Origin of the sequence: Vibrio lentus (assembly GCF_030409755.1) — a bacterium.
Lineage (GTDB): Bacteria > Pseudomonadota > Gammaproteobacteria > Enterobacterales > Vibrionaceae > Vibrio > Vibrio lentus.
In genome coordinates this window covers 1,903,157-1,952,741 of the sequence record NZ_JAUFQE010000001.1, presented here as the reverse complement: position 1 = coordinate 1,952,741, position 49,585 = coordinate 1,903,157, and the positions used below count along the sequence as shown (strand labels likewise).

Below are 49,585 nucleotides of genomic sequence, written 5' to 3'. Positions count from 1 at the left end.
CAAGGGAAATCTTTTGATCTTCGAGCAGTAAGCTGATCAGGTATAAACCTAACGCTGAATGATCTTGACCATTTGTCTTCACCGCCACGGCTTCAACAATGAATTCAATTCCTGTTGACAGTGTCTCTGTATCTTTAAAAGACATAACTCCCCCCTCTCACATTACTGTATAAATATACAGCAATATGAGGTGTGTAAATCCATATTTGCACGAATTGAGACATTAATCGCATTAAATGGGGTTATGTCGACTCAAACTCATTATTGAATTTACCGAGAGAGCGTATTTTGACTCGATAGTTACTCATTATTATTCAAATCAAGGAAAAGCTGACTCAAGTACCGCCTTCTTTTTCCCTACTTCATACTCCGCCCAGTATAACGTTATAGGGGCAGATATCTGATGAACAGCATAATTACCACGATGCTCTGGCCCATTTTGCCTACTTTCGGATAAGGCAGACTTGACCCATTCAAACAAATAGACGTAACGACTGACGGTCTGACGACACAGGTCCGTATTACGTGCCACCGAACCAATCGTGAGCTCCTGATTTTTGCGTAACAGAAACTGACAAGCGCGGATAATTCGGCGAGTGGTCTTCGTCCGACGAAGATTATGGGTTCTTCTGGCCGCTCTACGCTGCCTTTCCTGTAAACTTAATCCACTATCCAATCTCATCACACCTCGCTGGCAGTCTGACCGTGCACAATATTTATCCCAGGTCCAACGAGAAACACTTTTCACCACCGCCAACACCTCACTGCACTTCAAAGGCGGCTTATCCGCAGTCTCGGTATTTTTGTAATGAGCGAAACTCTCGACACGGCGTTTAAAGTTCGTATAACTGCCCTTTTCTCTTTCTTCGTCGACGATGTCATACGCGTATCGACGAGTGTGTTCGAATAAAGTACAGTTTCGAGAATAAGAGACATCAATATCTTGACGAAGCCATGGCCGCGTTGTCTCCAGCTCAAGAGAATCCGCTAACTCATTGAGTTCATAGACACTGCGGTGGAGTTCAGTTGTCTGCCACCAAGGATGAAAGGGCGTTTTGGCAACAGGTCCTGAATAACTTAAGTCCGCCTCAAGTCGTAAGGCTAATGCGCGATAAATGGCTTTGAGGTACTGAATGGGTTTGGATCGGGCTTGATCGCTGGTGCAAACCGGCACAATAGCGTAAAAAAGGTGGGCTTTATTACTGGTGCGGTTTCGAACGATTAGATTAGGGGGTGGCAAGCCTTCATCTTGCCAAATATAGGGGTTGGGGACAGAGCGATGGTCATGATCGATGTCAAACACCATCCACGCCTGCATCTCTTTACGATTAACCTGCATATACGGCCATCTGACCGCATAGTTTCGAGGTCTGATGAGCATCGCGGTTTTATTGTCACTGCACCTCGACAAATAAGGCGCTTCCTCAAGTAGCCGACTCAAACACGAAATGGATGAAGACGCAGCGTATTCAGAATGAGCCGTCATCTCATCACCCTCGGTGCACCTTGCCCATACTCACCTTTAGAAAAAACAAAGTAAGAGAGATTGTCTTGAGCGTTGAGCGCCGTTACTGAATCAGTACTATTGACTCTCTCTGACAAGATTCGAGAGCCGGTCAAAGCCATGCCTTTCGAGCTTTCGTAGCCGCCACGGGTGTCAATTTTTATCGAACACCTTTTCGAAGGACAAGTGACTGCATCACGCCACTCTTCTTTACCTTTTAAGACTAAATTGGAGACTGCTTCAATACTGGTTTGAATAACTTTACCCTGTACGACCGCAAACACATGATGATTCATAAAGCTGACCTCGGCTAAATAACGCTCACCTTCTGAGAAACCAATAACGCAACTCTGGAAAATTAAAATGCGTCAAAGCCAACGTTGTCTGATCCTTTGTATTCGCTTCTCAAGGCCGAATAAACGAATTCGCAGTCGTACTTGTTCAAACACATGGTTCGAACGCCTTAATTGGGTCATTAACCTCGCCTGCTCAACCCATAATGAAGAAAGTTGACGAGCGCATAACTCGCGTCGAATACGCCTGATATACCTAAGGCCTCTACGCTTATCTTCCTCCGTCAATCCATAACCAGACGTTTCAGGACATGACTTATCGCACGGAGTAACAGACATCATTGCTCCGAATTGATGTTTGAAGAAAATAAACCATTAGCGTCTGCCGCCTCCTCTATGGCTTTAAGCAGACAACCACCTTGATTCAGTTTTTCCAGGCTCCTGATGATTTTTACCTGAATGCTGATACTGGTGTGTGCGGTATGAATAATCTTATGTTTTTGAGTGCGAGTTAGGCGATGATTTCCTGCATACTCCAACGCCATTCGAGACAATTCACCCGAATAGATCGAGTTCTCTAATGCGCTTTGAACAAAGGTGTCTTCCGTGCTATCAGATGCTATATGAGCGGTGACCACCCCCAACCCAAGAAGCAAGCTGTTTACGATGGTATGATTGCCACTCACTTTGGCGAGAGTGATGGCTTCAACACAACTCAGGACATGAGGCTGCTCAGGGTTAAGTTTATTCCGCAGCATGGTCGGACTCATCCCTATGGCCTCTGCTAGCCTAGCCATATTCTCTGACCTAGCGAACACGCAACACGCTTCATTAAAGGCCCCTTGTTTTGTGCGAGAGAATTCGCCTATTGAGTCAATTTCGTTCATAACCAATACTCACTTGAAGACAAACGAGACGACAACGAAACTCAAACCAAGAATGTTTACCCCCAAACGGACAAAACTCTTTGGTCGAAATAGGGGAAGATAAACGCATGAGCGACTAACCCATTCTCTCCATCGTTTCACGAGTTGCCATTTCTAGCAACATGACCATATTGATTAGCGGGGTATCTTTAGGTTTGTCTTTCTTTTTAATAGGTAAGCGGCCATCGGCTACCCAATCCATGATGGTGCGCTTAGGCATTCCAGAGAACTGAGAGTATTGGTCGTACGTCATGAAAGGCGTATTTAGGACTACTTGATATGAGAGCATAGTGATATCCTATTATGTTATTGAATGTGTTGTACCGGACTAGCGAGTTGCACCTCGCGGTTAACCGTTGAGTGAAAATGTAGACTTTTTATGAGTGAATACCAAGAACAAACACCCTCTTTTGAGTACATTGGCGGTAGAGATGTAACAGAAAGGATGAAGATCGTCACAAAAACAAGTGACTTTAAGTCGCTTGGTGAGTGCTTAGGTGTGTCAAAAGGCACGATATCGACTTGGCACCAGAGAGGATTGACCCCTTACGAAGTGATTGTGAGACTTCATTTGAGGACTGGAGCTTCTATCAAATATCTAGCCTTGGGAGAAGGTGAACCGTTTGATGACAAGAAAACCCATACATCCAAGAAAAACGAAGTAAAAAGACTCTTCGATGTTGATCTCTTTTCACTTTCAAACGGCAAGCTTGTTGGCAATGAAACGCTAGCTTTTGATAAAAGCTACTTAGACAAACTTGGGGTTCTGAATGTAATGGGCATCGAGCACGATGGGACTACATTCATTATCGATAAAGAAATTCACCAAGCAGTAAGCGGCACATACTTAGTAGATATGGACGGCCTACTATCGCTAAACGACATTCAGCGTTTGCCAGGCAAGAAGCTAGCGATCAGCTTTAACGGCTCGACTCTAACAGTCGAAGAAGATGAAGTGAGGGTTGTGGGTAGAGTTGCGTTAGTGATGGAGAAGAAGTGAGTGGAATGGAAGAAAAGCTAACAACACTTGCGGCCTATAAAATCGCAATTGAGACTCGTAATTTTGAAATTGACCTTTATTGGAAACGCTCTTTATTCTTTTGGGGATTCATTGCGACAGCATTCATCAGTTATGGCTCTCTTACCGTTGAATCGAAACATAATTTTGCTTTAGCGACAGCTTGTTTTGGCTTCATCTGCTCCTTGTGCTGGAGCTTAGTTAATCGCGGTAGCAAATATTGGCAAGAGCACTGGGAAACAATGGTAACCAAACTAGAATCAGAACTAGGAAATATTGACTTATTTCGCGCTGAAGATACACAACAACATAAGTCACATTGGTTAAATTCACGAAAGTTCTCCGTAAGCCGGACTGCCATTGCCCTTAGTGATTTCACAACCCTTATTTGGGTTGGCTTAATACTAAACCACCTCAGTACAATGTTTTTCGGCCACGTTTCAGTGAGTTCTCAAACAAAAGGTATTGTCCTGATTACATTTACTATTATTTATGTTGGATTGATACTAAAAGAATGTGCGTCAGGCAAATGGAAAAAGTTTAGTGATTAGTGTGAGTTCGCATAAAAAAGCGGCGATATGCCGCTCTTTTTTATAAATTATCACCTATATGCGCTATGGCAATTTTTGGTTTATCAGGATCGATTCGATTAAAAAAGCCAAAATATATACGATTGAAATGATACGTTCCGTTTCCATTAGCACCATCTACTCGTTCTAGCTTGTAATGGTACTCACAGTTAACATTTTTGTACTCGATCTGTTCAATAAAAAAATCTCGCTTTAGAGCTGCTATTTTTCTTTTATTTTTACCTTTACCTTCAGGGGTAACAGGGAAATCCAACTCTGCATTAAGATTGTCAATGTTCTTTTGTGAGTCATGAGGAGTAATTTCGTACTGATCCATAAACATGAGGCAACCAGTGATGCCATCAATAAAAGATTGGTAGCCTCCCTCGATTTTTCGAATACTGTCGAAACTCTTGTTCACTGCATGCTCAGGATAGTCTAAAAAAATTAAATTCTTATATAGATGAACAAAACTTTCAGCATATTGTTTATGAGTCCTTGGATTCTGTACTAATACATCAGAACCAAACTTAACTAAAGTCTCTTCATCGACAACATTACGCAACGGTTGTGTAGTTAAGCTAATACTTGGAACCGATGAATATAGAGACAACCATGCCCCTTCATGCTCAGGCCTATCGGTATCAACCAAGCGAACTATCTGTATAGAATCTAACTCGTTTATGGTGCTAGCCCTTCCCATATTGGCATCATAGAGTAGGCTCATAATAGTACCTGCATCTAAATGTGCAGGTTGCTTGAATAGTTCAGTGGCGGCATTAACATCAAAATCACTTGATTTGGCAAATGAAATAAAGCCTTCATCTTCAAAATATTTTTCAATTATATCTGAGGACGCCTTAATCGAAAGAGCTACAGCATCTTGCTCTTTCGAGAAATCAAAACTTTGAGGTACAAAACAAATGTTAGCTTTCATGTTCAATCCCTTTTAGGCGGAAACTGTTCTTGCCCTGTCATGATCATGAACATATCTTGAGCTTGTTGATCAAAAAAGCCATCTGGCCAGTTAGACAATTTACCATCTTTAGTGATAGTAATTTTCTCTACATTACTCTGCTCTTCGCCTTGTGATATGTAGTAAGGCGTAAACAATTTTGGATCAAAGTCTTCTTTAAGCCTAGTGATCACACGTATACCATTGAGTAAGTGATCACTGTGTGTTTCAACTACCACTTGAACATCGGCTTGAGCTGTCAAGGCAATCAGACGCCCTAGAAAGCTTTGACCTCTCGGGTGCAGGTGCGCTTCAGGATTCTCAATAATAACCAACCCACCTTTTGGGGTGCTGAGAAGCGCAGTTACTATGCCCAATACATAACTGATACCAAAACCTACATTCTGAGGCTTTATTGAATTGCGATAGTTCTGTCCAAAGATATTAATTGAAGCTACTGCCGCCTCGATTAAGTCAGGATTTAATTCTATTCCGGGACTAATTTCATTTAGCCAAGCATTAATTTGACGAAGTAATCCATCTCTAGCTTCTGATTCATGCATTCGTGGATCTGGATTGTTTTTTACTGGAGTACTAGAACCACCTATATAAAGACGTTTATATTTTTGAGACCTAGCAAGTACCTCTGAAGTAAATTCTCCTTTTGCCCCTAACCAATATTCATGAAAACGGCTACCTTCTATAAGGTCAAAACTACTTTGCGGACCTAACCTCTCGGCCTGTAAATATTGAAAGTTTGAAACTAGATTTTCGAAGTTTTCAGGTAACTCACCTGTATAACCGCTCAATAAATGTAATTCATCGCTTGAATCATCTAATTCATGATATCCCCAATTGAGGATGTGTCCATCAAGGTTAATTTTTACAGACAGACTTAGATCTTGCCCAACTTGCCCAGTATTATCTTTATGGTGAACATCATTTCCAAAACCTACTGATACCAATGACCCATTCAACTTGGCTACTTTTTCAAATCGAGATTGCAGAGGTATTGAAAGTGCTTGAATAGCTGTACTTTTACCCACTGAATTAGTTCCACAAAAAACGGTTAGCGCAGAAAAATCAAATTCACGATTTTTGTAACACTTAAAATTTTCTAGAGCGACAGACTTAATCATGATTAGTTAGCTCCTAATAAAATGGGACATAGCTCTACATCAACACCGGTGCTCTGTTTTAGGATCTCTCTAAATGAATCAAAACGGAATCGAACCGTTACATTCTTACCAGTTGATTGACTAATTGAATACAAGAAGCCTCGACCTTCTTTTTCATATTTTTTCGATTCCCAGACAGCGTAATCCGAAGAGTCTCGATCTATTGCTTCATACAACATATCGATCAACTCATCGCCATGCGCCATAACTTGTTGCGCCTGCTCTTCACTTAATTCAGAAAAATAAGTCACAATTAATTCAAATAGAGGCTTACTTAAAGGTATTTTCCTCGCGCTATCTGGCACTTTTTTAAATGCATAATCGCCAAATACTTGCTCTGAGATTTGCAAACCATTCTTAAACTTATTAGCAATCAAACTGTAAACTGGATTTTTATCTAGAGGTAGCTCAGCACTTCCATCATCTAATAGTTCTTCGTTCGCTAATGTCAAAGAATGCACATTCATACCTTCCATCGCTTCGGATAAATACTTATTGTACTGATTATCGAAGCTCATATAACCGCGCAGCATAAACGACAGCGCAGATAGACAAAGTTCCATGTCTTTTTGTCGATCAGACTTGATTTTCCCATGTGTCGCTGATTTAAACTCAGGTGTTGCAGCTAGGAACCTTAAAAACTTAACACTTGAACCTTGATTAAGGGCAGAACGAATTTCTTGCTCACTCAACTTCACACCATAAGTGTTAATTCGGTGAAAAAGTTCAACAATAATATTGTCTTTGTCTGTCGCCATATCAATCAGGTGAGCTGTCAAAGGATATTCACGAATTTTCCTTTGCTCTGCTCGTTCTAATTCACTAAAACTAGTACCATTGAGTTCATCTAATACTTCCAATCCATTAAGCTTAAACTCACCACGCATAAAATCGTATATAGTGGTAATTCGCTGTAAACCATCGACAATTATCCAGTCACCATTAGGCTTTTCAGCAAAATAGAATACAGGTAAGGGCAAGCCCATTAGGATAGACTCAATTAACTTTGATTTCCTAGGTTCAGGCCAAACTCTATCTTTACGTTGAAAGTCTGGCTGCAATTCAATTTCACCAAAACTTAAACGGTCATAAATCAATGAAACAACTGGTGTTAACTGACGAATCTTAGTTTTTCCTTGAAGAATTGGACCATTTGCTTCCTTGTCGTTGTCGTTTTCAATACCCGTTAATGACTCATCATCAATTAACTCATCTATCGACTTATCAGGTTCAGGTTGCTCGTAAGTATCATCATTTTTGCTGGAATATATAGCTCCATCCAGAGTCACAACTGCGTCGGTGACTTGTTGGTTAAGACTACTTAACTCACTTAAAGCCTTAGTAGCATCTTCAACAATCACATCTCCAGGATATTTTTTCGTAACAGCATCGAAGGCAGCCTTTAGCGTCTGAACGATTGAGGCTTGGGAATCCGCAATAATCTGATTAGATAAAGCTGTATAGTTATCTATTTTCTTACGAACTGCGCGAAGTTCTGCTGATTGAAGTTCCGACAAAGTCCCTAACTCATGGACAGAGTCATTGTCGATGGGAAACAAAACTCTTTTGGCAACGACTGAATAGCTAACGATTCGGCAGCACTTAGGCGCCTATCTTTATACGGGTGAAGGTGAACCTCATTGTTTCCATATGCTGCTGTAGGAGAATAACGCCACCTATGAAGACGTTTAAATGACTTTTTACTGTCATCACCTTCTAATATTGTTTGAAATCGATGCATTGACTTGGGCTTGAAGTGATGCGTCGAATTCGGGTGGTTGTATACGTCATTCTTCTTAAACCAGTGTTCAACAGCCAACTCGTAAAACTCAGAAAGCGACTCAGGAAGCTCTTTCTTAGAGTCTTGCTCATATTCTTCATGCCCAGGCCACATACCTTTATTAAGCACGACAGTTCTATCGAACTTAACTTTGGCTTCCCAGTTAAACTGCGTTTCTAGCTCTTTGCTTGCGATACCACCGGCACGGGATTCATGAATACCAAAAAGTAAAATACGATCCCTATCTTGAGGGACTCCATATTCAATACAGTTGGTTAAACGGTCAGTAAGAATATAACCTTCCTGTTCTAATCGTTCTTTCATTTCATCGTAAAACGCGCGGTGTTTTATGGTTCTCCAAAGCCCTTTTACGTTCTCGAACAAAAAGAAATCAGGCTTATTCTGGATAATCGCATCAATATAAACGCGGCTTAGCTTACCGTTTTCGCCTTCAGAACCTTTGTTTTTCCCTGCTACCGAGAAATCAGGGCACGGTGGTCCACCAATAAACCCGACCAATGAATCAGCTTTTGCATCTTCCACATACTCTCTTAGCTCTTCAGCTTTATCGCCAGTGACAAAGTCTTCAATGCTTCCAAGGAAATGACCATACTTAGGTTTTGGTAATTCCATTACACCTCTAGAGTGCTCATAAGCATCTAAAAATGGTTTATGAAATTCATTGACGAAACGAACATCAAACCCTGAACGTTCAAAGCCTAAGTCTAAAAATCCACTACCAGAGAAGAATGAAAATATGATTGGTTGTTTTTGAGGTGACAAATTGAAGCCTTTCTTAATTGTTAATTCTATCGGTAATAGCTAGCGAGCTTGTCATAATACATCATCACAAGAGCTGCTAACACTTGATTCTACTATAGGTTGGAGGTTTAGCCGTTGTTCCAAGTTTATGGAATAAAACATTGAGCTAAACGTCACCACTTTTCCGCAAAACTAAAACAACCCAAACACATTGTTTTTCCCATCTTGTTCAAGGCCTTTTATCTGATGGTGTTTTGGCTCTCCACCAAACAATAAAATGTACAACTTCCGATCTTGATACGTTCCCACTACATAATGGTTTTTTTGTATCACGTACTCGATGGTTTCGGCTTCCTCATCGGTGCACAGATACTTAATATCGACCAGTTTCACCCACTTCAAGCCGATCTCGTTTTCGGCTTCTATAAACCCACCAAATGGAGCCGTAAAACGGTTACCAAGCTTCAAAAGCGCATCAATCACTCCTTGGTTCTTCTTACTAACCCCAATTGGACCATCACTGTTGATTTTGAAATGACTGTAACCAGCAGTCACATGAATCGAATGATACATAGCAAAGACCTATTAACTTTCTTAGCACTTTGAGAAAGGTGTCTAACCTGTGCTTTTTGTCCGATATAAAACATTGTTCTACGTTTTAGCTCGACTTATACTGTTTTTATATACAGTTATTTTAGGCTTTATTATGTCTATCCGCAATTTAAAAGATGGTTCTATCAAACCTTGGATCTGCGAATGCTACCCAAACGGACGAGCAGGAAAACGCGTTCGTAAGAAGTTTGCTACGAAAGGCGAAGCTAAAGCCTTTGAGCTTCACACGATGAAGGAGATTGACGATAAGCCCTGGATGGGTATTAAACCGGATAACCGAAGAATGAGTGAGCTTTTGGAAAATTGGTGGACCATCCATGGCCATACTCTAAAGTCAGGCAAGCAAGCCAAAGATCTCATATCCAAAACAATTGAAGAGTTAGGTAACCCAATTGCCTGCCAGTTTAAAGAACGAGACTACCTGGCGTATCGAGCAGGTCGAGTCCCCTATAGGGGCAAGAATAAATCCATCGAGATATCCCCAACCACACACAACCATGAACTGATTTATCTAAAGGGCATGTTCAAGAAGCTGATTAAGTACAATCAGTGGAAATATCCCAACCCGCTTGAAGCAATCGAGCCGATCAAAACCAGTGAGAAGCACCTTGCCTATCTAACCAAGCCACAAATCGACGAGTTCTTTGATGAACTGCAGAACTGCAAGCGAGTTATCAAGGTATCAATCCCGCAAATCATTGTCATCGCGAAAATTTGTTTGGCCACTGGTGCACGAATCAGTGAGGCACTCACTCTAACTCGCACTCAAATAACCGAGTTCAAATTGACTTACACAGAGACAAAAGGGAAAAGGAATCGCAGTGTGCCTATCTCACCATCTTTGTATCAAGAGATATTAGATATAGCGGTGAGCGACCATGACATATTTAACACCAGTTACAAAGATGCTTGGCGTTACATAAAAAGAGCCTTGCCTGAGCACGTTCCGAATGGGCAAGCGACCCATGTTCTACGGCATACTTTTGCTTCGCATTTTATGATGAATAAAGGGGATATCTTAGTGCTGCAGCGTATTCTTGGTCACACAAAAATCGAGCAGACAATGGCGTATTCTCATTTTGCCCCAGAACATTTGATGCAGGCTGTTCACCTCAATCCTTTAGATAATTAGTGGCGACAAAATGGCGGCAGCCACTGTAAAAGAGCGTTATTTAGCGGTTTTAGACGTAAAAAAGGCGACAATTTACACTGTCGCCTTTTGCAAATCAGAGCCTAATTTAGACTATTCCCAATCAAGGATTACCTTGCCTGAAAGCCCGCTACGCATAGCGTCAAAGCCTTTTTGGAAGTCATCAACCTTAAAGTGGTGAGTGATAATTGGTGTTAGATCTAGGCCTGATTGAATCAAAGAAGCCATCTTGTACCAAGTTTCGAACATCTCACGACCGTAGATACCTTTGATCACCAAGCCTTTAAAGATTACTTGGTTCCAGTCTACTGCCATGTCTGATGGTGGAATGCCTAGTAGAGAGATCTTACCGCCGTGGTTCATGTTAGTCAGCATGCTGTTGAACGCAGATGGGTTACCAGACATTTCTAGACCTACATCGAAGCCCTCAGTCATGCCAAGATCAGCCATTACGTCTTCAAGCTTCTCTTCCATTACGTTTACTGCGCGAGTTACACCCATTTGACGAGCAAGGTCTAGGCGGTATTCGTTTACATCAGTGATTACAACGTGACGAGCACCAACGTGCTTAGCAACAGCAGCAGCCATGATACCGATTGGACCAGCACCAGTGATTAGCACGTCTTCGCCTACTAGGTCGAAAGAAAGCGCTGTATGTACTGCGTTACCAAACGGGTCAAAGATTGATGCAAGATCGTCAGAGATTTCTGCAGGGATCTTAAATGCGTTGAACGCAGGGATCACAAGGAACTCAGAGAACGCACCAGTGCGGTTTACACCAACACCAGTTGTGTTACGACAAAGGTGAGTACGGCCGCCACGACAGTTACGACAGTGACCACATGTGATGTGACCTTCGCCAGATACACGGTCGCCGATTTCAAAACCACGAACCTCTTGGCCGATGCCAACAACTTCACCCACGTATTCGTGACCTACTACCATAGGTACTGGAATTGTGTTTTGTGACCACTCATCCCAGTTGTAGATATGTACGTCAGTACCACAAATTGCGGTTTTCTTAATACGGATAAGAAGATCATTATGACCCATTTCAGGTTTTTCAACCTCGGTCATCCAGATGCCTTCTTCAGGCTTAAGCTTAGAAAGTGCTTTAATTTTCATAATGTTATCCAGTTCATCTCGCCTAACTGTAAGGCGAGAATCAAAAATCTATATGTTCTATTGGGTGTTGTTCTATCTAATCAAAGGATGCAAAAGGCACCCGTTTAAAATTAGATGATAGCCATGTCTTTACCAACTTGGATGAACGCATCAATTGCGCGATCCAGTTGCTCACGAGAGTGTGCTGCAGACATTTGCGTACGGATACGAGCTTGGCCTTTTGGTACTACAGGGAAAGAGAAGCCTACAACGTAGATGCCTTTCTCTAGTGCGCGCTCTGCGAATTCAGCTGCTACTTTTGCATCACCCAGCATGATTGGGATGATTGCGTGATCAGCTCCGCCCATAGTGAAACCAGCTGCTTCCATGCGAGTACGGAAGTGGGCAGAGTTTTCCCATAGTTGAGTACGTAAGTCGCCAGATTCCGCTAGAAGATCTAGAACGCGAATAGACGCAGATACGATTGCTGGTGCAACAGAGTTAGAAAATAGGTATGGACGAGAACGCTGACGTAACCAGTCGATCACTTCTTTCTTACCAGAAGTGTAACCGCCTGAAGCGCCACCCATTGCTTTACCAAGCGTACCTGTGATGATGTCGATACGGTCAACAACGTTATGGAACTCGTGAGTACCTGCGCCGTTTTCGCCCATGAAGCCAACTGCGTGAGAGTCATCAACCATCACTAGTGCGCCGTACTTGTCAGCAAGGTCACAGATAGCAGGAAGGTTAGCGACTACGCCGTCCATTGAGAACACACCGTCAGTTACGATAAGCGTGTGACGAGCGCCCGCTTCTTTAGCTGCGATAAGTTGTTGCTCTAGCTCTTCCATGTTGTTGTTCGAGTAACGGAAGCGCATTGCGTTACATAGACGAACACCATCAATGATAGATGCGTGGTTTAGAGCATCAGAAATGATTGCGTCTTCTTTGCCTAGGATTGTTTCGAATAGGCCAGCGTTTGCATCAAAACAAGATGTGTAAAGGATAGTGTCTTCTTTACCAAGGAACGTAGATAGCTTTTGCTCTAGTTCTTTGTGAGAGTCTTGAGTACCACAGATGAAACGAACAGAAGCCATACCAAAACCGTGTTGATCCATACCGTCTTTAGCAGCTTCGATAAGGTCAGGGTGGTTTGCAAGGCCTAAGTAGTTGTTTGCACAGAAGTTTAGTACTTCTTCACCAGTCGAGATAGAAACCGCTGCTTTTTGAGCAGAAGTGATAATGCGCTCAGACTTGTAAAGACCTTCTTCTTTAACTTCTTCGATTTGAGTTTGAATCTGTTGGTAAAATGCAGAAGACATTGTCTATTCCTTCCTAATTATTATTCAGCAGCATCGCGCGCCGCATTATGTAGGGGATGTAAACGATTTCAATTCGATCATTTACACTGTAAAACTTATACCCCTATTCTAGTTGAACATCCCCTTCTCGATTATCCCTTTAGTTGGAAAAACATTAATGAATCACAGGCACGAATAATAGTTCATCCCAGTGACACAGGGCACATAAACGCGTCTTACCTGCTCTTTTTAACGTCAAATCCCCTTCCGTTCGTGTCTAATTTCGCTTTCATATCGAATATCAATTTTTCATCTCAGAACGATATAGTGATGATTCTCCGCTTCTCTCAGAATGTGCGACCGTTACGCCGCTATGCAAATGAGACAAGATGAGAAACAAGTACATGACCCTATCCGACCACACCATACAAGAAGCCTTCGAAAACGACTGGTACACCTGCTTTTATCAGCCAAAGGTGCAGCCTAGTGTCGAGAAGGTGACTGGAGTTGAAGCGCTGTTTCGTTTAGATATTCCAGAAGAAGGGATTTTCTCTCCGGGCGTGTTTATTGATCGCGCGTTTGCATTGGGTTATGAAGAAGAAATCTTTTTTAGTGTGCTTGAGCAATCTCTAACGGAGGTCAAATCGCTTTCCGTTCATCTAAGCTTGGCGGTAAACATCAGCAAGAAAGTGCTAGCAAACCCTGATAATGTCGAAAAGGTTCGTGAATTACTTTGGAATGCATCTTTCAAAGCAGAACAGCTTACCTTTGAGCTAAGTGAAAATGATCAGTTAGATGAGCAGCTTTGTGAGCAGATAAAGCGCTTTAAGTCTCTGGGCGTCAGAATCTCTATCGACGATTTTGGTATCGGTTATTCAGACATGAATAAGGTGATTAGCCTTAATGTCGATGAAGTAAAGTTCGATAAATCGATTGTGAATAGTATTGAGCCCGCAAGCTCCGATTTAGTTAAGCGTACTTTGGCATACTGCAAAGAGTCTGGTATTGAAACCGTTGCGGAAGGCGTTGAAGACGCAGATACACGTCAAATGATCCACCAGCTAGGGTTTGATCGCTATCAAGGCTTCTTGTACTCAAAACCTCTGCCTTTAACCGACCTAAAATTGGTCATGTAGAGCGCCTTTACAGACTAGAGCTTAAAACAAACTCGACACTTTTCTTCTTCTGCTTAAGGTCGTGGTAACGGATGTACTTAAAGTAGATATCGTGTTTATTTTGGATGTTCTGAGAAAAAGGATTTTTCACCACTTTCTTGATATCTGCCTTGAAAAACGGCATGCCGAGCTTGCTCATATAAGGTTCTAAATACAGGTCATACAAGAACTGGCACATAGCAGGGTCAAGGGTCGGAAAGCGAAACTCAGTATCAGACAAATTATCCGCCATGTAATCGAAGATCTTACGACGAATCACAATGCTAACCGCGCCAACACTGCAAAGCATCTTACTTAAGCCGTCATACACCACATGACCAATAATGACTCCCTCGAAAAGAAAACAAAGCACCTGCATATCTTCTTTTTTCACACCCAGATGCTGAGAAACCTCGATAAAATCTTTGCCATAGGTTTTTAGATGCATTCCTTGAATCGACTTAAGCCTTTTCGCTGGAAGTGCTCCCATGTTATATGACTCAACACTCGTCACCTCATAGTCATAACCAATATCAATACTGAATGGGCGTTCCACGTTCTTGGTTGCCGCTTTCACCTGTACCATTTCTTCAACGGAAAAATCGTAATCGACCTGAAAGAAACTCGCGATACCAAGACGACGAACAAAACTAGGCAACGTCTTTGCCCTTTCCCACTGGCTGACCATCACCTGATTGACACCAAAAAACGCTCTATGAGAATTGGAAAGCAACTCTGCAAACTCTTCCTGTGAAATAGAGATTGATTCACGAAGTCGTTTTAACTCTATAGGGAAATTTTCTTTATTCATCTGTTACTTACCTAGCTTTTTTATCAGTGTAGTTCACTCAATATCGTCCGTACAAGATCAGTGTTAAACACTTAAGAAAAAAGCCACTTCGTGAGGAAGTGGCTCTAAGCGAAAGTTGCTTTTTTCTAGGTTCTAGGTTGAGCAATGTTGCCCTTGGCGATCAGACAATACTTTACCGTCTTTGATCGTCACTATGCGCTTAGTTCGTTCAGCCAGCGAATTATCGTGCGTCACGATAATCAATGTTCGACCCTCAGCATGAAGCTGATTAAACAAAGCCTCTATCTCAGCGCCAGACTTGGAATCCAGAGCCCCTGTTGGCTCATCAGCTAATATAATCTGAGGATCATTAACCAAAGCTCTAGCAATAGCGACACGCTGTTTCTGACCACCAGACAGCTGATTCGGTTTATGGTCAAGTCGATCGCCCAACCCTACTTGTTCAAGTAATACCGCCGCACGCTTACGACGCTCTTTGGCTTTGATCCCTGAGTACACGAGAGGCAGAGCAACATTGTCCAATGCAGATGCATACTCAAGCAAATTAAAACTCTGGAATACAAAACCAATTTTTTGATTCCGAATACCAGCAAGAGCATTAGCACTCAACGCAGCAACATTTTTTCCATCTAACTGATACTCCCCTTCCGTCGGCTTATCAAGGCAACCAAGCATATTCATCAGCGTTGATTTACCGGATCCTGACGGGCCTAAAATAGACAAAAACTCTCCCTTCTCAATCGAGAGATCGACACCGTCTAATGCACGTATTTCAGTATCACCGTTTGAGTAGTGTTTACCGATATTTGAGAGTTCCACTAAGAATTTGTTAGACATGGTTTCTCCGCTGTCTTTGATCTCATCATTCACTTTGTAATGCCTCCATCGGAGTCACTTTCGCCGCACGATTAGCCGGAAGCCAAGCCGCAGCGACACCAATAACCACCAACGTCAAAACAACAATGGTGACAACCAACCATGAAAGCTCAGGCACAGGTTTACCAAGACGCTCATAAAACATGTTGCCTTCAAGCTCTAAAGAGCGAATTACAGCAATCAGTGTATAAGTGATTACTAAGCCCAATAAACCGCCCATCATCATAGTCATCAATGACTGAACCAGATAATGCATGCGAATCATCCCTGGAGTAGCACCGACCGCCATTCTCACGCCAATATCTCGTGTGGAGCGTTTCACCGTTGCATACATCACGTTAGCAATACCTATGCCCGCCACTGCCAAAGTGATAAAACCAATCACACCAAGGAACCCCTGAAGACCAACTAAGAATTGTTGCATCGTTTTTTGTTTGAGGAACATATCCTCAACCTGAACGACCTGCTCATCACTGACACTGGCACCATGTTTGCGCGCAATAACCTGACGAATCGTATCTGCAAGTTTGACTCTGTCGACACCATGCTGAGGTTGAACGTTGATACCACTGATATCTCCGTTGATATTAAAACGCTGCCATGTAGAGAAAGGAACAAAGCTCGAATAATTGATGCTATCTCCCTGTTCGACCTTGGCACTGTTTTTCTCTAGTACACCAATCACCGTAAACTCTTGGCTGCCAATTTTCACTGTTTTCCCCACGGGATTAACCTCTAATTTGACAGTAGCAAACCAGCTAAAGCTTTTATTAGGGTTAAACAAATCGGCCGCTAAAAGGTAACCTAACACGATGACTTTGCGTTGTTGCTTTTGGTCTAGAGGATTAAACCAACGCCCTCCTGGACGTGTCTTGAGATTCGTCACCGACTGAAATTCAGTCGTTACGGCTAACGCTTTTTTCCAAGACCCTCGCTCCCCAACAGTAAGTGATTCATCCCACACAACTGTCGGCACCGCTGCTTTGATGTTAGGCAGAGCCTCTACAACTTTCGTATCTTCTACTGTTAGAGTCAGCGGCTTGCCCTGATGAAAAGATCCATAATCAACCGTAGCCATCCCCCCTGATAGATAAATTAAATTACCATTGCCATTTTGTGCCGTTTTAAGCACGCCTTGCCTAATGCCTTCTCCCACCGATAGCATCGCTGAAATACACAAGGTTGCCCACGCAACAGCCAGAATCGTGAGCCCAAGTCGTAGCTTTTCTGCAGACATTTCCTGAAAGATTTGTCTCATCGGTAATAGCATGATTAAGCCCTCGCACTGAGTGCGTCAACAGGAGTTAGACGAGACGCCCGTTTTGCAGGAAAGTAAGAGGCTAAGAACGCCAGAATCAGTGTCACCGTTAACGCCATTCCAATCGAGCTTAACGTGATAACAGGTGATCCAATCCATTCTGGTAACGCCATCGAGCCAAGCAAATAAACCGTACCAAAGGACGCCATTAATCCCACGATGGATCCTAAGGTAACTAAGATAAGCCCCTCAAGAATAAACTGAGACATGATGGAACCCTGTGTTGCACCAATCGCCAGCCGAACGCCAATTTCTCGAGTTCTTTCCGTAACAGAGAGAAACATGATATTAGCCACACCCAAAGCACCAACCGCCATAGTCATAGCGCCACTGGCCGTCAGGAATATTTGAATACCACGAAAGATACCGGTAATGACGTCTCCACCCTCACTAAAGTCGGGCAGATAGACCGCATCTTTATCAGTAGGGTCAAAGTGCATCTGTTTAGCAAAAAAATTAACAATGTTACGTCTAAACGATGCGGAATCCATGGCTTCTACAGGCTTTAATAGCAGTTGCCATGGCTTATCGTTCCAGAGATCAAGATAAGTAGTTTGGGGCACAAAAACTCGTCGACTCTCACCGAAAGAGATCCCTCCTTCATTATCGACCATCACACCTATTACGTAGAATGGAATACCGTTGATCTTAATATGATCGCCAATGTCGACTCCGCCCATTTGAGCAATTCGATCACCCAATACAACCACCCGTGTGTGGTTTTCCATATCCGTCACCGAAATATTTCGTGAACCAGGCTGCAACTTATTTTGTGAGATAGGAAAATAAGAGGGAGCAACACCACTCACCATACTGCCAATATTATGCCCTTGAGTGTTCGTCACGCTGGCATCCCTTTTAAGGTAAACAGCAGACGCCTCTTTAACAAAACCAGCCTGCTGAATCAGCTCAATTTTATCTTGTTCAAGGTTTATTTCGCGCCTTGAGGGCAAGCCCTGCCAAGGTTTACTCGTACTAGAGGGAAACACAACCTGAGTGTCATTGACCAAAAATGAGAAAGACTTCGTTTGATAACGATAGAAGCCTTCTCCTAACGCCATTAAAACAACAACAGACAGCACGCCCCATGAAATTGCGATAATAGCCAAGGCACTTTTCATCCGATGCGCCAATAACGTTTGCCAAGTCTGAAGGAAAAGATTAACCATGGTGCAGCGCCTGAGAGATCAGCGCCATCGCTTCATCATCTAATTTACCGGTTGTCTGAAGCAGGCCTATTCTCTGACGCCAATAATCATATAAGTTGGTCTGTAGAAGGAACCTTGAATCAAATAAGCTGTTATGTGCATTAATAACATCCGAGGCTTCTAGGAAACCCGCGTCGTATAACTTTTCTTTGCTACTCAACACCTCTGCGCGAGACGCTACAACATCATGCGCCATTAACACTCGTTCCCAGTTGAGTTTCACTTGAGTAAAGTTCTGATCAATTCGCTTCTTGATGTCTATTTCAACCTTTCGTAAATCCTGCTTAGCCGTCAACAAGTTAAGCGAAGTTTGATCCACTTTGGCGCGTGTTGAACCATTTAAATCAATAGGAACACTAAGAGTTAAACCCGCGTTAAACTCACCGTTGTCCAACCGATCATTGTCGTTATAGCCCACTTGCCCTTTAACTGTCGGGTAATAACCTCCTTGGGCAGACTTTTTGTCTAGCTCGCGCGCTTCAACGCCTTTTATGGCAACCAGTAATTCAGGGCTATTATTTCTCGCTAGCTCAAGCCACTGCTGCTGAGAAGCCACCAGCATTGGAGGCTCAACCAAGTTCTCGGTACGAATTTGATCTACCGAATCAGGAGCTTGGTTTATCAGCGCTTCCAGCTCTGACTTTTTACTTTCTAACTCTGCCTTTGCTCGCAGAATATTGGCTTTGTCAGACAACTGATTAGCACGCATCTCTTCCACATCAATCGATTTCACTTTGCCTGCTAGATAGCGTTTTTCGAAGATTTTTAGCAGTTTGCTGCCTTCCTCTAACTTACTGTTGGTGAGCTGTAAGTTACCTTGAGCGCTGCCTATATCGAGATAAACCAGAAGTAACTTAGCCGCCAAATCATTATGTGCTTGAGCCAGTTCCAGTTGGGATTTCAGATAATCTGATTGTGCTTTATCTAATTCAGACCAAAGGCTACTGTCCCAAATAACCTGAGACAGCTCTGCACCATACCGATTTGAACTACTGCGGTCTTCGCTCCAGTCTGCTGAAGCGCTCGCGCTTAAAGCGGGTAATAAAGAGCTGCGACTTAGATCCACCGAACTCTCGCCGAGTTGAACACCAATTCGGGCTTTCTCGTAATCAGGATCCGTCTGTTTGGCTTGCTGCCATGCTTGTTCAATAGAAATGGCATATGAAGGGCAGCTAAGCACAGTTGCTAATAGCAAGCTGCCTACACTCAACAGGAGCGATTTACGAGGTAACAGAGGTTTATCTGATCGCTGTGAACAACTAAACAGCGCTGGCTTAACCATGTGCTGCCCCCATCATACTGTTATCGATGACGGCTTCGTCTAACTCCACACCTTCGATGACTTCGACATTGATGCCATCAGATAGGCCCAGTTTTACCGCTTGTTTGTGGAAGCCTTGTTCTGAGCTGTCTGGGATTAATACGTTAGGGCTATCGCCTTCAAATTGCAGTGCGCGCTCTGGTAGAGTGAGTACATTTTCTGATTTAACTAGAATTATCTGAGCAGATGATGAGAACCCTGAACGTAATCGGACGTCTTGAGGTATTTTGAGCTCGCCAACTTCGACTTCAAAACCGTTATCAAAACTTTTGCCCGAACTACTATCAGCTGTTGCGTTAAGACTTTCAGACTGAATCGCAATCTTAGTCAGTACCCCTTCTATTTCGATACTTGGGTAAGGTGCAACGGTCAGTGTTACTGGCATCCCCGGAGTAAGTTGGGCTGCATCATGCTCACTAACACTGCCCTTAAAAATCAGGCTGTTCATATCGGCCAATGACATCATTTCTGTTGCCGCTTGACTCGATTCAGTAGAAATAATCGGTTCTCCTACCTCGACTTTTCGATTCAACACCGTACCGTCTATCGGAGCGTAAATGGTTGAGGTTAGGCGAGAGTTACCAATTGTCGACTCCCCGCTTTGAATCAATTCGAGGTTCTGACGTTTTTGCATAACGTCAGCCTGTGCTGATTTCACATTGGAACGTGCAGTCACATATTCGTCGTAGTTCTTAGGAATGATTTCTTGTTCGACCAAACTCTGCAGATTAGCGAGTTGTTGTTTTGCTGACTCAATGTTCGCCTCACTTCGCATCAATTCGGTCGAGGCATCGGTCAACGCTTTCGGGGTAGGGTTAGGACGAACCTTAATAAGCGGCTGACCTTGCGTTACGTACTCACCAACACCGGCATAGATTTCACCTACGATCCCGTCGATTTGAGATTTGATAGACACAGAGTGAGCGGGAACGATATACCCCACCGCAACCGCCTGCTTTTCGATCGTCCCTGTGGAGACCGTTAGGGTTGGAAAGGCTTCAGGAGGCGTTGAAGTTTGAAAATAGAAATACGCACCTCCACCTAGCAGCGTGGCACATGCCACAGACACTAACCCACGTTTAGTCATAATTTATCCAGCTCATTATTTTATATTTGTGAGCCCTATGACTACCGTGGATATGCGAAGTTCATAAATAGTATAAAATTTTATAATGCATAGCGTTAAAGCAAAATTAAACGACAGACTTTCTACGCCTCCTTTTAGCCTTATCATGACCATTTAAGTAGAAAGTTGTCTCCGTTTAACGCACTTTAAATCTCGTAGGCCCAGCACTCTTGTTGTATGTCGAGCAGCTCCGACTTACCGCTCTCTAGCTGATAGAGATGAAATTGGCTTAAAGGGGGCGAATACACATGTAACGTAATGAGCGGTTCATCTCCGGCCTGTAGATTCGATATCTGATGGATATCATTATCTTTACTGACGGTCACACTTCCCTCTTGGAAATGAGTCGACTGAGAAGCAAAAATATGACCATTAGCCGCCGTTTCAAACAAGGTTTCCGTTGCTTGTCCATGTAGAACCTTCACGCCACAAGACGTATTCAAGTGATCGTGTATTTTACTTCTTTGCCCATTTAGCCAACTCAAAATTAAAACTTCACAGTGGTCATTCTTGAAAAGTCGTTGTCGGCAGTATGTTTCTTTATCAAAACTCGCCAACGACTTGATCTCTTCTTTACTCAGCTCGATGTTATCCAATATGAACCGAATGGAAGCCAGAGACATAGGTTTATTCGCCAGCTGTATTTGGTCCATAAACTCTTGGAAATTAAGCTCATAATCGTTATTAATTAACGCGGCTAACGCGGGAGATTGCGTTGGAGTGATATCAGTACGTTGCAAAATACTTACCTCTGACTATGTTTTGCTCTTCCGAACTCGAAGTTAAAAGTTCTCTTCGAACGATGAAATATGGCTGATTCGATTCAGCACAAGTTGGGAGGATACTAACACCGTTTAAATTAAATTTAACAAGTAACCACAAGTATTTACATTCATATAACAAAAGCATCTAACAACCAATTGGAAGCAACGGAATCGCCATATTGACTTGAGATTTGAATAACTGGGTAATATGAAATAGGAACAACAAAAGAACGGCTTCCATCACGGCTACTATTGCGCGTATCAATTAATGAAATTGATTCACAAATCAGAAGAGATCAATCACAATTAAGGTTATGGTCACTGTTGAAATTAGTCTAACTGGATACTTATGATTAACCCAAAACTCATCGCCCTACTTCCCGATCTCGCCTCGTTTATCTTAGTTGTGAATGAAGGTAGCTTTACCGCTGCAGCAAAGCAGCTAGGCGTTACACCTTCAGCGTTGAGTAAATTGATCACACGTTTAGAAAAAGCGCTGTCAGTAAAGCTGTTCGAGCGAACCACTCGTACATTGATCATCACGCAAGCAGGCCAGTTGGTTTACGACCAAAGCGTGGTCATGATTAATGCGGCGCAACAAGCGGTTGAACTGTCTACCTCTGACCATACTGAACCTGCAGGCTCTATAACGGTAGCAGCGCCAGAAGCCTTCTTGAACTCCGTGCTACAGCCTTTCGTTGTTCCATTCTTGAATCAGTACCCTGAGATTCAACTCAAGTTAAGAGCCGCCGATGGTGACATCGACATATTGCGCCAAGGCATCGATATTGCGTTTCGCCTTACCGACAAACCTGACGAGAGTTTGGTATTGAAAGAACTCGGAAAAACAAACCTCGTGTTATGTGCGAGCCCCGACTATTTAGATGCCAAAGGAATCCCTCACCACCCTACCGAGCTTTCTGAGCACGACTGCTTATACCTTGCAGAAACAGATAAAGACCACATTTGGGACTTCCTTAAAGATGATGAGTTTTACACAGTCCCCGTCAGTGGACGTTACGCTGTGAACCACTCTCAGATGCGATTGAAAGGTGTTAAAGAAGGGCTTGGCGTAGGTATTTTCCATGACTTCGTAATTCAAGATGCATTGGCTGAAGGTTCTGTAGTGCAAGTACTGGAAGATTGGACCATCAAGAGTAATTACCATGGCGCTATCGCGATGCAGTTTGCTCAAACCAAGTACATGCCTGCCCGATTGCGTGTATTCATTGATTACGCGATGGAACACTTGGGTGACAAACTGGCAGGAGAAATAAACTGATGCTGAAAGGAATACACCACGCCGCCATTATTTGCTCAGACTACGAAGTCTCTAAACGCTTTTATACGGAAGTTTTAAAGCTTGAAGTGATTGCGGAGAATTATCGTGAAGCACGTCAGTCGTATAAGCTCGACTTAGCACTGCCTAATGGCGCTCAAATAGAATTATTCAGCTTCCCTGACGCACCTGAAAGACCAAGCTTTCCAGAAGCTCAAGGGCTGAGACATTTGGCTTTTTGTGTTGATGACGTTCAACATGCCAAAAGCTATTTGGAAGAACAAGGCATTGAAGTTGAACCAATTCGAGTTGATGAGTTTACGGGGAAATCATTTACGTTTTTCGCAGACCCAGACGGCCTGCCGTTAGAGCTTTATCAAATCTAAAGCCTTCCTCACAGAATAAGCGCTCGCCTGATTAATAAAACGGACCTTCTCAAGTCGAGAAAGTCCGTTTACATGTCAATTAACTCAATGCCGTCTTGAATTTCTCAACGCGTGAAAACAGTAACCAGTCCAATAGCATTGCAATCACAATCGTTGCACCCGCGAGTGGAAACAATATCGAAATAATAACCACAGTCACCAAACCCGCTTTCCATAAGCCTGCATCACCAAACTTAGGTGGCGTTCCCAACTTTTTTTGGCCTGAAGGTCTGCGCATCCACCACATTACTCCACCAGTCACTGATACCAAAACGAATGCCAAACAGAACAACGCATTTAGAAGCTTGTTGATGATGCTGATGTCACCTTGGTGCAGAGAAATACCGACAGCTAAGGTTTTGGCGAATAAATTGTAATCTTGCCACGTCACCTCTCCTAGAATGCGCCCTGAATATTGGTCGAGGTGAGTCGTGCGATCTTGGGTTGGGTCGATAATGTCACCGCCCATGGTATTGGCAGCCACGGTGTAAACGCCCGTTTCTGATCGCGGGAAATTGACTTTATATTGCGTAAAACCAAGAGATTGAGCTTTTGCTATCACATCATCAATCGAGAAATTACTCGCAGATAAAACATGCTGAGAATGATCCTCGCCCATCTTAGAATGATCATGAGCTTCAGATGCTTCTTCTACTTGGTGGACGTGTTCTGCTGGCTTATCTTGAGACAAAGGCAGCGGAGTTTGCTCTAGGTTCCAAGGCATTTCCTCCTCAGACCCGTGATTTAAAGAAGCATGCGTTTCGTTAGACAGAGGAATGTCATCCCACATTTGAGCAGGAAAAGTACTCCATGCTTGCACTAACTTACCGCCCCAAAAACCTGTCCATGATAATCCCGATAGAATAAATAACAGAAGAATGAATGATAGTGTTCCACCGATGTTCGCATGCAGATCACGTATTAAAACACGCGTTCCTGAACCATATCGAAGCTTAAGAAAACCAGCGCGGCTCGCGTTATCTCTCGGTAACCATAAGTAAATACCACTGATGAGCAACAGAATAGACAAGCTTATTGCGACTTCAATTAGGTAATCACCCCAATCACCAATCAGCAAGGTGCCGTGAATGTCATTCGCCAGTTGATACAGACTGTCGCTGCGCGGGATTTCTCCTACCACTTCGCCAGTGTATTGATTCACCGTGGCGAAAACGGAAGTGCCATCTTCAAGTGATACAGAAAATCGGTTCGCAAGATCAGGGACTTTGCTAGGTACAAACTGTGTCACCGTACCTTGTGGGTATTGATTTTGTACGGCAGCTAATTGTTGTGACACCCTGATCGGTTCGCCCGATGCCGCAATTTCAATCGCGTCTTGATGGAAAGCAAGTTCGATTTCATCGTCAAACAGCATCACCAAACCAGTAATACTCAACATCAACATAAATGGGATAACGAATAGCCCTGCATAGAAGTGCCAGCGCCAAGTGAGGAAGTAGAGAGTTTTATTGCGGTCTTTTCTTTTTATATTGGTTTCCGAACCAGTTGTTGCACTGCTTGTAGACTGCGAAGTCGCTTGTGCTTTCGCAGAGCTTTGAGATTCATTTCTCAACATTATTATTTCCTTTGACACACGCAAACATACCTTCTGAAAAATCAGAAAGTAATCTGGGCATGTTTAACTTTACTTAATACTTTATTTTTAATTATTTTAGTGGGTTAGGTTTAAGCAATATCAAAGGGAGGGCCGCGCGGGGCTTGTCTCGTGTAGCGTTCGCTTAGAGCCAAAAAAGCGTAGCTGTCTGAGACAATAGAACTCAGTCGAGTTGTCAGTAGTGTAGTTGGAAGTTCGTCTTGGTGAAACGTGGAAAAATGGCTAAAGGGACACGGCTTTCCTTTGTGAGTATTGGGCTCGCCTTCCTCAATTTGAACCAGCTCAAAGCCGTTGACCGTACATAACGACGCCCATACTCCCGCACTATTACCATGAGCATTGATAACAGGCATTAATGTCACTAGTACCCAGCTTAATGCTGTAGCAAGTAACATAGAGAAATTGAACGAAGTTCGGCGCATTATTCCTAATCTTTATAAATTTCCCTTATTATGAGGCACTTGTTATATAGGTAAACGTAAAGATTAACATCAGGTTAAAAAATTGAAGCTAACGCACACTCTTTTTAGTTAAAAACTGGTTACAACCAAAGAGCCAAAAGAATGTTACGGATCTATTAGCAGTAAAATTTCTAGAAAATAGCAGTAAACTGTTTAGAAAAAAGACAATAAAAAAACGCCGCCTTACATCTTCCTCTAATGAGAGTAATGTAAGACAGCGCTTTAGAAATCGAATCTTGAGGCTTTGCTCTTTGTTACGTATCTAGCAAACTCAATTGATTAGCAAATTAACCGAAGATCTTGCTCCAAATGCTTGGATTACGCTTCTCGTGATACTCTTCACGAAGGCCATCGATAGTACGAAGCTCTTGCTGTGCAGATTCAAATTCACCTTGGTCTAGCTTCTTCTCAATGCTATCAATCGATGCACTGATCTTTTTGAAACCTTCCATGAAGTGTTCTTCTTTCTCAATTGGGTAAACACCCGTTTTGAGCTCAGCAACTAGCGTGTCGATACGTACGATAGGCTTTTGCATCTCTTCAATGTTTTGAGCTTCTGCCGCTTGTTTGAATGCAAGCTTCATTTCTTGCATGTTTTTCTTAAGATCAACATTAGCAAAAGCGTTGCCAGACAATAGCGAAGCAGCGATTAAGCCAGATAAAAGGATTGAGCGAGTTTTCATTGTTTCTCCAGGTGAAGCGATGTCTTTGAAGATAGCGCCATCATTATTGTGGCACTTCGACTTTATTATTTTCGGCTAGTGTATACAAAAATCCGTCGGGTACAAAAATTGATTGTGTCGAAATGCAAACTGGCTAGCTAATTACTGACAAGTACCGGGCAAACCATCACTCAAATACCGAAAACTCGGTAATCGATTGACGACCACGCAATGCCAAAAAGGCTAAGAATTGCTGTGGTGAATGGGTAATAACCTTGCTCGAATCCACGCCCACCTCATCAAGTAGTGAAGACACGAGATCCAACCCGCCCACATCTAAGCAGAAATGCGCATCGCTACCTGTCGTAATAAACGCACCTTTCGCTTTAGCAATTCTTGCGATCTCGTAACAACGATCAACACTGCCAACGCGGCTATTGCCTTTAAGCGTGGTGTTATTAATTTCGATCGCAACGTTATGTTCCGCCGCACATTGAATCACAGCTTCAAAATCGAAATCAAAATTTGGGTTTCCTAAATGACCAAGTGCATCAATTCGGCCGTCTTTAATCACATTCAGGAGTGCTTCTGTATGGGTAGCAACATCCGATGGGCGAAATACTGGCTCATGAAAACTCGCGATCACCCAATCCAAGTTCTTATCCACACTCGGATGAATGTCGATTTCACCCTGTGTGTTCATGATGTTTGACTCGACACCTCGAATAATAGCGACATCTTCAATAAAACGAGGGAGCACACGCTGGTTACTGAAAAACCAATAGTGTGGCGCGCCCGGCATAGACTCGGAATGGTCGGTCGTACAAAACATAGCTAAACCGTTTTGTTTTGCCGATTTTGCATTCTCGATCAACGTGCTGTAAGCATGACCACTTGCGTATGTGTGGGTGTGGGTATCTACTTTTAGTTCCATAAATCAAGGCCTTAACCGTGTGGTCTAGTCAATCAATTTCAAGTTGGGTTGGTCTAATACAGCTTCTTCAAAAATGCCCAACAGACACCTGCTTAATGTGATGCTGAGTGATTTGAAATTATATACTGTTCATCATTCAGTATTGTTAACATTAAATCAATCGACAATAACCTGATTTCTCCCGCTATTCTTTGCTTTGTAAAGGCGCTTATCAGCAAGCATAAACAGATCATTTGGCGATGTGCTTTTCGTCGGAACGCATTCCGCTACCCCTAGGCTCATCGTTACATGAGAAGCAATGGGTGAGGAACGATGGGGAATCGGTTGACTGTGCAAAACCGTTAAGAATGAATTAAGGCGAGCGATGCTTTGCTCTGTAGATGTGCTTGGCAATATAATGGCAAACTCCTCGCCTCCTATGCGAGCAGCAAGGTCTGACGGACGATTAAATATTTGCTTCCATAACTTTGCGACTTGTTTAAGGCAAACATCTCCTTGATGGTGGCCATATGCATCATTATATTGCTTGAAAAAATCAATATCACCGATCACTAAGGTTAAAGCTTGCCCTTCGCGTTCACATCTAGCCCATTCAGACTCAAACGTTTGATTAAATTTACGTCTATTGGGAAGTGAGGTTAGCTCATCAAAAAGTGCAATCTTTGTAAGATCTTGTTTTTCTCTCTGCAACTGCTCATCACGCAACTCATATTGATACAATGTTGCCAGCAACTCTTTTCTAGGAGCTTTAGTCAAATCCTTTATGGATAGTGGCGAACTAACAAACTTGGCAAAATCCCCCCTAAACAAAAAGTAGAAGATCAGCATTGGGACGCTATAGCAGGCCGCAATCAACAACTTACCCATTATATTTCCGAATATGATAGGAACGATCTGCGGGCTTAGGCCAAAAGCTAAAAGAGGAAACAGTGCTCCATCCAAACAAAGGATAAAAACAAATGCTAGCGTATAGATGAATGCCAACGCTGGTAGGTTGGAAAGGAACTTACTCACCTGTGTAAAAATAAACATCAATAACAATATTTCGAGGAGAATCAAAACCCCTCCAAGAACAAGAACTTTCAACGACACGTCAAAGATACTGAAAGGGATAGCAAAAGGGTTCAACACATATTCCGATTCCAGCAACCAAGCCATAAAGTTAAAGCCAACAAAGGCAATTAAATCCACAACCACTACTAACCGAAACATGTGTTTAAAAGTGCTAAAATCTCGCTCAATAATAATGAGCATTATGGTGCTCATCATGAAGGCACCATAAGCAATATTTCCGCCTGAAATACTTAAAGCTTCGGATAAAGGAAAGGAATAAACGGCACCAGCAAGCCCTCCCACTAAAAGTACGATACTAAGATAGTTATAAAATGCAGCTGTACGCACACGGTTTTTTAACGTAGCAAAATACAATGGGAAAATTGAGTATATTCCTACATTGAGAATATAAGCTTCTAACGTCATTACTGTTCCTTCTAGGCTCAACACATACAGCACCTAGATGTTTTATAGATGTGCAAAATAACTGACAATATTAACATAATAATCTTTAATTAATAAAACACTCAGAATGCTTGTTTTTCTAATCAGGAATATTAGTAACGCTAGATATGTATTGCCCACATCGAGCCTGTCCAGCATCTCGGAGCAACCCCACCAACCACAAGTGACCATTAGCACTTAAATATAACGCTTTATTCTCATTTCACTTAGCTATCGTAAGCACGACTTAGTCGCAGCGCCGCCTTAATTGCACCAATTTTTTGCAACCTACCCAAGTTCGTCAATACTTATACCAGTTAACAAGCTGGAGTGTTTGATGAGACGAAGACGATATCCGCTGAGTATCCACATCACTAGCCTTTTCCTAATTTTGACAACACTTGTTGGTGCCGTACTTATCTCAATAAGCTATCGCCATTCACAAGAGTTGTTGTTAGGGACGGTGAGCGAAATCAGTAATGAACATCGCGATAAGCTGGAATCGGTATTTAAGCAAGCCATCGCACCCGTTATCACAACCTTGAATGTGATGGCTGTGAGCCCGTTTGTTTCTCATCAAACTTCGTCTACTGAGCAGGAGTCTTGGATTGCCTCGATAGACATCATATTCAAACAAAATACCAATTTAGTTGCGCTGTTTTACGGGTCTGATGATGGAGAGTTTAGGATTTTCCGCCCACTGAGCACCAACAAGCAAAGACTTGAAAACAACGCACCAGCCAAGGCCACGATGATGGTCAGCACGATCAACCTCAAGGGCGAGAACCTTATCTCTTACCTTGATGGCGCACATAAGGTATTGAGCATTGTGCAACAGGAGAGTGAGTTTAATCCTACAACCCGACCTTGGTTCCGTAACGCTAAACCCGATGGAACAATCAAACTCTCTGAGCCGTACCTGTTTTACTTTCTTAAAAAGAACGGCATTACCCTATCAAGGCGAACTTATGAAGGTAATCATGTGGTTGGCGCTGATTTCACTTTAGACTCTTTATCCTCTCAGATAAGCCAGCTCGCTTATTCGCCACAGAGTCGCTTGGCTTTGTTTGACCAACATTTTAACCTGCTCGGTCAACATCAGCTGGACTTAGCAATACCCAACTTAAGCCCCATAGGTGAAAACAACCGCACCAACAGTAACGTAGGCGACAATAAAGGATCCGGTAGCGAGCAAAGCCAACAACTATTCAACATCCCTAAACGTGATCAAATGGCGGCCTTAAAGTCGTCTGTTCTAGCCCCTCTTATTTCTGATGAAGAGAAATTTAACCTCAACCTAAAGAACATTGAGTACAACCTAAATACTTGGGCATTAACATTAACGCCCGTTGAGCTGACTCAAGACGTCACCCTTTATCTGGCCGAAGCAACGCCACACAATGATCTGCTTTCTGATCTTATCTCGATGCGTGATAAGCAAGTTGCCGTCGCGATTGGTATGTTGTTTATCTGTTTTGGTATCGTGTGGTTAGTCGCCAACCGCTTATCCCAACCTCTCAATACACTCATGCAGCTTACTGACAACATCGCTCGATTCGATTTCAGAAGAACCCATTACCCTAAGAGCATGATAAAAGAAGTCGCTAACCTCGCCCATTCCATTGAGCTGATGGAGCACACGCTTCATGATCTGATTAATTTACTTCGGGACACCGCGGGTAATCAGGAGTTTTCGATATTAGCCAAGAACATTGCCCATCAAAGCTACCTAATTACCAAAGCTGAAACCATCGTGCTGTTTACTCAATCTGAAGAAAAGGATGTGTTTGATACGGCAGCGAACCTCGCCATTCTTCCTTTCAAGGCCGACATCAATGACTTCATCAAGCATACCCCTTGGTTGTTGTGTCAGCTTAAATCAGGCGAGACCATCCACCTTAACCGACAAGACAATGTTCTTAACTATTACCAAGATTCGATATTCAATTCTGACCTGTACCTTTTCCCACTATTGAACCGTGAAAAGTTGTTGGTGGGCATTGTTGCAATTGGCTATGAAAGACCAATCACTAAGATGCAGGCAGACAAACATGCATTTTTGAGGGAGCTACTGAGCTTTGCTGAAATCGCCAAAGACAACATTGACCAAATGCAGCAACAGAAAGACATGCTCAATGCCTTTATCGAATTGATTGCTTCAGCGATTGATACCAAGTCGCCATACACGGGCGGGCATTGCCAACGAGTTCCTGAACTGACCAAATGGTTAACCCAAGCCACCATAGACGACGACCGTTACTACCCACAGTTCTCGCTTGATAATAAACAATGGGAAGAACTCATGCTGGCTGCTTGGTTACACGATTGTGGCAAAGTGACGACGCCAGAATATGTCGTAGACAAAGCTACAAAACTTGAAACCATTTACGACCGAATCCATGAAGTGCGAATGCGTTTCGAACTGTTAAAACAACAGGCTGAAACCGATTACTGGAAAGCCATAGCGAACGGAGCGCTTCAAGAAGAACAACTGAAAGTTCTCGAGCAAAGTTTGTCGGAATTGGATGAAGAGTTTGCCTTCATAGCCGAGTGTAACCTCGGTGGAGAGTCGATGACAGATGAGCAACTAGAACGCTTAGACCAAATAGCCAAACGCCAGTGGAAACGAACACTCGACGATCAGCTAGGTTTATCTTGGTCTGAAAAAGAAAGATTTAACACGCAGCAAGATACCTCTGAGAAGAGTGAAGCTGATCCAACAATCAAAGACCAAACGCTGCCAGTGATGGAGCCACTACTTGCTGATAAACCCGAACATAAAATACCTTGGGATAATGGCTTTAACCCAGCCGATGTGTGGCAAGAAGCGTTTGTACTCAAACCAGGTGAAGTGAAGTACAACCAAGGTGAATTGCACAATTTGAAAGTACGTCGCGGTACCTTAAACGACGAAGAACGCTTCATGATAAACGACCATATCATTCAAACCTTCACCATGCTCAACAAGCTCCCTTACCCATCTTATCTCAAGAACATTCCTGACATTGCCAGCGGACACCACGAACGTATCGATGGTAAGGGTTATCCGAGAGGCTTAAACGAAGACCAGTTACCTTTGCCGTCTAGAGCGATGGCCATTGCCGATGTGTTCGAAGCGCTCACCTCCAGTGATCGCCCGTATAAAAAAGGTAAACTCCTAAGCGAATCACTCAATATCATGACCGACATGGCCACCAGCGGTCATATCGATCCAAAACTGTATTTACTGTTTTTAGAAAACAAAATCTATGACAAATACGCTGAGCGATTCCTTGAAGCGAACCAACGATGCGAAATTGATCAAAACAAGCATATCGAACGAGTAAAAGAATACATTCGTTCACTGTTCTAGGCTTTATGTATTACGTTTTAGACTACAAGCTCAATGCTTAACTTTTAACAGCAGAGTCCAACACCGCAGCATCTGCTGCAGTCGCTAAAGCCACAGCAGTTCGCGGTGTTTGCTTGGTTTTTGCTTTGCTGTGTCTTTTAGCTAGTAGAGTATTGGTTATGCTCGCCACGACGATCAAATTGATGCCGATTAACTGCTGAGTTGAAAACACATCATCAAAGAACAAGCTCTGCCATAACGCACTGAACAGCATGTTAGTAAAAATTAGCGGTGCCAACTGAGATCCGCTGTCTGCCAACTTGTACGCTTTCGAGCGGAAGATTTGCGTGTTAATAGTAAATAGAGCCAATCCAAAAGCGCCAAGCCCAATCCAGCGTAAGCCTTCAAAAGATAACAGAGCCGAAAAGGTTCCATTGCCCGCAGTACTCTCAAGCACATCTGGAGTCGCAGATACTGAAGTAAACACAACCATTGGTATCACAATGATTGCCGCGACCAAGAACGTCCACGCGTTTAGCTCTGCGGGTGTCAGGCTAGTCTTGGACGCTCGATACAAACTCACTTGTGAACCCGAATTAAATACACCCGCCAATAACCCTAGCAACAACGCTGGCCTAAAGAACTCTGAGCCAAATTCAAACTGCGACCAGTCCCCAGCCATCATCACTACACCGACAAAGGTGACAACTAAACAAATCACTGTGGTTGTATGAATCTTGGTTCCAAACATTAATTTTTCTAACAAAGGAATGAACAGAGGGCCAGTGCTGAACAACACCACACCTTCAACCAGCGTTAGGGTTTGCAAAGACGTAAGAAAACACCACTGGCATGCCACCATAAAAATCGCACGCATCACTAAAGGTTTCCACATATCGAGTGAAGGTTTCGTGATTTTGTAAAACATCAAAAATAAGAATAAAAACAGGCTGGGTAACAAAAATCGCACGAAACTCAAAAATGAAACGGGCATTGATACCGATAGATACTTGGCCATTAAGCCACTTAAAGACAAACTGAACGTCGACAACAACATGAAAGCCGTCGCCTTGGTAATATCAGACATAATTATCACCTCCTATGACAGTTATTTTAGAGGCGTGACGTGATGAAAAATAGCGAGTAATATTAACCACAACTGTAAGGAAAACTTACCAATGAAGAAACTCGTTCCACTTAAATCCGTTTATGCTTTCATTGCTGTAGCCGAAACAGGCAGCATGACCGAAGCCGCTCGCGTGTTGTACGTCAGTCATTCAGCGGTAAGCCAAGCGATAAAATCATTGGAGCAACTGGTCAATAAGCCGCTGTTCCAACGTGTGGGTCGCCGTGTTGTGCTGAATGCCGCAGGTAAGCGATATTATCGAAAAGTCGCACCAGCATTGGAACAAGTAATAGAAGCCACAGAAGAACTCGCCAAAACGCCTAACGACCACCGCATCACCCTCAACATGGTGAACTCACTCGCCATGCACTGGTGGATCCCGCGAGTTTCGGAATTCCAAAGCTTTGCTCCCTCTCTTGATATTCGTATATCCACGCTAACGGGCTCTTTCGACATAGAACAAGAAGGTGTCGACATCGCGCTCGTGCACGGCAAACCGAGCGAGTGGGACAGATATTACAGCGAAAAGCTCGGTGACGATGATCTGGTATTGGTGTGCAGCCCAGCACTATTGAAAAACCAAATGGGATTGAGCGTTGAACAACTGGTGAAACAAAACCCAACCATTGGTGTCTTCAACCCAAGAAGACAGTATGACTGGCAAGTGTGGTGCGATCATTACCAAATACCCATGCCGACGTTCCACAGTAACTTGACGTTCGATGTCTCGATTCAAGCCGTGCAAGCTGCCATTCGTTCGCTTGGTGTATTAGTCACTCACCGCTTGTTTGTGAAAGATGACATCAGCCATGGCATGTTGGTCGAAATTAGTGAGCCAGTGGCTAACCCCCATCAAGATTTCTATTTCGTTTGTCCAAAAAACAAGTTAAAACAAGAAAGTGTGCTAAAACTGAGAACATGGTTGAGGCATGAATTCACACGCTCAGAGACAAAACTCAGCGAGTAGCTAATCATCAAGTAACCAATCATCAAGTAACTAATCAACTAGTAACAACTCATCTAGTAACCAACCATCTAACTTACAGAGGCCACTATGATTATTACCACCACACAATCTGTCGAAGGCAAACGTATTGTCGATTACAAAGGGGTTATTGCCGGAGAAGCCATTCTAGGGGTTAACGTATTCAAGGATATGTTTTCAGGTATTCGAGACTTCGTCGGTGGACGTTCTGGTACCTATGAAAAGGAGCTGGAGAAAGCACGTAACTACGCATTCAAAGAGCTGGAGCAGAAAGCGATTGAAGCGGGTGCAAACGCAGTGGTTGGTGTCGATATCGATTATGAAGTCTTAGGAACAGGTAATGGCATGTTGATGGTTTCAGCCAGCGGCACAGCGGTTGTCGTCGCTTAATCGAATCTGAAATCATTTGATTCAATAAATGCTTATTCCAACCTTCGGTTTGTTTATCACCAGAAGGTTGGAATAAGGATAAGCCGTGGCTGAAGTGAATTTAACTCGTTCTGCCTTCTTGCTCAGAGATGATGTCATCAAAAGAGGCAATTCGAGTAAGGAACGCCCCCTTGTCCTTCGGTAATATAGAGCTTGCCAAAGGCAGGTCTGCCTTCATCGCGTCGACCGCCCTTCCACGTACCAACACTTCAAAATGTAAGTGAGGCCCTGTCAAACGGCCTGTTGCACCCGACAACGCAATTTCCTGACCACGCTTAACCTGTTGCCCTTTCTTCACCAAAAAGCGGCTCAAGTGTAAATAACGTGTTTTGTAAACGCTGTTATGCTCTATCACCAGATACTTCCCTGCGTAAGGGTGGTCACGAAGCGCCACAACCCTACCGTCTCCGGTTGAATAAACGGGTGAACCCACAGGTGTTGCGAAATCAGTGCCATTATGTGGTGATATACGCCCTGTCACCGGATGTTTGCGGTACGGATTAAATGGTGAAGTGATTCTTCGGAACTGTTTGTCTATTGGGAATCGATTAAAAGCTTGCTCAAGGCTATTCCCTTCTCGGTCATAGAAACGTCCATCCGCAGCAAGAAAAGCCGCCACTTCCCTATTTCGTAGCTTGATAGAGATCCCTTGTACTTCAGTCTTACCCGTTAAGTGATCTTCCGTGTATTGCTCTTTAACCAACACATTAAAGCTGTCACCAACTCTGAGCTCTTTGGAGAAGTTGATTTTATCTTTCAGCGTTCGAGTGATATTGGCTATCTGGGCACTGGTTAAACCGGCCTTGTAAGCTGACGTGGAAAAACTACCCTGCACCGCACCTGAGTACAGTTTTTCTTTCCATTCCCCTGGAGTCTCTATGAACTGATAACTAAAACTACCGTCATCATTTTCTGTGTAGACCGCCTGTTCAACCAAGCTCTCATGGTAAATCAATTCGACTAGCTGTTTAGATTCACTATCCAACAACAACTCTAGATGATCGCCAGGTTTGATCGTGTCCAGTTTCAGTGATTCTAGATCGGCCTCAAGTATCTTTTGAGCCGTTCCGTAAGGGAGTTTCCAAGAGGTAAATACATTGCTGAGTGTATCCCCAACTTTGACAAAATAATGAACTCTTACCAGAGAACTTGACTCAACGTCTGAACTCGATGGCTTCTCATCAGCCGAAACCGCACCTTGATAAGGTGTAATTTTGATAGCGATGTCTTCTGGTGGTTCAGGCGAAAGAGAAAGATATAAAGCAAGTAAAAATGCGCTGATAGCAGTCACTATCAGGCCAGTGCGGAGGAACTTCATAAAAATACTTAACGGTTATTACAATGAACTTTTAAGATGTTATAACATAACAATTGATTCAATAAAATAAGCGAAATGTAAGAAACCGTTCCGTAAAAACGATTAAAAGCATGGTGAGCGTGCGAAGCTCACCATGTCATTAAATAATTACTCTTCACATAGAGCTTCAAAGCGGTCTAAACCTCTCAACATCTCGAAATCAGGCTCTTCTGCCAGAAGTTCTCTCATTGAACCACTGGCTTCGATAGATCGCTCTAAGTCGTCTATCGCCTGACCTTCTGCACCTAACCTTGCGTAGGCACAAGCACGTTGATACAAAGCGTGAGCATTTTGGTCATCAACTTCTAATACACGGTTACATAAGCTCATTGCCCAGTGGTACTCTTGCATATCCATCGCCGCATCCGCTTTATAAGTGAGCGCCTCTAAATCCCCCGGACGAACCTTTAAGATCTCATCGTAAATCTCAATTTTTTGCTCAGCCGTCTGTGCGTTTTGCGCTCTTAACCATAAATTATGAATCTCATTGATGATCTCAATCTCTCGATTATTTTCAGAGATGATTCGAGTTTTCCTTTTAAGATCCCTTTCAAGTACATTAAATTTCTTTTCGTACTCTTGAGCGATAGAATTTAATCGCTGGTCAGCCATTTCTTTGGTTGTGTGCTTGAGTTCTTTCAGTGATTGCCACCCAACCAATGCGATAAGTGAAGCAACGCCCGCAATAATGTAGAAGAAATAAGTTACCGTCACGTTGGCGTAGTTCAATGATTTATCCGCAACAGAGAGTTCACGATCAGTCATTTGGATCGTTAAACGTCTTTCGAGATCTTGCTGCTCCATACGCAATTGCTTCAACTCATCCAAGATATAACGTTCCATCAATGGTCTATCTAAATACTCTTGATCTGAGTACTTAACCTCTTCGTTTGCAAAACTCATGGTTGTGAACATTGAGATAACTGAAATCAATAAGATTCGAAGCATTATACATTCCTTATATATTTAGCTTTAAACTAACTGTATCTCGTTATAGGCATACAAGCTAGGAAGTCGGCAAGTTTGCCCTGTCTGTATTGGAATTAACACTCTAAAACATCATTGATAATTATAAAACACCTGAAGCAACATCATTAATTTATAATTAAGGAGAATACGGAGTATTACTGTTCGATATAATTAATTCGCGATGCAAATATACTAATAACTAGTTTTGGGCATCTATTTGAAAATTATTGTTATAACGATCAGAACGAGGTTAATTTGAATAATCCACGATACGATTTACTAAGCCGTGTGCTGCACTGGGTGATGGCTTCTGTGATCATCTATGCAACCGTCGCAGGCTATGTGATGCACTTTGTCACCAGTAGGCCCGAGCTATTTTCTTTCCTGTCAGTGCTCAACATGTCGTTGGCTACTGTCGCTACTCCTTTGTTGGCGATTCGATATATATGGAGTCATTTTAGAAGCACACCACCCATGCCTTCCTCTGTGGCTGCCGGTCAAATATGTATTGCCAAACTCGCCCACTCACTCATGTATCTCGTTATGTTCATGGTTTTCAGCACCGGTTATTTAATGCTTAAAGAGCCCTATTCATTATTTTGGCTAACAACCGTCGACAACCTAATAACCGACCCTGCAATCAACAGCTTCTTTTTCTATTTACATCGTACCAGTTGTATTGCCCTTGCTTGTTTAATCTTATTGCATATTAGTGCTGCGCTTAAACATCACTTCGTCTCTAAGAATTACGTGTTGAAGATGATGATCTAGGTTTAATAATTCGAACTTTTGAGCACAAACAAAAAAGCCACAGCGTGTAAGCTATGGCTTTATTTAATCTATTTAATTGCTCAGTTTTTTTGAGTATCTAGCATCACTTGCCAATATTCACATTTGGCTAAGAACTCTTTTAAATAGAGCTCTGGATTCTCTAGTTTCTCGCCGCCTTTTACATCAGCGCCAGTCACACGCCAAAAGCCACGAGTGACCAAGTTTCGATGATAAATAAAATCGCTGAGTTCATTAGCCTTCATAGGAAGTTGCTCACCAAACGTATTTTCGTAGTGGCTCAGAGTCGAGGCTTGCTCACTTGGTTTCTCTCTTAAAAAGGTATCCAAGTCCAAGCCTAGTTGATGTTGCGCTTCCTTTGGTAAGGCTTTAGCTAACTTAGAGATAACATTGAACAGAGCCAACTCAACTTTTTGAGACGCTAATAACGATGCGCCTAAAAGCGCATGTTCATTGGAAATATGTTGCTCTGTTGATGAAGCGGTTGCTGTTGTCACTGTGTTAACCTCAAATAATCATAACGGGTGTTACTGAACTGGATAGAGTCTTATCATTACGCTGAATCTTATTCTGGTAATTAAGAAGAATCTTGTCGTTAAGCAGAGTCTTGCAACTAAGCAGAATCTTTTAGCAGAACGCGTTCAGCATCAATAATGGTGAAGCCCGATTCGTCTTCATTCTTCTCGACTTGCACTAAACCTTTAAAACCAATTTGCGACAACTTGTTCGCAAGCTGATCCGGCGCGGTTTCAAACACTACATTCATAAAAGGCAAAGATTCAGCATCAACAAAACCATGCTCGTTAAACAGTTCCATTGCTTGAGATAAATGGTCTGAGTCGGTTAATTCAATAATTTCTACAACTTCTTCCAACAACATCTTCGATTCCATATTCGCCAGAAAATGACTGACACAAGCAAGTTCGTCTTGCTCGCATACATTCCGATGCCCTAAGACACCCCTTTAGTAGTAAGGAGATCATAACATATTAATAATCGTAAAATATGTTTATTTTCCCTAAGCCACTGGGGATAACAGAAAAGAATAGAAACTGATTAAGCATAATCAACAGCAATTTATCTCATCGAAAACGGTAAGTCTGACTTGAGATAATTAGGCTACCGTAGCTTGAGAATCGCTCGTTTCTACAATCGATTCTTGCAACAAACCGGCATAAATACCATTGTGTGCGACCAATTGTTGATGATTGCCTTGTTCAACGATTTCACCCTTTTCCAGCACCAAAATAGTGTCAGAGTGACGGACGGTACTCAGTCGGTGCGCTATCGCAATCACGGTTTTTTCTTTAAAAAGGCGCTGCATCGCTTTTTGAATAAGGTCTTCGGTAATTGAGTCTACTGAGCTAGTTGCCTCATCAAGCATCATCAGCTGCCCACCTTGTGCGACCGCTCGTGCAAACGAAATGAGCTGCGTTTGCCCCACAGATAAATTTGAGCCATTCTTTTCTAAATGGAAATCATAGCTTTGTGGCAATTGCTCAATAAACTTATCCGCGTACACATAGCGCGCTGCTTGTTCAACCTCAGCTCTAGTAAGATGTTCCTTACCCAAAGCAATATTGAACTGAATCGTCTCTTCGAATAAGTGCACATCTTGCATCATCATTGAGAACAAGTGGGCAGAGTCTTCGCTTGAAATTTGTGACAACTCAATGCCATTCAACAAAATGCTGCCTTCATAATCTTGATAAGTTTTAGAGATCAGACGCAGAATCGTCGACTTACCTGAACCCGTTGAACCGACAAGTGCGATTTGATGCCCTTTCCCCAGTACAAAAGAGACATTCTTTAGAACATATGGAGAATCGTCTTTGTAGCGGAAACTCACATTTTTGAACTCAAGACTGACAAACTTTTCGAGCTGGTTTTTGACTTGATGAGATGGCAATAAGTTACGCCCTTCCTCTTCTGTCGGCTCGACAAAAAGCTCTTCAATGTGGTCAAAAGCCGCAAACGAGCTTTGAATAGAGGCAATCTGAGAAGTAAAGTCACGAATGGGAACAAACACCTTTTCGAGCGTGTTGATGAATGCGATCAGCACACCCAATGTTAACGCACCTTCAATGACTTGCTCTGAGCCGTACCAGATCATAATCGCGATAGTGATTGAGGTGATGCCCGAGATAAACGAGAACAAAATCGCATCGTACTTATTGATCTTCTTTTGAGCTCGTAAAAACTCATCCGTGTAGCCTTGGTATCGTTGCTCGACTTGCTCCTCAGCGCGATACATCTGAACGGTTTTCATGCCAAATAGCACTTCTTGTAGGAAGCCAATACCACGCGCCAGTGTTGAGCGAGTAACCTTATACATCGCGCGGAGACGATTACGCACATAGACCGTCAAGTACATCACGGGAGGCATGATAATCAGCACAATCATAGTTAACTGCCAATCAATGAAGAGCATCATAATAAGCAGAGCAATGGTGTTGATACTGTCTTTAACCAATCCAACGACAGATTGAATAAACGTCTCGCCTATCGTTTCTAGATCACTGGTCAGACGCGAAAGAGTCACACCAATCGGTGTGTTATCGAAATAGCTACGAGGCAGTTTAAGCACACGCTCAAACAGTACTGAGCGCATGTCAGTAATGGTGTACTGGCCTGTCTTTCGCAGATTATACGAATAGGTAGTGTCGACCACATAACTGGCAATCAAGACAAGAACTAAATAGAAGACATACTCAAGTAACCCGTCCATATCACCCTTGCTCAAATGCACGTCGATCACTTGAATAATCAACCAAGGGAACAGCAGGCTTGTGATCACCGACAACGGAAGCATCGCAACACCCAGAATTGCTGAGCGTTTGTATTTCTTAGCAAACTTAAAAAAGTGCTTTAGATACTTAACATCAACACCCTTTAACATGCCGCTGCCTCCGTTTCATTCTGTTGTAATTGCCAAGTGTCGTAATAGTAAGCACAAGTTTTTAATAAGGTGTCATGGTCACCTTTCGCGATCACTTTCCCTTCATTCAGAACAATGATTTCGTCCATATATTCAAGGGCATTAACACGATGCGAAACCACCAGCACAGATTGATTTTTCAATCGATTGAACAGGCCTTCTAAGATCTTTCTTTCCGTTTCATAATCGACTGCTGACAGAACGTTATCCATGATGATTAAATCTGTAGGCTCTAATAAAGCACGCGCAATACTTAGGCGTTGCTTCTGGCCACCCGATAACATGATCCCTTTTTCACCGACTAAGGTTTGGTCGCCGTTTTCAAAACGAGTGACGTCATTCGCTAGTTGGCTCAACTCAAGAACTTCATCAACCTGACTCTTTGCGAGTTCAGTATCCAAACTGCCAAAACGAATGTTGTCTTCAACCGTTGCTGAAAACAAGTAAGGATCCTGAGTAACCGTTTTGACATAACGGCGTAAATCACTGCGTGAAAAGCTTGTTACGTCTGTTTCCCCGAGAAAAACCGTTCCTTTAGGCACATCTAGATGGTGATTCAAGCAGTTAACCAACGTCGTTTTACCTGAGCCAATTCCTCCTAATACACCGATTTTCTTACCTGCTGGAATATCAAAACTGATGTTATCAAGAATGAGTCGCTCCTCACCTTCGTATTGGAAGCTCAGGTTGCGCACAGAAAATGCCTTTCCCTTGAAAGATTCAACGTCTAATTCAGACAACTTCGCGTCATCCAATTCTGGAACTTGCGCATTAAGAATAGTTTGTGCGCTTTGAATTCCCACTATGCCACGCTGATAAATGGTCGCGATTCTGCCGAGCTGCATCAATGGCATAGCGAGTAAAACAGAATAAGTCAGGAAAGCGGTTATTTCGCCTAAAGTAAGCTCTTGCCTCATTAGCATAAAGCCACCAAGTCCCAGAATGATGATTTTCATTAAGTCGTTGGCATAATCGAGAACAGGCATGAAGAAGACTTGAATACGAGTGATCTTAAGGCGACATTCAAGCAGTCGCTGATTGAGCTTTTCGGTTTCGGCCTTCACCCAAGGTGACATCTGCTGACTCTTGATCAAATCAATCCCCGATAGGTAACTCATCAACTGAGCAGACAGATTCTGTAAACGCTTCATATGTTCTAAATGCAGCGCCTTCATCCGTTTAAAACCAACACGGAAAATCACAAAAGCGATTGAGATAGGAATAATCGAGTACATCGTAAGCTCTGGCGATATGCGCCACATGTAGAGCGGTGTTAATGACAGTGCCAACAGGGCATTAAAGAACTGCAGAAAGCCCACACCAAACAGCAAGCGAATGCCACTGAGGTCATTATTGATGATGGAGATCAGTCTTCCTGACGCAAACCTCTGGTGAAAGCTGTTAGGTAAACGGTTTAACTTTTGGAGAAGTGTCGTCTTAAGAGCCGCCTCTGTAATCCGCCCAGGGTTAAGCGCATAGATACGAGACAATATACGCACCACAACCATGGCGACCGACATGCCAACCACAATCCAAACATAGGTTTGAAGCTGCTGATGGCCACTTGAGGAAGCATCATCAATCAGATCTATCGCCAATTGGATATAGCGTGGTATTTCAACTTGAAGCCAATTTACGAGAAAAATGAAAACTATCGCCAACAAATAAGAAGTGCGATTCATACGCAAATAGTGGGCAATAAACTGTCTTTTATTCATGGAATTCTTTCTTTGAGGACGGGTTCGCGGCTGTACCATGGATTCGTCTGGGAGCTTGGTACATTCTCAGGTTTAAAGGTACACCAAAAAGACATAGTTGACAATATCAACCAAATTTATATTTAATCGTTCCGTTGTTTTTCAAGGCTACAAAAAGAAAATTTGCCGCCAAAATGGCGGCAAATATTTTAGGTTTGTTAAATGATGAGATTTAAAGGACGACGTCTACCTGCCCGTTGTTGATGTCCACTAAACGCTTCACTTCACTTCCCATTGCGGATGGATACCATACTTCTACCCAAACCTTATCAACATGATTTGGAAGAAGCAGTGTCGTTGAAAAATCAATATCCTCATTGATCGGCGTTCTCAACACTTGTGAGGTGTAATCGACAACCTCTCCATTAAAATCAGTGTAGATGCTCATAAAGCCTCGGGAGCTCTGTGAACTTGCCACATCAACGCTCACGGTAACTTCCCTTTCAGTCGAAAAATCGAAGCCTTCCGGGATAGAGAGCTCTACCGAACTCAAAGACTGTTGTGCAGGTGCAACGCTAGAGGTAACCGAGCTGCTTCCTCCAGCTGGTGCATTACTTGGTGGAGTCACAGAGCTGCTTCCTCCAGCTGGTGCATTACTTGGTGGAGTCACAGAGCTTGGAGCTGAAGCGCTACTGCTACCACCACCTCCCCCGCCACCACAAGCTGAAAGGAAGACAAGAGACACGCTACTCAGTATTAGTTTGATTGTTTTCATAAATCCTCCTTGATTAGTCTTCTGTTGACCAAGTTTTATCTGAAGTCGGGTTTTGGTACCAAGTTGGCTTCGCTGAGCCCCCTGAGGTCGCCCATTCGGCAAAATCAGGATACGCCTCACTGATATCAATGTACTCTGCCGGGTGATTCCAAGGAGATGAAATTAATATTCCCCAAGGCATATTTTGCGTAGTTCGATAATATTTATTGCTCGACGGGTCAGAGTCATCCTGCGCAATTCCGTAGAAATCACTAACTAACGTACCGCGAGTTGTCGGTGGGAAATCGGCAGTATGAATCTCTAAGTCTTTACCCGGAGAGCTAGTGAAGCTATCACCATGATACTGACCTTCACCCGGCCCAAAGATGAACGGGTCAAAGCCACTTAACGGCACCAGTGAACTCACTGTTGGCTCACTTCCAGAAGCAAATGGTAGAGAAATGCTGAACGTCATTTGTTCAGACTCCAACGACGGGCTACAAGAAGGGTTGGTGCGGTGGAACATACACTCGGCATTGATAGGTAGATCATTTTTTAGATTTAAAGAAGCAACGACGACTAGGTCTCCTCCTGGCGATGCGACTTCTTTGTCTTCCCCAGTAAACGGCGAGATATCAGCGCGAGTTACACCGTTTCTTTGTACTCGAGCGGTTTGAAGATCAATATCTGATTCGTCAAAGCCATTAAGTTTCCAGCCTAAACCGTTGCCGTAAGAGGCACCATAAGCCATTATCGTTCCTGTAATGTCCATTCGAAGAACCACATCGTCTTTACTTAGAATGGTCGTGCGGTAATAGACCACAACATCATTTAGATCAAAGTCACCCACTTCTGGCCAATTATCTTCGAACGCCGCTGTGTAGTAATTTGAATGTTGGATAGTGGTTCCTGGGTCAGTTACATTAAAAACATAATCCTCTACTTCGCCATCGCCTACATAACCATCACTTGGAATGTTCGGGCTACTTGCTAAGCGGAAGCGAGTTTGAACGACACCAACAGCTGCATCATCACCAACACGAATCGGAACAACTTGACTACCATCCACTACTGCATGATTTGTCAGTATTTGCTCGTCGTCAGCGAATGCCCCATCCATGTCCCAATCAGCCCACGCTTGAAGATAACCACTCCCCACTACATTTACGTTGATTAGGCTATCCAGTCCTATCTCTAGGTTAGATAACAAAGTAATGCCGTCGTCATCATTCCCGCCAATATCCAAATCATCGCCATTTGATGACGCACCGGGTTGTCCATCGGTATCTGCATCAATACTCGCGCCTAGATATAGTGTTGAAGAGACCGCGTGCTCAGCACCATTACTTGCCTGCAATGTGCCGTAACTATCAGGAGCGTCTCCGAAATCAGATTCATCGGAGCTTTCAATTGGAGTGGTGAATCCGGAGAGATCCCAGTTACCATCGAACGCGGAAAAGATGGGATTTGGGAAACTACTACCGCTTGTCGTCACCGTTTCAAATTGTAGGGTGACAATCGAGGTATTTTTGAACGTAAATTTGACCGCCCCTGAAGTATCGGTTTCAGAGTAATTGGTACCTGGCCCACTGAACAAAACCGAATCTCCATCTTCGCTTTCCTCAGCGGTTAAACTCGCGCCTGCAGAACCTGTTTGATAGCTGTAAAAACCTTCACTTTTAAACACACGAACTTGCTCTGATTGAACGGGTTCGCCATCAATGTCATAACCAATCATATCGAACTCTGGAACGGTATAAGGTTCTGAAAACGTGCCAGATAACCCGTCGGTTCCATCATAAAATTCGAACGTATAGATAAGACCCGCTGCGCCAGCAGAATTCGTTTGATAAAGGAAACCAATGTCTCCGTCTGGCTGATCCGGGCCTTCTTTATAATCGGGAGTGTGGAATAAAAACGTAGCATCACCAAAAACTTCACTGCTCACTTTCGCATCTATCGTTTTTCCATTGTGTGTGCCCACATTCAAAAAATGAATGACCGTTCCATCGTAAGAAGGGCCCGCCCAAGTGCTCAAATTTGTTGATTCAATATGGTTAGAAAAATCTAGATCAACGGACGTTGCATAGAGAGGGGCACTGACTGCCGCTGTGATAAGGGAAATAACCTGTCTGTATTTCATAATAAACCTCTACTTTATCTTCGCTAAGGCGAATTCCTTGAAAAGTACTTGAACTCAAAACGGCAGATTAAATAAACGTGATTCAAACAAGTAAATGGTGGAACGAATCAAGTGCTGGTCTATTAGTGTTGATGCCGAGTAAACAAGCTGCATATTCAATAAAGCAAAAGGGAAGCCAAGTTTTCGAGTAAGTGAAAGGTAATGATAAGGATATGAAAATAAAGGTTAATTTGTGTTTCTAACTTTTTAAACTGAGGCTGATGAGTCATATGTTCAAAATAGGAATCAATTTGCTCAAATGTTTAGTCAATTTAAAAGCCAATGGTTTGATCTATTCTTTATGCCAACATAAATCACACGAAACACGAACTAAACTGGGTTCGAAACAGCAACATTCAATTAGATGTATAGAGAGCTGATGGGCACCTAGGAATAAATTAAGCACATAAAAAACGCCTAAAAGCACACAGCTTTTAGGCGGTTAGATATCAACTAGATTAACTAGATTAACTAGATTAACTAGATTAACTAGATAAGTTTGAGGTAGAGATGCTTAAAAAATCGAAAGTCTCTGCGTCTAAAGCATCTCTTTGGCAATCAAATGCAGTAAGAAGGTTTCACGCTCAATACTCATGCCCTTTTTCGGGCTCTCGGCCATGGTCTTTTCATTATGGGCAATCGCTTCATGGATATTCATCCAAACCGGTTTCATCCCATTTTTCACTTCATAATCTTCGTAAGCCGTTTCACCAAGCTCACGATCGATCTTGCATGAGTAGCAGTAAGAGATCATGTGCATCATATCTGCGTCGTCTTTATACCAAGGACGAAACTCTTCAAAAATGCCGAACGGCTTGATGCTATGAATGTTCTTTGCACCGGTTTCTTCTTCGAGTTCACGAACCATACCAGCAATCACATCTTCACCTTCATCCAAACCACCACCAGGAATGGTGTAATCGTGATAGCGCTCGGTGTACAGCATCAGAATGTTTTCACCATCTAAGACAATTGCACGGGCAGCGTTACGCTTGTATACGGTTTTATTGTCTAGGTGATCGATATCAGGGTGAATTGTGGTTTTTAGATGTCTCATGATTCTGACTGCTCAACTGAATTTGGGCGGCATCATATCATAATAGAGAATAGATTCGAGGCTAAGAACAAGTGACACAACATCAAACACCACGCTCTTTAACCCAGTTTATGCATTGCCTTGAAAGAGTCAGTTCCGCTTCAAAATCCTCAGCTGTCCGTGTACTAATCTCGTAATACCATGGCCTCTCTTAGCTTGATCTAACACCCAAAAAGCAGCTAAACATGAAGAAATATCAACCTATTTCAATATCTTGACCAAATTAGGACAACCTTTTCTTAAATCTAAAATATACTAATTTCATAGAGCTTCTCATTTGGTTCTGTAGAACTTAACGCATTCGATTATAGAGTTATCACGTAGGAGATAAACATGAAGAAAATTGGTTTGATGGCTGTATTTGCCGTTGTATTAGGCGGTTGTGCAAACGACTATGCAGAATATAGCGAAGGCCAACGTGTTTCAGTCGCTAACCCAGCTGCGGTTTATTGTGTTCAACAAGATGGCGAATTAGATACGGTGACTGAAAACAATCAACGTACCACTTACTGTGTATTCGATGACGGTGAGCGCATTGAACAGTGGGAGTACTACCGCAATAACCACGAGCAAGAAGCTGAAAAGTAATCACTTCGACTGCGAGTTTCTAACCTCACCGCTGTAAGACCCCGCCCCAAAAATTCTAGTACGTTACGTAAACTGCCTGCCTCAAGGCAGCGGTTTACCGTATACACACAACAATTGAACAGTGTTTTATTTCTGACATTTCCATGACATTGTGGAGACACTCGAAACGATAGAATGCCAGCCTGTTACAAAATATTACAAGCCGTATTGATATGAAAAGCCAATCTAAAACCAAAGAACAAACTCATATGTCACTTGAGCTCCCAGAGTTCACGCTGTCGCAATCAACTTCTCAAGTGATCTATAAACGATGCCAGACAGCGTTAGTCGTATTGGCGATCAGCATCGTCGCAAACCTTGCACTTCGAATTGATTTTGTATTGCTAAATGGCAATGTTGGTGAGATCTCAGTAACCGAGATGCTTCAACAGATTCTGCTTATCGTAACGTCTGGATCTTTTGCTTACCTAGCAAGAGAGAAGCGTGAAGTTAAACATGCGGCTCTGCTCATCAGCGCATTCTTCGCGGTGATGTTTATTCGTGAAATGGATTTTTGGTTCGACAAAATAGAGCACGGAGCATGGGTTGTCCCTGCTCTATTGATTGCAGGCAGTGCCATTTTTTACGCAATCAAGAATGGTAAACGCACTATTGATCAGCTTGCGCTTATTCTTGCCTCTCCACACATGAACCTTCTGGTTACTGGCGTGATGCTATTGTTGGTGTTCTCTCGCCTGTTCGGCATGGGCAGCTTTTGGCACAATGTTATGGGCGATGATTATGTTCGCGTGGTTAAAAACATCGCTGAAGAAGGCACAGAGCTTTTAGCTTATTGTTTAATTGCTTTCGCTAGTCTAAAGACAGTTCATGGCATCACGAAAAAGAAATAACCGTTTATCGCCACCAGCGTTGAGTCTTATCTTGCTCTGGGTCTAAATATCGATTTAAGAAAGTCAGGTTTGTGTCTAGTAAAGCTAGATACTCCCTGGCTTTTTCTATATCTGAACCAACTGGAGTTTGAAGAATACAACGCTCCAATACCGGAATGAGTGTATCCACAATATCAAAACGGGGAGATGATTCTATCCAACCTCTCGCTTTCACTAACGCTTCAATCGATAACCTTTCTGGTTCTTTCCTTACGGATTCTAGATCTCGCTCAAAAGACCCTGCCACGACACCTTCGAGATAAACTCGATAAGTGGTCAGTACATCCATGAGCAAAAACAATTGCCCTTGAGGGCCTTGATGAGGATATGGCACCGCGACATGATCCTCTAACTGATGATCTATTTGCAAATCCACACCAAGCGCGGAACACCTGTCAACAAGCACTTTAAGCAGACCTTGCTCATCCATCAGCGATTGAATCTCGAAAATACGTTGTAAATGGTAGTCATTCGAAACGAAAGTTACTTTGACGCTCTGCCCACGAGTAAACAGCCCGCTTGCAATCATTTCTGAAGCCAAATTCTGGATGTTCTCGACCGTGTTTGTCGAAAGCTGCTCAAGTAAGATAGCACCTAACATAAACGGAGCTTCGCGCTGACTTTCAAGCTTACGAAAATATTGGTGCATTGCATCAGCTTCGGAGGTGTTTTGCCCTTGCGTAACCCCACCACAAAATGCGACCGCAGTTTGCTGATTCGCGTCCACCATTAAATACTCAACTAAAGCATCAACACGACTGATTCCCTCATCAGTCAATTTATTCTCATTAAGTCGCTTACCCAGCACAATAAGGAGGTGATTAATGCTCATTTTATGTTCAAGTCTCGTTTTAGTGATTAGATGAAGTGAATTATGTATACAATAGTTGTTAACAAAAGTATTTTGAAATTCTTATATGTTGCTCGCAATAATGCTCACTATTCATAGCGACACATAGGTAATGCAAGAATAGACGTGCTGCTTTTAAGCAAAAATAACACGCTCATGCATTCTTTGCTCTACGTTTGCTAACACAAGTTTCAATAAAAGAGACGTTTCAAACAAAGAGCAAGCTCAATCAAAAAACTGTTTCAACCAAGGTCTGTTTTCACTAAAAAGTGAAACGCACAAAATATAAATTTTATACAGAGTTCGTTCATCGAACCGTCTTCACAGGAAGTTACTATGCTGTCTATTTTTGACATTTACAAAATCGGGGTTGGGCCTTCCAGCTCCCATACAAATGGACCAATGATCGCTGGGTTTAATTTTACCCAAAGAATTGAATCGGTACTTGATCAAGTTACCCGCATTCAAATAGACCTATACGGCTCATTGTCACTAACAGGTATTGGCCACCACACCGATCGTGCAACCCTATTAGGTCTTCTTGGTAACCGCCCTGACACCATCAAAATCACCAGTGCGAATTTAGCAATGCGTAAAGCGATTGAAGACAAGTCGCTATTGGTGAGCGGCAACCATGAAATTCACTTCGACGTAGACAGCGACTTACTGTTTCATAAAACCAACCTACCACTTCACGAAAATGGCATGACTATCTCAGCCTTTAACGCGAATGATGAACGGTTGGACATGGAAACATACTACTCTATCGGTGGTGGTTTCATTGCAACCGCTGATGAACTGCAAAATGGCAAGCAGGAAGCAGAAACACAAGTTGAATTCCCTTTTACTTCTGCCGACCAATTGCTTGAATTGTCTGAACAACAAGGGCTTAGCCTTGGTGGCTTAATCCTGCGTAATGAAGTGTCTTTCCAAGACATGGATGTGATTGACCAAAAAGC

Annotated in this window: 47 protein-coding genes (1 of these 47 only partly in view); 13 read left to right on the top strand and 34 right to left on the bottom strand. The window is 42.9% G+C overall.

The window, feature by feature from the left end:
• Positions 1-319 precede the first annotated feature (319 nt).
• From QWZ07_RS08350 to QWZ07_RS08335, 4 genes are all read right to left on the bottom strand, one after another.
• Positions 320-1,486, bottom strand: coding sequence for a replication initiation protein (locus tag QWZ07_RS08350; RefSeq protein ID WP_192853990.1), 1,167 nt, complete (start codon positions 1,484-1,486; stop codon positions 320-322).
• A complete protein-coding gene (locus QWZ07_RS08345) occupies positions 1,483-1,800 on the bottom strand; it encodes a hypothetical protein (protein ID WP_192853991.1) in 318 nt (105 codons plus the stop codon). Before QWZ07_RS08345 ends, QWZ07_RS08350 begins: the two co-directional genes overlap by 4 nt.
• A gap of 335 nt (positions 1,801-2,135) precedes the next feature.
• Positions 2,136-2,684 carry a phage regulatory CII family protein gene (locus QWZ07_RS08340; RefSeq protein ID WP_192853992.1) on the bottom strand — a complete coding sequence of 183 codons (549 nt, stop codon included), beginning with the start codon at positions 2,682-2,684 and terminating at the stop codon, positions 2,136-2,138.
• A 115-nt stretch (positions 2,685-2,799) separates the two neighbouring features.
• Positions 2,800-3,012, bottom strand: a complete 213-nt coding sequence (locus QWZ07_RS08335; protein ID WP_192853993.1) for a hypothetical protein — start codon at positions 3,010-3,012, stop codon at positions 2,800-2,802.
• Between the two features lie 90 nt (positions 3,013-3,102).
• On the opposite strand from QWZ07_RS08335, the gene QWZ07_RS08330 reads away from it, so the two are divergent.
• Positions 3,103-3,723, top strand: coding sequence for a phage repressor protein CI (locus QWZ07_RS08330; RefSeq protein WP_192853994.1), 621 nt, complete (start codon positions 3,103-3,105; stop codon positions 3,721-3,723).
• Positions 3,724-3,728: 5 nt separating this feature from the next.
• Positions 3,729-4,292, top strand: coding sequence for a RipA family octameric membrane protein (locus tag QWZ07_RS08325; protein ID WP_192853995.1), 564 nt, complete (start codon positions 3,729-3,731; stop codon positions 4,290-4,292).
• A gap of 40 nt (positions 4,293-4,332) precedes the next feature.
• Here the strand turns inward: QWZ07_RS08325 and QWZ07_RS08320 are convergent, their stop codons facing one another.
• The 5 genes from QWZ07_RS08320 to QWZ07_RS08300 all read right to left on the bottom strand — a co-directional run bounded on the left by QWZ07_RS08320 (position 4,333) and on the right by QWZ07_RS08300 (position 9,558).
• On the bottom strand, positions 4,333-5,247 hold the full coding sequence (locus tag QWZ07_RS08320) for a hypothetical protein (protein WP_192853996.1): 915 nt from the start codon (positions 5,245-5,247) through the stop codon (positions 4,333-4,335).
• Between the two features lie 2 nt (positions 5,248-5,249).
• Positions 5,250-6,404 carry an AAA family ATPase gene (locus QWZ07_RS08315; protein ID WP_192853997.1) on the bottom strand — a complete coding sequence of 385 codons (1,155 nt, stop codon included), beginning with the start codon at positions 6,402-6,404 and terminating at the stop codon, positions 5,250-5,252.
• 2 nt (positions 6,405-6,406) lie between these two features.
• Entirely contained in the window at positions 6,407-7,960 is a 1,554-nt protein-coding gene (locus QWZ07_RS08310; RefSeq protein WP_192853998.1) for a DUF262 domain-containing protein, read from the bottom strand.
• Between the two features lie 5 nt (positions 7,961-7,965).
• On the bottom strand, positions 7,966-9,006 hold the full coding sequence (locus QWZ07_RS08305; protein WP_435433688.1) for a DNA cytosine methyltransferase: 1,041 nt from the start codon (positions 9,004-9,006) through the stop codon (positions 7,966-7,968).
• Positions 9,007-9,177: 171 nt separating this feature from the next.
• Complete coding sequence (locus QWZ07_RS08300; RefSeq protein WP_192853999.1) at positions 9,178-9,558, bottom strand: hypothetical protein; 381 nt, start codon at positions 9,556-9,558, stop codon at positions 9,178-9,180.
• Positions 9,559-9,691: 133 nt separating this feature from the next.
• On the opposite strand from QWZ07_RS08300, the gene QWZ07_RS08295 reads away from it, so the two are divergent.
• A complete protein-coding gene (locus QWZ07_RS08295; protein WP_192854000.1) occupies positions 9,692-10,729 on the top strand; it encodes a phage integrase in 1,038 nt (345 codons plus the stop codon).
• Between the two features lie 111 nt (positions 10,730-10,840).
• On the opposite strand, the gene tdh is transcribed toward QWZ07_RS08295, so the two are convergent.
• A complete protein-coding gene (tdh, locus tag QWZ07_RS08290) occupies positions 10,841-11,872 on the bottom strand; it encodes an L-threonine 3-dehydrogenase (protein WP_017105200.1) in 1,032 nt (343 codons plus the stop codon).
• Positions 11,873-11,982: 110 nt separating this feature from the next.
• Positions 11,983-13,176, bottom strand: a complete 1,194-nt coding sequence (locus QWZ07_RS08285; protein WP_192854001.1) for a glycine C-acetyltransferase — start codon at positions 13,174-13,176, stop codon at positions 11,983-11,985.
• 368 nt (positions 13,177-13,544) lie between these two features.
• Here QWZ07_RS08285 and QWZ07_RS08280 point away from each other — a divergent pair, with 368 nt between their 5' ends.
• The gene (locus tag QWZ07_RS08280) at positions 13,545-14,291 is read left to right on the top strand and encodes an EAL domain-containing protein (protein WP_225998542.1); all 747 of its coding nucleotides are present in this window, start codon (positions 13,545-13,547) and stop codon (positions 14,289-14,291) included.
• 7 nt (positions 14,292-14,298) lie between these two features.
• Here the strand turns inward: QWZ07_RS08280 and QWZ07_RS08275 are convergent, their stop codons facing one another.
• The 7 genes from QWZ07_RS08275 to QWZ07_RS08245 form a co-directional block, all read right to left on the bottom strand.
• Positions 14,299-15,120: a helix-turn-helix domain-containing protein gene (locus tag QWZ07_RS08275; protein ID WP_017111833.1), complete on the bottom strand. Its 822-nt coding sequence runs from the start codon at positions 15,118-15,120 to the stop codon at positions 14,299-14,301.
• Between the two features lie 132 nt (positions 15,121-15,252).
• On the bottom strand, positions 15,253-15,957 hold the full coding sequence (locus QWZ07_RS08270; protein ID WP_141710001.1) for an ABC transporter ATP-binding protein: 705 nt from the start codon (positions 15,955-15,957) through the stop codon (positions 15,253-15,255).
• Positions 15,958-15,982: 25 nt separating this feature from the next.
• Positions 15,983-17,266 carry an ABC transporter permease gene (locus tag QWZ07_RS08265; RefSeq protein ID WP_192854002.1) on the bottom strand — a complete coding sequence of 428 codons (1,284 nt, stop codon included), beginning with the start codon at positions 17,264-17,266 and terminating at the stop codon, positions 15,983-15,985.
• A gap of 2 nt (positions 17,267-17,268) precedes the next feature.
• A complete protein-coding gene (locus QWZ07_RS08260) occupies positions 17,269-18,483 on the bottom strand; it encodes an ABC transporter permease (protein WP_192854003.1) in 1,215 nt (404 codons plus the stop codon).
• The gene (locus QWZ07_RS08255) at positions 18,476-19,804 is read right to left on the bottom strand and encodes a TolC family protein (RefSeq protein ID WP_225998543.1); all 1,329 of its coding nucleotides are present in this window, start codon (positions 19,802-19,804) and stop codon (positions 18,476-18,478) included. Before QWZ07_RS08255 ends, QWZ07_RS08260 begins: the two co-directional genes overlap by 8 nt.
• On the bottom strand, positions 19,797-20,930 hold the full coding sequence (locus tag QWZ07_RS08250) for an efflux RND transporter periplasmic adaptor subunit (protein WP_192854004.1): 1,134 nt from the start codon (positions 20,928-20,930) through the stop codon (positions 19,797-19,799). Before QWZ07_RS08250 ends, QWZ07_RS08255 begins: the two co-directional genes overlap by 8 nt.
• A 185-nt stretch (positions 20,931-21,115) precedes the next feature.
• Positions 21,116-21,709, bottom strand: a complete 594-nt coding sequence (locus QWZ07_RS08245; protein WP_017079740.1) for a cysteine dioxygenase — start codon at positions 21,707-21,709, stop codon at positions 21,116-21,118.
• Positions 21,710-22,082: 373 nt separating this feature from the next.
• Between QWZ07_RS08245 and QWZ07_RS08240 the strand changes: the two genes are divergently transcribed.
• Both QWZ07_RS08240 and gloA2 read left to right on the top strand, forming a co-directional pair.
• A complete protein-coding gene (locus tag QWZ07_RS08240; RefSeq protein WP_004730200.1) occupies positions 22,083-23,015 on the top strand; it encodes a LysR family transcriptional regulator in 933 nt (310 codons plus the stop codon).
• On the top strand, positions 23,015-23,398 hold the full coding sequence (gloA2, locus tag QWZ07_RS08235) for an SMU1112c/YaeR family gloxylase I-like metalloprotein (RefSeq protein ID WP_012600386.1): 384 nt from the start codon (positions 23,015-23,017) through the stop codon (positions 23,396-23,398). The genes QWZ07_RS08240 and gloA2 overlap by 1 nt, the downstream gene beginning before the upstream one ends.
• A gap of 79 nt (positions 23,399-23,477) precedes the next feature.
• Here the strand turns inward: gloA2 and QWZ07_RS08230 are convergent, their stop codons facing one another.
• The 5 genes from QWZ07_RS08230 to QWZ07_RS08210 all read right to left on the bottom strand — a co-directional run bounded on the left by QWZ07_RS08230 (position 23,478) and on the right by QWZ07_RS08210 (position 28,588).
• Positions 23,478-25,013, bottom strand: a complete 1,536-nt coding sequence (locus tag QWZ07_RS08230) for a PepSY-associated TM helix domain-containing protein (protein ID WP_192854005.1) — start codon at positions 25,011-25,013, stop codon at positions 23,478-23,480.
• Positions 25,014-25,123: 110 nt separating this feature from the next.
• Positions 25,124-25,474, bottom strand: coding sequence for a hypothetical protein (locus QWZ07_RS08225; protein ID WP_017082430.1), 351 nt, complete (start codon positions 25,472-25,474; stop codon positions 25,124-25,126).
• A 326-nt stretch (positions 25,475-25,800) separates the two neighbouring features.
• Positions 25,801-26,196, bottom strand: coding sequence for a cytochrome b562 (locus QWZ07_RS08220; RefSeq protein ID WP_004730193.1), 396 nt, complete (start codon positions 26,194-26,196; stop codon positions 25,801-25,803).
• Between the two features lie 166 nt (positions 26,197-26,362).
• Positions 26,363-27,109 (bottom strand): phosphatase, encoded by a 747-nt coding sequence (locus QWZ07_RS08215; RefSeq protein ID WP_192854006.1) that lies wholly within the window; start codon positions 27,107-27,109, stop codon positions 26,363-26,365.
• 156 nt (positions 27,110-27,265) lie between these two features.
• Positions 27,266-28,588, bottom strand: coding sequence for a GGDEF domain-containing protein (locus QWZ07_RS08210; protein WP_192854007.1), 1,323 nt, complete (start codon positions 28,586-28,588; stop codon positions 27,266-27,268).
• 355 nt (positions 28,589-28,943) lie between these two features.
• On the opposite strand from QWZ07_RS08210, the gene QWZ07_RS08205 reads away from it, so the two are divergent.
• Positions 28,944-31,958, top strand: coding sequence for an HD domain-containing phosphohydrolase (locus QWZ07_RS08205; RefSeq protein WP_192854008.1), 3,015 nt, complete (start codon positions 28,944-28,946; stop codon positions 31,956-31,958).
• A gap of 37 nt (positions 31,959-31,995) precedes the next feature.
• Here the strand turns inward: QWZ07_RS08205 and QWZ07_RS08200 are convergent, their stop codons facing one another.
• Entirely contained in the window at positions 31,996-33,024 is a 1,029-nt protein-coding gene (locus QWZ07_RS08200; protein WP_192854009.1) for a DMT family transporter, read from the bottom strand.
• 91 nt (positions 33,025-33,115) lie between these two features.
• Here QWZ07_RS08200 and QWZ07_RS08195 point away from each other — a divergent pair, with 91 nt between their 5' ends.
• Together QWZ07_RS08195 and QWZ07_RS08190 are read left to right on the top strand one after the other, a co-directional pair.
• The gene (locus QWZ07_RS08195) at positions 33,116-34,030 is read left to right on the top strand and encodes a LysR substrate-binding domain-containing protein (RefSeq protein ID WP_192854010.1); all 915 of its coding nucleotides are present in this window, start codon (positions 33,116-33,118) and stop codon (positions 34,028-34,030) included.
• A gap of 87 nt (positions 34,031-34,117) precedes the next feature.
• Positions 34,118-34,438, top strand: a complete 321-nt coding sequence (locus QWZ07_RS08190) for a heavy metal-binding domain-containing protein (protein ID WP_004730185.1) — start codon at positions 34,118-34,120, stop codon at positions 34,436-34,438.
• A 100-nt stretch (positions 34,439-34,538) separates the two neighbouring features.
• Here QWZ07_RS08190 and QWZ07_RS08185 read toward each other — a convergent pair whose 3' ends face one another.
• Positions 34,539-35,795, bottom strand: a complete 1,257-nt coding sequence (locus QWZ07_RS08185; RefSeq protein WP_192854011.1) for a peptidoglycan DD-metalloendopeptidase family protein — start codon at positions 35,793-35,795, stop codon at positions 34,539-34,541.
• Positions 35,796-35,942: 147 nt separating this feature from the next.
• Positions 35,943-36,782, bottom strand: a complete 840-nt coding sequence (locus tag QWZ07_RS08180) for a tetratricopeptide repeat protein (protein WP_017111814.1) — start codon at positions 36,780-36,782, stop codon at positions 35,943-35,945.
• A 276-nt stretch (positions 36,783-37,058) separates the two neighbouring features.
• On the opposite strand from QWZ07_RS08180, the gene QWZ07_RS08175 reads away from it, so the two are divergent.
• A complete protein-coding gene (locus tag QWZ07_RS08175; protein ID WP_192854012.1) occupies positions 37,059-37,574 on the top strand; it encodes a cytochrome b in 516 nt (171 codons plus the stop codon).
• A gap of 80 nt (positions 37,575-37,654) precedes the next feature.
• On the opposite strand, the gene QWZ07_RS08170 is transcribed toward QWZ07_RS08175, so the two are convergent.
• The 7 genes from QWZ07_RS08170 to QWZ07_RS08140 all read right to left on the bottom strand — a co-directional run bounded on the left by QWZ07_RS08170 (position 37,655) and on the right by QWZ07_RS08140 (position 46,220).
• Positions 37,655-38,089, bottom strand: a complete 435-nt coding sequence (locus QWZ07_RS08170) for a hypothetical protein (protein WP_102326874.1) — start codon at positions 38,087-38,089, stop codon at positions 37,655-37,657.
• A 116-nt stretch (positions 38,090-38,205) separates the two neighbouring features.
• Entirely contained in the window at positions 38,206-38,472 is a 267-nt protein-coding gene (locus QWZ07_RS08165) for a hypothetical protein (RefSeq protein WP_192854013.1), read from the bottom strand.
• A gap of 234 nt (positions 38,473-38,706) precedes the next feature.
• A complete protein-coding gene (locus tag QWZ07_RS08160; RefSeq protein WP_102282010.1) occupies positions 38,707-40,491 on the bottom strand; it encodes an ABC transporter ATP-binding protein in 1,785 nt (594 codons plus the stop codon).
• A complete protein-coding gene (locus QWZ07_RS08155) occupies positions 40,485-42,248 on the bottom strand; it encodes an ABC transporter ATP-binding protein (RefSeq protein WP_192854014.1) in 1,764 nt (587 codons plus the stop codon). The genes QWZ07_RS08160 and QWZ07_RS08155 overlap by 7 nt, the downstream gene beginning before the upstream one ends.
• A gap of 211 nt (positions 42,249-42,459) precedes the next feature.
• The gene (locus tag QWZ07_RS08150; protein ID WP_192854015.1) at positions 42,460-43,002 is read right to left on the bottom strand and encodes a hypothetical protein; all 543 of its coding nucleotides are present in this window, start codon (positions 43,000-43,002) and stop codon (positions 42,460-42,462) included.
• Between the two features lie 13 nt (positions 43,003-43,015).
• Positions 43,016-45,124, bottom strand: coding sequence for an LruC domain-containing protein (locus QWZ07_RS08145; RefSeq protein WP_192854016.1), 2,109 nt, complete (start codon positions 45,122-45,124; stop codon positions 43,016-43,018).
• A 577-nt stretch (positions 45,125-45,701) separates the two neighbouring features.
• Positions 45,702-46,220 carry an NUDIX hydrolase gene (locus QWZ07_RS08140; protein WP_017094984.1) on the bottom strand — a complete coding sequence of 173 codons (519 nt, stop codon included), beginning with the start codon at positions 46,218-46,220 and terminating at the stop codon, positions 45,702-45,704.
• 372 nt (positions 46,221-46,592) lie between these two features.
• Between QWZ07_RS08140 and QWZ07_RS08135 the strand changes: the two genes are divergently transcribed.
• Complete coding sequence (locus QWZ07_RS08135; RefSeq protein WP_017105223.1) at positions 46,593-46,847, top strand: putative hemolysin; 255 nt, start codon at positions 46,593-46,595, stop codon at positions 46,845-46,847.
• A 212-nt stretch (positions 46,848-47,059) separates the two neighbouring features.
• Positions 47,060-47,737: a hypothetical protein gene (locus QWZ07_RS08130; RefSeq protein ID WP_099166571.1), complete on the top strand. Its 678-nt coding sequence runs from the start codon at positions 47,060-47,062 to the stop codon at positions 47,735-47,737.
• 4 nt (positions 47,738-47,741) lie between these two features.
• On the opposite strand, the gene QWZ07_RS08125 is transcribed toward QWZ07_RS08130, so the two are convergent.
• Positions 47,742-48,608 carry a YdcF family protein gene (locus QWZ07_RS08125; protein WP_192854017.1) on the bottom strand — a complete coding sequence of 289 codons (867 nt, stop codon included), beginning with the start codon at positions 48,606-48,608 and terminating at the stop codon, positions 47,742-47,744.
• A gap of 354 nt (positions 48,609-48,962) precedes the next feature.
• On the opposite strand from QWZ07_RS08125, the gene QWZ07_RS08120 reads away from it, so the two are divergent.
• Positions 48,963-49,585: the 5' end (the start) of an L-serine ammonia-lyase gene (locus QWZ07_RS08120; RefSeq protein WP_192854018.1), read on the top strand. 748 nt of this gene lie beyond the right edge of the window; 623 of the gene's 1,371 nt are visible here — the first part of the coding sequence; it begins with the start codon at positions 48,963-48,965; its stop codon lies beyond the right edge, outside the window.

Bases quoted from the DNA above. Each gene is read 5' to 3' on its own strand.
- gloA2 (WP_012600386.1), top strand. From the start codon at position 23,015: ATGCTGAAAGGAATACACCACGCCGCCATTATTTGCTCAGACTACGAA.
- QWZ07_RS08225 (WP_017082430.1), bottom strand. From the start codon at position 25,474: ATGCGCCGAACTTCGTTCAATTTCTCTATGTTACTTGCTACAGCATTA.
- QWZ07_RS08295 (WP_192854000.1), top strand. From the start codon at position 9,692: ATGTCTATCCGCAATTTAAAAGATGGTTCTATCAAACCTTGGATCTGC.
- QWZ07_RS08250 (WP_192854004.1), bottom strand. From the start codon at position 20,930: ATGACTAAACGTGGGTTAGTGTCTGTGGCATGTGCCACGCTGCTAGGT.
- QWZ07_RS08255 (WP_225998543.1), bottom strand. From the start codon at position 19,804: ATGGTTAAGCCAGCGCTGTTTAGTTGTTCACAGCGATCAGATAAACCT.
- QWZ07_RS08340 (WP_192853992.1), bottom strand. From the start codon at position 2,684: ATGAACGAAATTGACTCAATAGGCGAATTCTCTCGCACAAAACAAGGG.
- QWZ07_RS08240 (WP_004730200.1), top strand. From the start codon at position 22,083: ATGATTAACCCAAAACTCATCGCCCTACTTCCCGATCTCGCCTCGTTT.
- QWZ07_RS08230 (WP_192854005.1), bottom strand. From the start codon at position 25,013: ATGTTGAGAAATGAATCTCAAAGCTCTGCGAAAGCACAAGCGACTTCG.
- QWZ07_RS08195 (WP_192854010.1), top strand. From the start codon at position 33,116: ATGAAGAAACTCGTTCCACTTAAATCCGTTTATGCTTTCATTGCTGTA.
- QWZ07_RS08140 (WP_017094984.1), bottom strand. From the start codon at position 46,220: ATGAGACATCTAAAAACCACAATTCACCCTGATATCGATCACCTAGAC.
- QWZ07_RS08125 (WP_192854017.1), bottom strand. From the start codon at position 48,608: ATGAGCATTAATCACCTCCTTATTGTGCTGGGTAAGCGACTTAATGAG.
- QWZ07_RS08130 (WP_099166571.1), top strand. From the start codon at position 47,060: ATGAAAAGCCAATCTAAAACCAAAGAACAAACTCATATGTCACTTGAG.
- QWZ07_RS08345 (WP_192853991.1), bottom strand. From the start codon at position 1,800: ATGAATCATCATGTGTTTGCGGTCGTACAGGGTAAAGTTATTCAAACC.
- QWZ07_RS08260 (WP_192854003.1), bottom strand. From the start codon at position 18,483: ATGGTTAATCTTTTCCTTCAGACTTGGCAAACGTTATTGGCGCATCGG.
- QWZ07_RS08350 (WP_192853990.1), bottom strand. From the start codon at position 1,486: ATGACGGCTCATTCTGAATACGCTGCGTCTTCATCCATTTCGTGTTTG.
- QWZ07_RS08265 (WP_192854002.1), bottom strand. From the start codon at position 17,266: ATGCTATTACCGATGAGACAAATCTTTCAGGAAATGTCTGCAGAAAAG.
- QWZ07_RS08220 (WP_004730193.1), bottom strand. From the start codon at position 26,196: ATGAAAACTCGCTCAATCCTTTTATCTGGCTTAATCGCTGCTTCGCTA.
- QWZ07_RS08205 (WP_192854008.1), top strand. From the start codon at position 28,944: ATGAGACGAAGACGATATCCGCTGAGTATCCACATCACTAGCCTTTTC.
- QWZ07_RS08135 (WP_017105223.1), top strand. From the start codon at position 46,593: ATGAAGAAAATTGGTTTGATGGCTGTATTTGCCGTTGTATTAGGCGGT.
- QWZ07_RS08180 (WP_017111814.1), bottom strand. From the start codon at position 36,782: ATGCTTCGAATCTTATTGATTTCAGTTATCTCAATGTTCACAACCATG.
- QWZ07_RS08335 (WP_192853993.1), bottom strand. From the start codon at position 3,012: ATGCTCTCATATCAAGTAGTCCTAAATACGCCTTTCATGACGTACGAC.
- QWZ07_RS08280 (WP_225998542.1), top strand. From the start codon at position 13,545: ATGAGAAACAAGTACATGACCCTATCCGACCACACCATACAAGAAGCC.
- QWZ07_RS08315 (WP_192853997.1), bottom strand. From the start codon at position 6,404: ATGATTAAGTCTGTCGCTCTAGAAAATTTTAAGTGTTACAAAAATCGT.
- QWZ07_RS08190 (WP_004730185.1), top strand. From the start codon at position 34,118: ATGATTATTACCACCACACAATCTGTCGAAGGCAAACGTATTGTCGAT.
- QWZ07_RS08325 (WP_192853995.1), top strand. From the start codon at position 3,729: ATGGAAGAAAAGCTAACAACACTTGCGGCCTATAAAATCGCAATTGAG.
- tdh (WP_017105200.1), bottom strand. From the start codon at position 11,872: ATGAAAATTAAAGCACTTTCTAAGCTTAAGCCTGAAGAAGGCATCTGG.
- QWZ07_RS08285 (WP_192854001.1), bottom strand. From the start codon at position 13,176: ATGTCTTCTGCATTTTACCAACAGATTCAAACTCAAATCGAAGAAGTT.
- QWZ07_RS08210 (WP_192854007.1), bottom strand. From the start codon at position 28,588: ATGACGTTAGAAGCTTATATTCTCAATGTAGGAATATACTCAATTTTC.
- QWZ07_RS08275 (WP_017111833.1), bottom strand. From the start codon at position 15,120: ATGAATAAAGAAAATTTCCCTATAGAGTTAAAACGACTTCGTGAATCA.
- QWZ07_RS08320 (WP_192853996.1), bottom strand. From the start codon at position 5,247: ATGAAAGCTAACATTTGTTTTGTACCTCAAAGTTTTGATTTCTCGAAA.
- QWZ07_RS08160 (WP_102282010.1), bottom strand. From the start codon at position 40,491: ATGTTAAAGGGTGTTGATGTTAAGTATCTAAAGCACTTTTTTAAGTTT.
- QWZ07_RS08300 (WP_192853999.1), bottom strand. From the start codon at position 9,558: ATGTATCATTCGATTCATGTGACTGCTGGTTACAGTCATTTCAAAATC.
- QWZ07_RS08185 (WP_192854011.1), bottom strand. From the start codon at position 35,795: ATGAAGTTCCTCCGCACTGGCCTGATAGTGACTGCTATCAGCGCATTT.
- QWZ07_RS08165 (WP_192854013.1), bottom strand. From the start codon at position 38,472: ATGTTGTTGGAAGAAGTTGTAGAAATTATTGAATTAACCGACTCAGAC.
- QWZ07_RS08200 (WP_192854009.1), bottom strand. From the start codon at position 33,024: ATGTCTGATATTACCAAGGCGACGGCTTTCATGTTGTTGTCGACGTTC.
- QWZ07_RS08145 (WP_192854016.1), bottom strand. From the start codon at position 45,124: ATGAAATACAGACAGGTTATTTCCCTTATCACAGCGGCAGTCAGTGCC.
- QWZ07_RS08155 (WP_192854014.1), bottom strand. From the start codon at position 42,248: ATGAATAAAAGACAGTTTATTGCCCACTATTTGCGTATGAATCGCACT.
- QWZ07_RS08330 (WP_192853994.1), top strand. From the start codon at position 3,103: ATGAGTGAATACCAAGAACAAACACCCTCTTTTGAGTACATTGGCGGT.
- QWZ07_RS08270 (WP_141710001.1), bottom strand. From the start codon at position 15,957: ATGTCTAACAAATTCTTAGTGGAACTCTCAAATATCGGTAAACACTAC.
- QWZ07_RS08150 (WP_192854015.1), bottom strand. From the start codon at position 43,002: ATGAAAACAATCAAACTAATACTGAGTAGCGTGTCTCTTGTCTTCCTT.
- QWZ07_RS08215 (WP_192854006.1), bottom strand. From the start codon at position 27,109: ATGGAACTAAAAGTAGATACCCACACCCACACATACGCAAGTGGTCAT.